A 40,630-nucleotide genomic window follows, 5' to 3' on the forward strand; every position below is an offset into this window, starting at 1 on the left:
GGCCAGCGCCGCCAGCACCACCGCGGCGGAGCGGGCGGCCGCTTCATCGGCGCCGATGTGGAAGTCCTGGCCGGCCTCGGGGCCGCACAGGTCCGAGACGCCGCGGATCGAGGCGAAGGGGATGGCCGCCGCGTGCGCCACCTGTGCCAGCGCCGTCGACTCCATGTCCGTGCTCACCGCCTGCGGGAAGCGCTCGCGGGTGGCACCCACGTTTGCGGCGGTGACGAAGGAGCCTCCCGCGAGCATCTGGCCGGTGTGGATGCGGGCAGTCCCCGCAGCGGGCGTGGCGGTGTGCAGCGCCTCCTGTGCGGCGCCGGCGCGCGCCACCAGGCCGGGATCAGCCGCGAAGGTGGCGGGCTGCCCCGGGGTCTGACCCGGCGCGTAGCCGAAGGCGGTGGCGTCCACATCCGTGTAGGCCAGGTTGGTGGAGACGCATACGTCCCCCACTTCAACGTCCCGCCCGAGGCCGCCGGTGGTGCCCGCGGAGACGATGAGCTCCGGGGCAACCTGGGTGAGCGCCGTGGCCAACGCGCTCGCGGATGCCACCAGCCCAATGCCCGAGCGCACCAGCACCAGCTCGCGGTCCCGGCCCAGATGCAGCGGCCAGGCCTCGGCGCCGCCTGGAAGAGTCAGGGGTGTCGCATGCTCCAGCTGTGGCAGACGACCCAGGAAGGGCTGGGCCTCCTCGGGCATCGCTACGACGACCACGGCAGTGACTTGGCGGCGACCCGCTACATGACTCGTGCACATGCTCTGAGCTTAGGTGCAGCGGCGGCCCGCGGGGTCGGCGTCCGGCCCAGGCCGGCGGCCCGCATCCGCGAGGTAGCGGGCTTCGGCAGCCGGAAGATGTCGATTGGGCGGTGAGAGGGGTGGTGTCGGGAGGTGGCGCCGCTTAGGCCTTGGCGAACACCGTTTCCCACTGGTCGCGTTCAGCCAGGAAGCGCCGCACCGCGTCCTGGGCGGCCTGGAGCGAATGGTTGGCGCCCCAGCCGCACTGCACCTCGTTAGCCGCCGGGACCTCGGTCGCCTCAAGAATGTCCTGGAACGTGGCCTCGAGCAGCGGCAGGAACTCTTCCGGCTCCAGCCCGAGGGTCAGGGCGTAGAAGCCGGTCTGGCAGCCCATCGGCCCCCAGTCGATGAGGCGGTCGGTGTGGTTACGCATGAGCTCGGCGGTCAGGTGCTCAATGGAGTGCACGGCGCGCATGTCCAGGTGCTCGCGATTGGGCTGGCAGAAGCGCACGTCATATTTGACCAGCTCGTCGCCGCCCGGCAGGTGCTTGCGGTCCGCAATGCGCACAAAGGGTGCCGCCACCTTGGTGTGGTCGAGGTTGAAGGACTCCACGTTCATCCGGTGCTTGCCCATGCCTTCAGGCTAGCCGCATTCGGGGGAAGAATGGCGATATGTCCACACCGCTCGCCCGCATTGTCGCCGGCCTCACCGACGCCCCCACCCTCGTTCTGCTGCACGGCATCACCGGCTCGGCCATCTCCCAGTCCGACGCCATCGACCACTGGGTCAGCCAGGGCTACCGGGTGATTGCCGCCGACGCCCGCGGTCACGGCCTCTCCCCCCGCTGGACGCCGGCCGAGCTGGCCCGGGCGGGAGATGTGCTGGTGGACGATGTCATCGACCTCCTCGAGGAAACCCACCCTGCTGCGCCGCATGCGCCCGCAGCGCGGATACCCGGCGGGGACCAGGCCGGCCTGCCCCGGACCGACGCCGATCGTCGGCCGGTTCTTATCGGCCACTCCATGGGGGCGGCCACCGCCATGGTGGTGGCCGTGCGCCGTCCGGATCTCGTCGCAGGCGTTGTCCTGCTGGATCCGGCGCGCTACGGCACGCGCAGCCCGCAGGAGCTGCGCGATCGCGGCGCCGCCCGCAAGCGCGCCCGGGACGCCGAAATCGCCGACCTGCCCGCAGCGGTTGCCCGTGCCGTGGCCGACCCCGAGGTTCCCGACGGCGAGGCCGTCGTCGGGGTGTGGGCGAGTCAGCGGATGGACCCGGCGCTGCTTGACACCGGCGTGGTCGCCCCCGAGGTGCCCTGGGAGGAGGCGATGGCGGCGCTCACCGTGCCCACGCTCCTGGTGACCGGCGATCGACCCGGATCTGCGCGCGTGGGCCCCGCGGGCCTGGACGTGCTCGCCCGCATCGGCAACCCGCAGGTGCAGACGGCGCTGGTTCCGGGTGCGGGCCATGACGTGCGGCGCACCCGCCCCGAAGGGTTCTGGGCAGCGGTGGATCCGTGGCTTCAGCGGCTGCTGGGCAGGGCTGCATAGGGGGCGGAAAGGCTGCCCGCCGGCTCGGATCGGCGTGAAGGGGCCGGGTGGTTGGCGGTGGCGTGATGGGGCGTGATAGGGCGAGCGGCGCCGATCTTGTCACCGAAACCGGCACTAATAACGCACCGAAACCGGCACTAATGACGCGTCGAAACCGGTCGATGTGGTCGTGGCGGCGAGTGGGTGTCGGTGCTGAGGGGGCCCGGGGTCGGACCTCGCGGCCTTCGTCCCGCCAGGGCGCCAACGACTGGGATGTTGAGAAGCGGGTCTGTGGTACCAGGGTCGAGTGCGGCGCGCTGCTGTAGGACTCCTGATCTGCTCTGGCCGTGTACGACCCTTTGTGCCTCAAGCCTCCACGTCGACGTCGAATACGACCCTTTCAGCCCCAAAGCCCCACCACATACGAGGTCTCGGGCCCAAAAGGTCGTACTTGCTCACCAGCCAACTCTGACAGCGAGGGCTCGGGTCATAAGGGTCGTATTCGAGCTCCACCTGCCACAACAGATCCGACCATCGCCTCCTGCCACATACCTCAGGAGCGACTGCCCCCGATACATCGAGAACGTCGGCGAGCACCCACATGCATCGGTCGATGCCCCGAGTACCGCGGGCGTTGGACCACGGATGCCCCGGCCTCGTCATATCGACCGGTTTCGACACGTCATTAGTGCCGGTCTCGGCACGTTACAAGTGCCGGTCTCGGCACGTTACAAGTGCCGGTTTCGGTGACAGGGGACCGAGCCGGCCACCATGAGCCGGCCACCATGAGTTGGCCACCACGAGTCGGCCACCATGAGCCGGCCATGTCAGCTGCGCCGCTCGGCCACGGCCCACGTCGGCTGCCATGAGCCGGCTGCCATGACGGCGGCAGGCGTCCGGATCCAGCAATCGCGGCTGACATCACCTAGGATCTCCCCTACCCGGCAAAGATGTCGGGGACACCCCGGTCAGGTCCGGGTGCCACGAGGAGGATCCATGCCCGCGCGCACGCGTCCCGCCGCCAATCGACCGCGTCCCCGCGTCCCTGATCGCCTTGAACCGCTCACCCGCAAGCAGATCATCGGTCTGCTGATAGCCGTCACCGTCTTCGTGGTGCCGCTGATCGTCGACGTCCCTGACCTGGACCCTTTGGGCGAGCGGATGCTGTCCATCTTCCTGCTCGCCATTGTGCTGTGGGTCAGTGAGGCGATTCCGCTGGTGGCCACCGCCGTCCTGGTCATCGCGCTGGAGGTGCTGTTCATCTCCGACCAGGCGGTCCTGCCGGTGCCAGAGGATGCCACCGCCTACTCCAGCTTCTTCGGGGCCCTGGCCAATCCCGTTATCGTGCTGTTCCTGGGCGGATTCCTCATAGCCGACGGCGCCGAGAAGTTCCAGCTGGACAAGAACCTCGCCGCCGTCCTCATCAAGCCCTTCACCGGGTCCGCCCGTCGCACCGCCCTGGGTCTCATGGTCATCACCGCGGTGCTGAGCATGTTCATGTCGAACACGGCCACCACCGCCACCATGTTCGCCGTCATCATCCCCGTCCTCGGTGCCCTGCCGGAGGGTAGGCCCCGCACCGGCCTGGCCCTGTCCATCCCCATGGCGGCGAATGTGGGCGGCATGGGGACGCCGGTGGGTACGCCCCCCAACGCGATCGCCCTGAGCGCCTTGGTGGAGGCCGGTCACGCCATCAGCTTCCTGGACTGGATGCTCATGGGCATCCCGCTCATGCTCATCATTCTGCTGGGGGCCTGGTTGCTCATCTGTGCAGTCTTCCTGCCCGGGGACCTGACCGTGGAGTTGCACATGGACGCCACCTGGCGCACCGACACCAAGGCGGTCCTATTCTACGTTATCGCCGCGGTGACCATTCTGGCGTGGATGACCGAATCCCTGCACGGGCTCAGCGCGAATGTGGTTGGCTTCCTGGCCATTGTTGCCATGCTTGTCACCCGGGTTATGACCGGGAAGGACCTGGCCGGGCTGTCCTGGGATGTGCTGTGGCTGGTTGCGGGCGGTATTGCGCTGGGTGACGGTGTGGGCATCACCGGCCTGGATCAGTGGATCCTCGACCTGTTTAACTGGACCAGCATGCCCGCGCTCGCGGTGGTGGTGGTCATGGGGGCGTTGGGATTGGCCCTGTCCAATGTCATCTCCAACTCGGCGGCCTGCAACCTGCTGGTGCCGCTGGCCATGGGCCTGGCGACGGGGGTCAGCGGCCTGGAGCCGGTGACGATCGCCGTGGTGCTGGCGCTGGCCTGCTCGCTGGGTATGAGCCTGCCGATCTCGACGCCGCCGAACGCCATCGCCTATGCCACCGGTGAGATCCCCACCGGGGATATGGCCCGGATGGGTCTGATCGTCGGCATTGGCGGGACCGCGGTTCTGGTGCTGGTCATGCCGCTAGTCTGGTCCGCGATGGGAATGCTGTGAACACCGAGCCCGATCACACTCCCGGCGCCTCACCCGGCCCCGCTGATCCGCCTGCCGAACCTGCCCCCGATGTCGGCCGGCTGGTGGTTGCCGTCGTCTCCCCGACGTCGCTGGGTACCCAGGCTGCCCACGAGGTCGCCCCGGCGGTGAACTCGCTGGCGGAGGTGGTGCGCGTGCGCACCCTGGCCGAACTGTTCAGTTGGGCCCAGCGCGGCCAATCCGGGCAACCGAACGGATCCGCGCCGACCGCCCCCCAGACGCCGGCCAAGGTGGCCGGATCCGCCGCGGTGGCTCTCATTATTGCTACCGATGAGGTCGGCAGCCTCGACGACGTCGCGGCCGCGGTCGCGCACTATCCTGCCCTGTCCACCGCCCGGCTCGTGCTGCTCACAGAGCGCACCGAGCTGCACGACCTCGGGCGGGCCATCGACGAGGATCTGGTCACCGAGGTCATTGCCGTGCCCTGGACGCCCGGCGCCATCGGGCACCGCGCCCGCGCCCAGATCTACCGCTGGATGCGCGACCACCTGCCCGAGGATGATCCGCGGCGCCAGAACGGTGTCGGCCGCGGTCGCTCCCCGCTGCTGGAAGCACTCACTCACCGTTCCGACGTCCTGACTGCCGAGCTCATTGCCGCCTGCGAGCAGGTGCTCGGACCACGTCCGCGCCTGCGGCTCCCGGCCGGGGTGCGGCTGACCCATCAGGGACAGATCGTCGACGGCGTCTACGTGGTGGTGAGCGGGTCAGTGGCCCTGACCCGGCACACCCGCGTCGGCGAGGTGACGCTGCACCACGCCACCACCGGCCGCATCATCGGCCTGGTGTCCCTGGCCAGCCACGGTCGTGCCTTCGTCACCGCCACCACGACCACCGACGTCGAGCTCATCCTGCTGTCCATTGAGCAGCTCGACCGGGCGCTGCGGGAGAACGAGGTCACCGAGCAGGTGCTCGCCGCCCTGCTCATCCGCTCACTGACCAAACGGCTCTCCCGCTCCGAGATCCTGCAGGTGGAAAAGATCGAACTGGCGGCCGCCGTCGACGCCGAACGCCTGCAGGCGCAGGAGGCGCTATCCGCCCTGGAGCAGGCCCGCCTGGAGCTGCTCGCCCAGGAGCGTTTCGCCACCCTGGGGGAGTTGGCCGCCGGCATCGCCCACGAACTCAACAATCCCGTGGCCGCGCTCGAACGTGCCGGCAGCCACCTGCGTGAGGACCTGGCTACGGTACTGGCGACCCACCCCGACGGCGAGATGATCCGCCAGACGGCCGCCGCCGCGCGCACCCGGCCCGCCGTCTCCACCCGCCAGGAGCGTGCCGCCCGCAAACAGCTAGAGCAGGTGCTCGGCGACCGGGAGCTCGCCCGCCGGATGACGGCGGCCGGTATTGACGCCGCCCGGCCGGACACCGTCCGGGAACTTGCCGCCGACTCGGCACGGCTGGCCACCATGGAGGCCGCCGCCTCCATCGGTCGGTCTGAGCGCAATATGCGCCTGGCCACCGAGCGCATCAGTGGGCTCGTCGCGAGCCTGTCAACGTACGTGCGCCCGGACGACGAGGAAATGCTCCCCGTCGACCTGCGGGAAGTGGTCGAAGACGCCCTACGACTGACCGCACACCGCCTGGGTGAGGTGGAGATCGAACGGGACTATCCGGCCGAATCCGGGGCCATCCCGCTGGTCCCCGGCCATGCCGGGGAGCTGGTGCAGGTATGGACGAATATTCTGTCCAACGCTGCCGATGCCCTAGCCGCCCAGGCGAAGGAGGACGCCGACGCCGGCAGGACCCCCCGACCCGGTCGTGTCACGGTGCGGATGGCGCCGGTTCCGGGCGGTGTGCGCGTCGAGGTGGAGGACAACGGCCCGGGCATCGCCCCGGACATCCTGCCCCGCATCTTCGAGCCCAGGTTCACCACCAAGCACGGCCAGGTTCGCTTCGGCCTCGGCTTGGGCATGGGGCTAGCCAAAAGCGTCGTCGACGCCCACCGCGGCTCTATCGATGTCGAATCGGATCCGGGCGGTACCCGCGTCACCGTGGTGCTCCCCGCCCACCCCGCCGTGGCGGAGAGCCCGGCTCGGGTCGGTGCTCGCGGCGGAGTGGACAGGCCGGCCGGCAAGCGGACGCGCAAACGGGCGGAACAGCGCAAACACGCGGACAAACAGCCGCACAAGCAGCGGCGCAGGCACTCACGTAAGGAGCGGTCATGAAGCTTGTCATCCTCGTCGTCGAGGACGAACCGGAGGTCCGTGACGCCGTCATGAGGGATTTGTCCCCGTTCGTCGACACGGTGCGCATCGAGCCCGCCGAGGACGTTGCGGACGCCTGGGAGGTGGTTGCGGACGTCGACGACGATGACGACCTGTTGGCCCTGGTCCTCGCTGACCACCGCATGCCCGGGCGGACCGGGGTCGACATGCTGGTGGATATGGACTCCGACGCTCGCACCGCTGCGGCGCGGAAGGTGCTGGTGACCGGGCAGGCCGACCAGGCCGACACGGTGCGTGCCCTCAATGACGCCGGCCTCGACCACTACCTCGCCAAGCCCTGGGATCCGGCCCAGCTCCAGCAGGTGGTGCGCGACCAGCTCACCGACTTCGTGCTCGAAGAGGGTCTTGACCCGCTGCCGCACCTGCGCGCCCTGGACCGCGTGCGCGTCATGGAGGCGCTGCGCTGACCGGAGGGGCGCGTGTTTGACGACACGGGGTAGTTGTGGTGTCGATCGGTCCTTCCTGCGGATGAGGTGTCGTCATGGTGCACGTGCGAGGATGCCTTTATGAGCGACGCACGTGAGACAGCGACCGGACGCGCCCAGGGTGAATCCATCGCGATTGTGATCGCCGTACTGGTGATCGGCTGCGCGGGCATCTATTACGTCCGCTCACTCATAGGTCCGGTCTTCTTCGCCCTCACCCTGGTCATCACCGTGCGCCCGCTGGTGAGTTGGGCTACCCGACACCATGTGCCCCGGCCCGTGTCGGCCTTGGTGGCGATCCTCATTGTGTTCGCCTTCGTCATCGGCCTGTTCGCGGCGCTCGGGGTGGCGATCGTGCAGCTCATCGAGACGCTGCCGAACTACGCTGCGCAATTCTCCTCGATCTGGGACAGCATCCGGGAGCTGCTGGGCCGCGCCGGGGTGGATGAATCCACGCTCATCGATCAAGTGTCGCAGTCTCTGGACACCAGCCGGATCGTCTCGGTCGCCCAGAGTCTGCTCGGCCAGGTGTCCAACGCCGGTTCCTTGCTGGGAGTGATGGGACTGTCCGTCGTCTTCCTCATGTTCGACACCTCCCGCATCGAGGCGCGCTCACGTGCGTTGAGCCGCCTACGGCCGGGCATCGCCTCCGCCCTGAACGGATTCGCCACCTCCGTACGCTCCTACTGGCTGGTTTCGACCGTGTTCGGTCTCATCGTTGCCGTATTCGACGTTATCGCCCTGTGGATCCTGGATGTGCCGATGGCCGTGACCTGGGGTGTGGTCTCCTTCATCACCAACTACATCCCTAACGTCGGCTTCATCCTGGGGGTGATCCCACCGGCGCTTATCGGGCTGGTCGCTTCTGGCCCCTGGACGGCGCTGTGGGTGGTTGTGGTGTACTCGGTGCTCAATTTTGTCATTCAGTCGCTCATTCAGCCGAAGTTCACTGGTGACGCGGTGGGCCTCAACACGACGACGACCTTCCTGTCCCTACTGTTCTGGAGCCAGATCATCGGCGGCCTCGGAACGATCCTCGCGGTTCCCCTCACGCTGTTCGTCAAGGCGCTGCTGGTGGATTCCGACCCGCGCTCACGCTGGGTGAGCATCTTCCTCTCTGCGGGGGATCAGCCTGCTGTGGACGACGAGGGGTCTGATGCCGCCGAAGCCGACCGGACTGCTTCGGAGCCGATTAGCTCTATTGGTGTCGGGCCTGACGATGTCAGCGATACATCGGGACCTGCGCCGGGTGCGGACGCTGCCCGGTCGTGAAGTGAGATAACACCGAATTCGCACCGGCGTGAGCATATTGATGGAATTCTCCCATGCTTTTCTCAGTGGGGCTCGGGGGCTCTTTCAGATGAGGCGGGTTATATGGGTCGTGCCGCCGGACAAGGCGAGTCGCGAGGGTTGGGGAACCCGCTGACCGGCTCGGCTTGAGACCACCCCGGGTACTAGGGAGCCCGGGTGGGTTGCTTCGGCGAAGGAGGGTGCTCCCCCGGATGTGGGAACCCGGGCGCGGAGCCCCTCACTGACGAAGGCCCTCGGGCCGGGCACGAGCCCGCCCGGGGGCCTCGCCATATTCGCGCATGAGCAGGTGCGGTGACCGGTCTCACCCCCGCCACCCTGCCAAATACGCCCGGATACCCCCGCCAAGTCGGCATCCTCCGTGAAGGCAATTGTCTGGCTTCAGTCGGCCAGGGTGACGGGTACGGTCATCCCCTCAATGTCGGCGGCGGCGATGCACTCGTGGATCGTGTGCGCGATCTCGCGCAGGTGCGGTAGGCCGGCTCGCTCGACCGGCATGGTCACCGAGATTGCCAGCAACGGCACGCCGGCGACGGCAAGCGGCACGCCCACGCACGCCAGGCTGGGCCGGTCCTCGCCGATCTCGACGGCGTAGCCGTGGGCGCGCACCCGCTGGATCTCCTCGGCAAGTCGGCTAGGCAAGTACTCGGAAGGCTCGGGGATGAGGCTCAGCCACATGTCCACCTCCGCCTGGGAGGGCTGTCGGGCACCGAGGATGGCGCGCCCCATGGCGGTGGTGGCCACCGGGGCGCTCTGGCCGATGCGCGACCAGACCCGCACCGGGCGGTCCGGCTCGACCTTGTCCAGGTAGACGACGTCGCGCTCGTACAGCCGCCCCAGGTGAACCAGCTCGTGGCTCTTCTCGCAGATCGCGAGCAGCACCGGGTGCAGCCTAGCGGAGGCCTGGTTAGCACTTGTCCACCACGTGGCCATGCGCCCGGTCATGGAGCCCAGCCGGTATCGGCCCAACTCATCCTGCTCCACCCAGTGCCGCTGCCGCAGAGTCGCCAGGATGTGATGCAGGCTCGACTTGTTGATGCCGGTGTCTTGGGCAAGTTGGCTCAGGGACACACCCTCGGCGTCGACGGTGAGCAGATGCTCCACCACCCCGAGCGCCTTGTCCACCGACGCAATCGTGGTGGTTTTGCTTTTTTGGTCCTGCGACCGGCCTGCGGTCCGATCGGAAGAGGGCATGGAGCTCCTTCAACGGGTGTGGTCACGCCGAACGGATAACCGTTTGACGCAGTGAAACATGGGGTCAGCCTACTGCCTGACCAGGCCCGTGCGGCGCGACCGCGCCGCGGGACTCAATCCCAGGGCGCGGCCGCTCATCCCCGTCTCAGGGCTGCTTGCCGATATAGGCGAGGATGCCGCCGTCGACGTACAGGACGTGACCGTTGACGAAGTCGGACGCCCGGGAGGCGAGGAAGACGGCCGGCCCGGCCAGGTCGTCCGGGTCGCCCCAGCGTGCGGCCGGGGTCCGGGAGACGATGAACTGGTCGAAGGGGTGACGGGTGCCGTCGATCTGGCGCTCGCGCAGCGGAGCGGTCTGCGGGGTGGCGATGTAGCCAGGACCGATGCCGTTGCACTGGATGTTGTACTGGCCGTACTCGGAGGCGATGTTGCGAGTGAGCATTTTCAGCCCGCCCTTGGCGGCCGCGTAGGCGGACACGGTCTCCCGGCCCAGCTCGGACATCATCGAGCAGATATTGATGATCTTGCCGCCACCGCGCTCAATCATCGCCGGGATGACCGCCTTGGAGACGATGAACGGGCCGGTGAGGTCGATGTCGAGCACCTCGCGGAACTCGGCGGCAGCCATCTGCGTCATTGGGATGCGCTTGATGACGCCGGCGTTGTTGACCAGGATGTCGATGGGGGCGACCTTAGCGGTGATGGTGGCGACGGCGTCAGCGACGGCCTCCTCATCGGTGACGTCGAAGACGTACCCGTGCGCCTCAATTCCCTCCTGAGCGTAGGCCGCCAGACCCCGGTCCACCGACTCGCGGGAGCGGGCGTTGAAGACGATGGTGGCGCCGGCCTCGGCGAGTGCCTTGGCGATGGCGAAGCCGATGCCGTAGACGGCGCCGGTCACCAGGGCGGTGCGTCCGGTGAGACTGAAGATCGAGTCGGACATGACGCTCATATTCCTTACTGTGCGCGGGTCAGCGGATCTCGGTGACCGGGTGGGCATCCATGTCGTCGAAGAACTGGTTCTCCCCGGCCATGGCCCACACGAAGGTGTAGGCGGCGGTGCCGACCCCGCAGTGCAGCGACCAGGACGGGGAGATTACGGCCTGCCGGTCGGCGACGACGAGGTGGCGGGTGCGGTCCGGCTCACCCATGATGTGGAAGACGCGGGCGTCGTCGGGAACATCGAAGTACAGGTAGCACTCGGTGCGGCGGTCGTGGGTGTGGGCCGGCATGGTGTTCCACATGGAGCCCTCGTGTAGCCGGGTGAAGCCCATAACCACCTGGCAGGAGCGAATGCCGTCCTCGTGGATGTACTGGGTGAGGGTGCGGCGGTTGGAGGTCTTCTGGTCGCCGAGTTCACGCACCGTGCCCTGGCCGGGCAGTGCCAGCGTCGTCGGGTAGTCGGCGTGGGCGGGGGCGGAGAACAGGTAGAACTGGGCGCCGTGCTCCTGGTCGGCGGCGGCGTCGGCGAAGACGACGTCGCGCGCGCCACGGCCGATGTACAGGCAGGCGGTTGAGGGCATCTCGTAGGTGGTGCCGTCGACGGTGACGACGCCGTCGCCGCCCACGTTGAGTACCCCCATCTCGCGGCGCTGCAGGAAGAAGTCGGAGCGCAGCTCATCGAAGACGGGCAGGGACAGTTCCTTTCCCGCGGGCTCGGCGCCTCCCAGCACGATCCGGTCCTGGTGGGTGTACACGGCGGTGACCTCGCCGGGGACGAAGACTCGCTCAACCAGGTAGCGGTCGCGCAGGTCCTGGGTGTCGAAACTGGGGATCTGCTCGGGGTTGGTGGCGTAACGCTGTTCCATAGTGACTCTCCTACTTGGTGTGTGGTTTGGTGCGGTTGGCGTGCTGAGGAGCGGACTGGAGCGACGGCGAGTGGTCGGGGGCGTGTGTGGGCGGGCCGCTCGCCGCGTTCCAGTGGATTCAGGCGGGTTCAGTAATAGGTGCGTAGATACTCGGCCAGACACAGGATGGCCATGGCCTGACCGTAGGGCATCGAGGTTAGGGGGATATCCCGGTAGAACTGCAGGTCGTGGCCCATGCCGGTGCCGAAGGACACGTGGGTGAGTTCGCCGTCGTCGTCGATGTTGCTCACGATGGCGCGAATGGCACGCTCGGCGACGGGCGCGTAGGTGGGCTTGTCGAGGTAGCCGAGCCGGACGGCCTTAAGGATGCCGTAGGCGAAGCCGGCCGTGGCGGAGGCCTCCAGGTAGGAGGAGGGGTCGTCCAGCAGGGTGTGCCACAGCCCGGACTCGTCCTGGAGGGGGGCCAGTGCGGCCACCTGCGAGGACAGCGTCTCGATGAGGAACCGGCGCACGGGGTGGTCGGCGGGCCAGTCCACGAGTTGGAGGAAGTCGGGGATGACCATGGTGACCCAGGAGTTGCCGCGCGCCCAGCGGGCCTCGGCGAAGTTGTGGGCGCCGTCGAAGGTCCACCCGTGGAACCACAGCCCGGTGCGCCGGTCGGTGAGGTAGTTGATGTGGGTGAGGAACTGGAAGGTCGCCTCCTCGACGTAGCGGGGGCGGCCCAGGAGCAGGCCGATCCGGGTCAGGGGCATGACCGTCATCATGAGGGTGTCGTCCCACATCTGGTGGTGGTTCTCCTCGGCCAGCGTCATGTGCTGCATGCCGCCGTGCGGGGTGCGGGGCATCTCGCGCATGGCCCACTCGGCCCAGGAGTCCAGCCAGGGCAGGTAGGAGTGTTTGCCCGTCAGCTCATACAGGTTGGCCAGCGTGAGGAAGGGCGCCATGGTGTTGACGTTCTTCGTGGTGCCCACGGCGAGGTGATCGTCGAACCAGCGCTCGATGATCTGAAGCATGCGCTCGTCCCCGGTCTGCTCGTAGTACTGCCACATGCCGTACAGGCCGATGCCGTGGGTCCACTCCCAGCCTTCCGTCCAGCCCTTGGTGTCAATGACGCGGCCGTCGTCCAGGCGCAGGAGGAACTCTCCGGTCTCATCGGTGATGTGGATGAGGTTGTCCGTGAGGCGGCCGATGAGGTCCTGCAACTCGGTGCGGGAGATGAACCGCTCCGGGGCTCGCAGCAGCTCACTGTGCTTGACCGGCCAGATTTTCTGCTCCATGGTGATCCGCTCTTCTTCAGTTGGTGGTTTCTAACTTGGCGGGGGCGTGGCCCGCATCTGCGTCAGCAGAGCCGTGGCCACGGCCGCGATGAGGTACATGCCGAAGGTGGCTGCCGTCGAACCCCGCCGCTTATGAACGCCTTACGTTTGATCCGGTCCAAGGGCGTGCCTTTTCCCCGTGCGCCACGACCGCCTCCGCCGTGGAGTCCGGGAGCCGCGGCTCCTGCGATGCAAGCCCCATTGCTCGCCCCTTTACTGCTATACGTGTGCTACCGAATGAGTGAGTTTCACATGGTGAATCATGCGTATCACGAGGTCGACTGTACTCGGGGCGGTATTGGCGCGTCAATAGCAGGAATGGTCTGTTCGTGCGCTCCGGTAGCGGTCGGAGGCGTGGGCGCTTTGAGTGCGGATTTCGTAGTGTGGCGGGTAGGTTCTGTCATGCGCAGCCCGAGGGGCTCGCCCCACGTGGCGAGTCCGCAAGCGCGGTGGATGGACGCGACACCTTGTCTCGGCCATCGAGTCGTGGCTGCTTGAGGGGACCCGTCAGCCGTTTTCGGCACGGCCGAGCCGCCAATAGCCCATGAAGGCCACCGAGCGCCGGTCCAGGCCCCGTTCGGTCACTAGATGGCGGCGCAGGCGCTTGACCGCACCGGCCTCCCCGGCCAGCCAGGTGTACAGGCTGGCCCGTTTGAGTGCGGCGCCGCCCCGGGCGGTGCGCGGTACTTCCCACAGCAGGTCTCGATCGACGTCGATCTCCTCCACTTCCTGCGGCCTTCCCGCCGGGCACAGCTCGGCGGCCGCCCGGGCCACGCCGTCGACCAGCAGTTGGCCATGCGGCCGGCCGTCGCGTGCCAGAACCCGCACTGATATGCCCGGATGGGCGGGCAGATACGCCGCATCCGCCCGCTCCGGCACCTCCACGACGACGATGCCGCGCGCCCACCGCGGCAACTCCTCCAGAATCCGGGCGATCGCGGGCGCCGCCGTCTCATCCCCGCCGATGAGGTAGCGCTCGGTGACGGCCGGCGGCACGAAATCCACCCCACCGGGATGGCTGCCGGGCGGCTGGGAGGCCAGCCACGCGCGCGACGGTCCCAGCAGCCGGGCGGGCGTGCCCACGTTGGCGCCGGCCAACCAGCGCGAGGCGGGCCCGTGGGGACCGTGCGCCACCATGTCAACGTCGACCTCCGCCTCGCCCCCGCCGCCCGGTGGCCGCCCGGCTCCGTATCGTGTGGTCGATGCGGGCCCCGTGTCGGCGTCCTCGACGATCCGTGTACCGGCGCCTCCCACACCGGTCCCGCGCCGCACCGCGCGCGTGGTGTAGGTGCGGACGGGCGGCCGCTGCGCCTCCGGCAGGGCGCGCCACTGCCCATACCAGTCCGGGCCGGAGGGCAGATGGGTGTAGCCGCCCTCGGCCGCGGGCAGAATCAGCTTGATGCGCTGATCCCATCCCGGATCGGCGAAGTCCTCCAGGCCCTCCCCGGTGAAGGTCACCCGCCGCAGATGCGGCGTCACCTCCGTGATCCGGGCCACGGTGACCGGGAAGAAGCGGAAAGGGCTCTGGTCCGGCGGCGCGCTCATTGTGGCGCCCCGTTCGTGGCAGTGGCGGTGATGTGGTGGCGTCCCCGCGGCAGCACCAGGGGCGTGGCCGACACCGGATCGGTGATGACCTCGGCCTCCAGGTTGAACACCTCCCGCATGAGCTCCGGGCTCACCACCGCCGTCGGCTCGCCTGCGGCCACCACTCGGCCCTCCCGCATGGCGATGATGTGGTCGGCGTAGCGGGCCGCCAGGTTGATGTCGTGCAGCACCATGACCACCGTGGTGCCGCGCTCATGGTTGAGATCGGTGAGCAGGTCCAGCACCTCCACCTGGTGGGCGAGGTCGAGGAAGGTTGTTGGTTCATCCAGCAGCAGCACATCGGTGCGCTGGGCCAGGGCCATGGCGATCCACACGCGCTGGCGCTGACCGCCCGACAGCTCGTCCACGCTGCGGTCCGCCAGCCGATCCGTGCGGGTGGCGATGAGCGCCTCCTCCACAATGCGCCGGTCGGTGGCCGAGGTGGAGCGGAACAGGCCCTGATGCGGGTGCCGGGCGCGCCCCACCAGATCGGAGACGACGATCCCCTCCGGCGCGATGGGTTGCTGGGGCAGCAGGCCTAGACGGGTGGCCAGGCGCCGGGTCGGGACCGCGGAGACGTCCCGGCCATCCAGCAGAACCGAGCCGGAGCTCGGCGTCAGAATCCGCGCCATGGTCTTGAGCAGGGTTGACTTCCCGCAGGCGTTCGCCCCCACGATGACGGTGATCGCACCGGTGGGGATGGTGATGTCCACGCCGTCGACGACGGTGCGTCGCCCGTAGCCCGAGTGCAGGTCCCGTGTGGTCAGGTTGCGGGGGATGGCGCGGTCGGTGTCGCCGGTTCCCGCGTCGGTCCGGGCGGGGACGCGGGAGCCGTTGTGGGGATCGGCCCGGCCCGGGTCTTCCAGCTGGGTGGAACTCATGCGGAGGCTCCCTCCCGGTTGAGGCGGATCAGCTGCACCAGCAAGTACGGGGCGCCGACGATTCCGGTGACGACGCCGACCGGCAGGTTGGTGGGGAACAGATGCTGCCCGGCCAGGTCCGCGGCCAGCACGATGACCGCACCCATGAGCGCCGATGGGAGCAGTAGGGAACGGTCGGTGCGCCCCACGAGCCGGGCGGTGACCGGACCGGCGAGGAAGGCGACGAAGGCGATGGGCCCGGTGGCGGCGGTGGCGAAGGCGGCCAGCGCCACGGTGGACAGCAGGAGCAGCAGGCGGGTGCGCGCGACGGCGACCCCCAGGCCGGTGGCGGTCTCCTCCCCCAGCGAGAGCGCGGTCAGCTCCCGGCTCAGGGCTAGCAGCGTCCCGCCCAGGACGACGACGGCGCCACCCAGCAGCGGCACCTGGTCCCAGCCCGCGTCCGCCAACGACCCCGACAGCCAGCGCATGGCGTCGGCGACGCTGTAGATGGAGGCCCGCAGCTGCAAGTAGGAGATGACGGAGGAGAACATGGCGGAGATGCCGATCCCGATGAGGATGAGGCGCCCGCCCTGGGTGGAGCCGCTGCCGGACAGCAGGTAGATGATGAGTGCCGTGCCCAGCCCGCAGCCGAGCGCGAGCAGGTTGACGCGCATCCCGGACCAGCCCAGGACCAGGATGGCGAAGACCGCCGCCGTCGACGCCCCGGAGGTGATGCCGATGACGTCGGGGCTGGCGAGTTGATTGCGCAGCATCGTCTGCGAGGTTCGGCCCGCTATGCCGAAGGCGAGCCCGGCCAGCACGCCCAGCAGGGCCCGCGGCAGACGCAGCTGCCCGACGGCGAAGGAGGCGCCGGGCACGTCGCGGCCCGCGATGACGGCGACCACCTCGGCGGGCGAGTACCAGGTGGACCCGACGAGCACCATGGCCCACCACAGGGCAACCGCCGCCAGCGCCAACGCCACGGTGACGCCGGCGTAGCGCAGGGCGCGGCGGCGTCGGCCCGGTTCGGTGAAACCCGGCGCCGGGCGGGCCGAGCGGGGGCTGACCACCGGCTGCTGCTGCGGTGCGGTGGCGGCGTGAAGGCCCTGAGAGACTGAACCTGCATCGAGCGCCCGCGGGGCGGAGGCGGAATGGGCGCTCACAGCTCACGCACCTTGGCGCCGCGGGCGATGGCGATGAGTACGGGGGCGCCCACGAAGGCGGTGACCACGCCGACGCTCACCTCGCTGGGCCGGGCCACAACGCGCCCCAGCACGTCGGCGAAGGTGAGCAGCGCCGCCCCGCCCAGGGCCGACAGGGGCAGCAGCCAGCGATGATCGGGGCCCACCAGCATGCGCACGGCGTGCGGGACCATGAGGCCGACAAAACCGATCGGTCCCACCAGCGCTGTCGTCGTCGCGCAGGCGATGACTCCGGCGGCGGAGGCCAGCAGGCGGGTGCGCCCCACCTTGACGCCCAGGCCCACGGCCATCTCCTCACCCAACGCAAGCGAGTTCAGGGGCCGGACGACGGCGACCGCCAGCACGGCGGCGACCGCCAGGAATGGCGCGATGGTGGCGAGGGACGCCCAGGTGCCCCTCCCGATGGAGCCGACCTGCCAGAAGCGGTAGTCGGTCAGTCCCTCGGCACGCGGCAGCATGATGGCGCTAATGAGGGAGGACAGGGCGGCGCTTGTGGCCACGCCCGCTAGGGCGAGCTTGACCGGCGTCGTCCCGCCGGGGCCGAGGGAGCCGATGGCGTAGACGAAGGCGGCGGTGGCGGCCGCCCCGGCCATGGCGATCCACAAGTACTGCGCCAGCGAGGAGATGTGCGCGAAGGCGATGGCGCTGACGATGGCGAGCGAGGCCCCGGTATTGATGCCGAGGATGCCGGGGTCGGCGATGGGGTTGCGGGTCACCGCCTGCATGAGAGCGCCGGAGGTGCCCAGCGCCGCCCCGGCCACAAGCGCGGTGGCCGTGCGCGGCACCCGTTCGGCCACCGCCACCGCGCCGAGGCCCTCGCCTCGTCCGGCCAGGCCGTCGAGGATCTCGCCGAGGCCCACGATCCGTGCCCCGAAGGCGATGGAGCAGACGACGGCAAGTGCCAGCACAGCGATCACGACGGCGAGCGCTACTAGCGGACGGCGCGCGCGGGCGGGCCGAGTCGGGATGGGCGCGGATCCGGCCCGGCCGCTGCTGCGCTGCGGGGCCCGGGTGGCCGCGGCCAGGGGCTTTGCAGGCGGAGCCTCCACTTAGGCGGTTGCCTTGTCGGCCGCGGCGGCGATCAGGGCGACGTAATCGGTGATGCCCCACGGGATGGACAGTGGCCCGGGGTTGGTGGAGGCCGACAACGGCGTGCCGTTGCCGACGAAGGCAATGGCACCGTTCCTAATCGCCGGGATCGTGCCCACCAGCGGGTCGGCCTGGAGGGTGGCCAGGTCGCTGTCCTGTCCGTACATGATCATGAGGTCCACGTCAGCCACCTGGTCGGCGTTCTCGCTGGAGACATCGCTGTAGAACACGTCTGGATCCGCATCGGACGCGGTCTGCACGGACTCCGGGATGGTCATGCCCAGATCGGTCATGAAGGCGGTGCGGGGGTCGGCGGTGGTGTAGAAGCCGATTGTGGAGGTGTCGGACTCGCTCATGTAGAAGAAGGCCGCGGATTTGCCCGCAATCTGCGGGTACTGGGCCACGGCGTCGGCGATCTGCTGCTCCAGATCGGCGATGAGGGCCTCTCCCTGCTCGGCCCTATCCATGGCCTGAGCGTCGAGGCGGATCATGTCGCGCCACTGGGTTCCCCAGGGTGTGCCAGGGTAGGCGACGGTGGGTGCGATCTGCGACAGGGTGTTGTAGTCCTCCTGGCTGAGGCCGGAGTAGGCGGCCAGGATGACGTCGGGTTTGGTGTCGGCGACGGCCTCGAAGGCAATGCCGTCGGTGTCATCGAACAGGACCGGCTGCTCCGCGCCGGCCGCCACGAGCTCATCGACCTTCTTCTTGGTCCACTCCAGCATGCCGGAGTCATCCTCGACGCCCCAGGTCTGGCGGGACAGACCGACGGGCATGACGTCGAGGGCGAGGGCGACGTCGTGATTGCCCCAGGCGACGGTGGCGTAGCGGGAGGCGCCGGCGGGGATGATGGTGGTGCCGAAGGCGTGCTCGATGGTGATCTCCCCGGCGGAGGCCTGGCTGGTACCGGCGCTGGCGTCTGCGGTTCCGTCGGATGACGACGAGCCGCAGGCGGCGAGCAGTCCGGTGGGGACGGCGAGGCCGGCGGCGAGCAGGAAGGACTTGCGTGAGATGGTCACAAAGGGGCTCTCTCAGTAGCGTGAGGCTGAACGGAATAGACGATAGCCGAGGTGAGGCTAGCCTCATAGCGGCCGATTTGTGTCCTCCGCCACCACGGGTGGTCGGTTCCCGCTACATTGGGCCCACGGGCCGCGCCCGTTCCCCACGCATAGGAGCGCAAGCACATGACTCACCTTGACAGCAGCGAAGTTGACCCGGATATGGACCCCCGGGAGGCGGAGGTGCGCCGCCGCATGGCCAACCAGGAGCTGTACAACGACGAGGGCCCCGGTCTGGAAGCGTTGACCGAGCAGCGCATCCGCGGCAAGGAGCTGGCGGCGCAGTACAACGCCACCTCTCCGCGGGACGGGGAGGGACGCCGTCGGCTGCTGGAGGAGATTTTCGGCGAGGTGGGCGACTCCGTATGGGTGGAGCCGCCGCTGCACGTCGCCTATGGCATTCACACCCGAGTGGGATCGCCCGTGTACGCCAATGCGGGGCTCCAGATCGTCGACGACTCCCCGGTCACCATCGGCAACCGGGTCATGTTCGGCCCGCGGGTCATGATCGCCACCGCCGGGCACCCCATCCACCCCGAGGAGCGCGACCGCGGGCAGCAGTACTCCGCGCCGGTCGTCATTGAGGACGACGTGTGGGTCGGCGGGAACGTCACCATCCTGCCCGGCGTCACCATCGGGCGCGGTTCCGTCATCGCCGCGGGCGCCGTCGTCAATGCCAATGTGCCGCCCATGGTGGTGGTCGGCGGCGTGCCGGCCCGGGTGCTGCGCGAGATCACCGACGCCGATCGTGACTGGACTTACCAGGAGCCGCGCACCCTCCCGGTGCCCGGCCGCGACGAGCACTGACCCGGACACCCACTCCCCTCATTCACCGAAACCGGCACTAATGACGTGCCGAAACCGGCACTAATGACGTGCCGAAACCGGCACAAGTGACGTACCGGTGTGGCTCTACGGCCTTTCCCTCCTCAAACCTTGCGGCAGAGCGGAGGCTTGAGGAGGGAAGAGTCGTATTCGGCAAGGCGCGGCGCCGTCGAGCGGAGTGCTTGCGAGGTCAGTCCTGGCGGGCGAGGTCGGCGGCGCCGATGAGCCCCGCCTCCTGACCCGAGGTGGAGATGACGATGGGGATCTCCGGGCGGTGGGCGCGTGCGGTTAGGTGTTCGTCGAAGCTGGCGCGCACCGGGTTCAGCAGGATGTCGCCGGCCTCGGTCAGGCCGCCGGTGAGCACGATGACCTCGGGGTCGAGGACCGCGCACAGGTCGGCAAGCCCCAGGCCGAGGGAACTGCCCAGACGGTCGTAGCACTCCAGGGCGGCGGGGTCGCCCTCGCGGGCGGCCGCGGTGACGGCCTTGCCGGAGATCTTGTTCTGATCCCCACCGGACAGCTCAATGATGCGGGCGGCGTAGTCGGGCTGGAACTTGGCCAGTTCCCACCCGTTGACGCCCAGTGCCGTGCCGGAGCCGTAGCGCTCCAGGCAGCCGCGCTGGCCGCAGCCGCAGGGGCGGCCGTCCGGGACGACGTTGATGTGGCCGATTTCCGCGGCGAAGCCGGCGGCGCCGCGCACGAGGTGGCCGTCGATAATGACGGCGCCCCCGACTCCGGTGCCGAGCGTGACCACGAGGACGTTCTTGGCACCCTTGCCGCCGCCGAAGCGGGCCTCGGCCCAGCCGGCCGCGTTGGCGTCGTTCTCGACGACGACTTTCTTGCCGGTACGGGCGGAGATTTCGTCGGCGATGCGGGCGCCGGTCCAATCGAGGTTGGTGCCGTAGACCATGGTGTTGCGGTCGGAGGAGGTGAAGCCGGCTGCACCCACGCCGATGGTCTCGACGTCGTACTGCGCGGCCAGTTCGTTCGCGACATCCGCAATGGTGGTGAAGATGGCCTCGCGGCTGGTGGCGGGGGAGTCACGTCGCGCGGTGGCCAGGACCTTGCCGTCTTCGTCGACGACGCCCGCTGCGATCTTCGTTCCGCCCACATCGACGCCGATGCTCAGTGCCATGGGTGCTCTCCTTGTTCTTTTCACGTTCTTGCAATGTGTGTGGGTGCCTCACCGTCACACGAGGGCGACGGTGCCCACTTGCCGCAGCCGACTTGTGTCGGCGGCGCGGGGATCAACGGGCCTATTGTGTCAGTCGCCACGGGCCAGGCCAACTGTGGACCGGGCCAACATCCGCCCGTCCCGAGCGCAAGCCTGCCCGCCCCTCACCGAGACCGGCACAAGTGACACGTCGAAACCGACACTGATGACGCACCGCAACTGGTTGGCTCGGTTTGGCTCAGTCGCCGAGGTCAGTCGTTGCGATTACCTGTCTCTGCGCGCCGCGCAGTGCTACCGGTTACTGGGCTGCGGCCGCCTGCTCGAGGATGGTGTTGCGCACATAATCTGTGGGTGCGTACCCGGAAATGTAGGCATCGTTGATGATGAAGAAGGGCGTGCCCGTGATGCCGAGGTCGTAGGCGTGCTGCTTCGCGTCCGCAACAGCCTGCACGGTGGCCGCGTCATTCATGTCGGTGCGGAATTGCTCGATGTCGGCCACGCCCGCCTGCTCGGCGAAGGCAACCAGGGACTCCTCGGTGTACTCCGGGTGGTCGTTCGGATCAGCGGCGGCGTAGACGGCGTCGTGGAATTCCCAGAACTTCCCCTGATTGCCGGCGGCGACACCGGCCTGAGCCGCCAGCGGCGAGGTCTGCGTGATCTGCGCCAAATCACGCCACTCCACCCGCAGGGTGCCGTCCTCAATGAGGCCGTCGAGGTTCGGTTCCACCTCCTGCGCAAACAGGGTGCAGTAGGGGCAGGCGAAGTCGGAGTAGACGACCATGACCACCGGTGCGTCGACGTCGCCCTTGGCGCGGGCATCGTCGGAGTCGCGGGCGACCTCGCCGCGCAGGATCTTCAGCAGTTCGGCGTCGGTTTGCGACGGCGCGGAGGTGGGATTCGCGCTGGCTGCCGCACTCGCCGTCGGGTCCGACGACGGCGTTGGCGAGGCTCCGGCGTCTGAGTGCCCCGGCCGCACCACCAGCATGATGGCAATGATGGTGAGCAGGATGGCAATGGCAATGAGCAGGGCGACGATGATCGGGTTGCTGCGAGATACAGGGCGCTGCGGGCCCGGTGCGGTGCCGGGCGTGGGTGAGGTCATGGATGCAGTGTGCCAGAGCCGCTACCGTCGCCGCCTATGGGAACAGGGGAAACGGGCAGGAAGCTATGACATATCGAAACCGATCGTCATATCGACCGGTTTCGATACGTCATGAGTGCCGGTCTCGGCACGTTACAAGTGCCGGTTTCGGTGAGGGGCGGCGGGAGCGGAGCTAGGCGTCGGTCTTGGGAGAGTCGTCGCCGCCGCGGCCGCGCATCATGTCGGTGAGGCTGGTGCCCGTCAACGAGCGCATGATGGCGTCGAGCTGTTCGACGTTGCCGGCCACGGCCTTGGGCAGCGCGGAGGCGCCCTCGGTGGAGATGATCGACATGTCCTTGATGCTGCCCAGCGGCTCGGCCAGGGCGCGGGCGATCTCCGGCGCCTTGTCCAGGATCATCTGCTGGGTGGCGGCCCGCCCGTACTTCGCCAGGGCGTCGGCCTTGTCGCTCATCGCCTTCGCCTCGGCCTCACCGGCGGCGCGCACGGCCTCGGCCTCGGCGCGACCGCGGGCGGCGATCGCCTCCGCCTCGGCCTGGGCCTGCGCGGCGGTGGCGCGAGCCTGGGCCTCGGCGCGGGCGACGGTGGCCTGCGCCTGCGCCTCGGCGTCCAGGCGGGTGCGCTCGGCCTCGGCCTCGGCCTTGCGGATCGACTCGGCCTTGGCGGCCTCGGCCTCCTGCTCGCGCTGGTAGCGGGCGGCGTCGGCGGGCTTGCGGACGGTGGAGTCCAGTTCGCGCTCGGTCAGGGCGGCCTTGGCCTCGGCGGCCTCCTGCTCGATGACGGCGATCTCGCGCTTCTTGGCGGCGCGGGCCAGGGGCCCGGCGGAGTCGGCCTCCGCCTGGGCCTTGTCGGTCTCCGCCTTGAGCTCGGCCTGGCGCAGGGCCAGGTCGCGCTCCCGCTCGGCGATCTGCTGGCGCGAGGACACCTCGGCGTCCTTGGCCTCCCGCTCGGCATTGGCGCGGGCAACGCGGGCGTCCTTGGCGACGCGCTGCTGCTCGGGCACGCCCAGGGAGTCGATGTAGCCGGAGGCGTCGGTGATCTCGGAGATCTGCAGTACGTCGATCTCCAGCCCCATGTTGGCCATGACCGACTTGGCGTCGTCGAACACGTTCTGCTGGAGGGCGTCGCGGTCGGAGATCAGGTCGGTGACGGTCATGTGGCCGATGATGGAGCGCAGCGAGCCGATCAGGGCGTCGCGGGAGGAGTCGGCGATCGCCTGGTCGGTGTTCGGCTTGCCCAGGAAGCGCTTGGCGGCGGCCCGCACCTGCTGGTCGGAGTCACCGACCTTCACGGCGGCGACGGCGGAGACGGAGACGTTGATCTTGTTCTCGTCCTCGGCGGTCACCTGGAAGCCGATGGTGTTCTGGGTGAAGGGCAGGTACTGGATCGACTGAATGATCGGCAGCACGAAGTCGCGCCCACCGGGGCGGATGATCTTGACCTCCCCATTGCGGGAGGAGCCGGATACCAGGCCGGTCAGGTTGGAGGGCACGACGACGACCCGAGACAGCATGTAGGCGCCTAGCAGCAGTGCCAGGACGACGACGGCGATAATGGCGTAGAGCATGGCTTTCTTTCCTTGGGAATACTTCGGTTGATGGGGAGGAATATGGGGCGGGTGGCCCGGCTATTCGGTGGGCGCGTCCGGCCGGTCCGAGACCCGCGGTGACGACTCGGGCGGGTCGAGGCGGCCGACGACGAGCGTGTCATCCGCGGCCGCATCCACCACCCAGGCGACGCCGCCGCCTCGCAGGGGATCGTCGGAGCGGGCGGGCAGGGTCATTTGGTGTCCGCGGGAGGTGGCGATGACCTCGCCGCGGCCGTCCTTCCACCACGCCACACGCACTTCACTGCCGACGAGCTCGCCGGCGGTCAGCGGGATGGCGTTGCGCGGCATGGAGCGGCGCAGCCGCACCCAGACGGCACGCGTACCGGCCCCGGCCGCGAGGGCGAATACGAGCGGCACCCCGATGAGCACCGCCGTCGACAGGCGTTCACCCGCCAGCGCCTGCACGCCCATGCCGACGGCGCCGAAGACGCCCAGGGCGCAGGCCAGCACCGGCAGGGAACCGTCGAACAGCAGATCATCCAGACCGTCGAACAGGCCGTCGAGGAGAAGCGAGAGAGCCAGGGCGCCGCAGCCGATGACGGCGCACCACATGAAGAAGGACATGTTCGCCTTTCTGGGCCGCGGTGAGCCGCCTGGCTCCCAACTTGGTGACATGCGAATTGTGACATGCCGCGTGTGAGGTAGCTATGGCTGTCCCACGAGCCGGTCCGGTCGGTGATGGGTAGTGCTGCCCATGCGCTCACCCGACGCCTGGCGCACTGAGGTCCCACCGCGGACCCTGCCGGTCTACCCGCGTGCTCGACGGGTGCCGCGGCGGGCGGTCAGGAGACCCGCTGCGCCACCTGGTAGCCGCCGGTGTCGAGCACGAGGCGGTAGGTCGCGCCGGTGGTCGACTGCTCGGTCGCCCAGCTGGCGGCGTCGGCCGGAGGATTGCCACCCCAGGCCGAGGAGGAGGCGTCAACGACGACGTAGTCGGTGTCGACGGCGGCGGTGCCGACCCAGTAGACGGTGTGATCCGGAACCAGGTAGGCGAGCAGGCCCAGGTCGGTCTCCACACTCGCCCCCTCGGGAATGAGCTCCATGACTTCGGCGGCGGCGTCGGCGCGCGGGGAGACGGCGCCGTAGCCGGGCTGCGTCATGCTCCACAAGGGCAATTCGGTGGCCGTGGCCACCCCGGCCAGCAGCGGCATGCCGACCCCGAGGGCCACCGCCCACCGTGCCCACACCGGCGCTGCCAGCCAGCCCGACGGCGTCGGGGCGGGCTCCGGCTGCGCCCGGGCGGCCGACGCCGAGGGGGGTGACTGTGCCTGTCCCGGCGCAGACGAGGCGGATGCGGAGCGGCGCGCCTTGAGGCGGGCGACGACGTCGAGCAGGGCTCCCAGCGCGATCGGGATGAGGACCGCGTTGTAGTGCCAGTTCTTCCACTCCCAGTAGAACTCCTTGCTGGACAGGAACCGCCACGCGAGCGTCGGCAGCACCAGCGCCATCCACGGGGAGGCCAGCCCGATGAGCCCGGCGGTCAAGGCCAGCATGCCCAGGGTTGCGAGCTTGACCTCGGGGGAGATGAGCCGGGCGAGCAGGCCGGTGGAATCGCCGTCGCCGGACAGGCCGTACTCCCAGGTCCCGGAGGGGCTGAGGACCGGCAGGATGATGAGCACGGTGAGCAGGAAGGCTGCGACACCGAACAGGGCCAGCCCCAGGCCCAACTGGATGGTGGTCAGTCGGCGCCACCAGGCCGGTCCGCGGCGGGAGGGCTGCTGCGCGGCACCTTGGACACCGCGCAGCGCGATGGCCAGGCCCGCCATCAACACCGTCAGCCCCAGATCCTCCTTGACCAGGACCAGCGGTGCCAGCCACAGGGCGCAGGTCCGCCAGCGTTGCTCGACGAAGGCGGCTGAGGCCCAGGCCAGCAGCGGCACCGCGAAGGCGATTTCGTGGAACTGTGCGGCCACCGCGCCCTGCATGCCCCAGGACAGCACATAGAACACGCCCAGCGCCGCTGCCACCGGGCGGCTGAGCAGGCGGGTCGCCAGACGGGTCAGGGGCCAAGCTGAGATGGCCAGGAGGAGATCCTGCACGACCAGCAGGGCCAATGGTGTGGGGAATAGGCGCCACACCGGGCCCAGCAGGACGAGCAGCGGGTGGAAGTGATCGCCCAGCAGGTTGTAGCCCTCGCCCTTGATCGGCACGATCGATGCCTCCAGGTTGGAGTACGCCTTGGCCAGTTCGGAGAAGATTGCCAGGTCCCAGCTGGGCACCTGCATGGACCGCCACTGGCCCACGGAGTAGACGATCGTGACGGCGGCCCCGACGACGACGGCAAGCGCCGCCGGCAGGAGATCGAGCAGGCGGTCCGGCACGGGTCGCGGCGAACGGTCAGGGGGGGACGGCGAAGCGGTCATCGCCGTGAGCCTACCGAGCCGCGGGCGCCGGATTGCTCAACCGGGTGGTGTGCTGGATGTGGCCGTCGCTTCGGATAGACCCCGACGGCACGGGCAGGGGCTCAGCGGGGTTTGAGGGTGCCGAAGACGATATTGGTGTGGTGGGGTCGGCGCGCATCCGGAATGAAATGCCGATAGTCGACCGTCATGCCGCAGTCCTCGAAATCGCGCAGAAGATCCTGGGGCGTGACCAGGAAGAGGTCGCTGGTGCGCGTCTCTTGGCCCCGCGTGAGGGTGACTCGACGGCGGTGGTGCGAGTGGTCGATCTGTTCTGTGAGAACGATTCCCGGACGTGCGGTGAAGCTGGCCTGGGACGGTGCCTCGGGACGCACATGCTCGGCGGACAGAATGAGCCGACCGCCGGGGGCGAGGTGTGCCACGGCCAGGTGTATGGCCTGACGCCGCTGCTCAGGGTCGAGGGTGGTGATGGCCCCGTCCGGGATACAGACAGCCTTGAACCGCTCTTCGAGGTGGAAGTCCGTCATATCCGCCTGGCCGATCTCGACCCGATCCGCAATGTCGGGTCGGATGGGACAGAGCCCATCAAGCCGGGTGGAGAGCATGCCCAGCGTGTCGACATGCAGATCCGTCGCCAGAATCCGGTGGCCGGCAGCGGCCATAGGGAGCGTGACCGGGCCGAGGCCGCAGGCCAGTTCCAGTACGCGCAGATCGGTGAGTTCTGGCTCCTGGATGAACGTGAGGAGGTCCAGGACGGATTGGATTTCCCGGTCATCGCAGAGGGTGAGTGGGGAGGAGGGGATGCCCGGGTGGTTGTTGTGGGCAGGGGTGGCGGAGAACGCCGTACTGATCACGACTCCTCACCTGCCCGCTGTGATCGGTTGTTCCGCAAGGCGTGCGTGAGCGGCTTGCGGTTTTGGCCGGTGGCACCGGGGCGTTGTGGTGTCGTGGTTCATGGATTTATCTCCGATACGAATCGGCGTGGCGCCGATGAGCGACCGCGCACCGGGATGGGCGCGGGCGGGCGGCGCGGAGGCCTCCCGATTTAGCTTCTGTATTTCACTCGCACGCAAGGCGCTGACAATCGGCCGGTCGGTGGGATCGATCGGGTGAGATAGGCCTTGCGATGAAGCGTGCGGCGGGTGATGTAAACGGCGCGCCTCCGGGTTGACCGGAGCCGCGCCGTTAACCGGTTGGGTCGAGCTTCAGCGGGACCAGATCGGGTTCCACTTGTAACCGAAGAAGACAACCATCGGGTTGTAGGAATAGTAAATGCTTGCAACGTCAACGAGGTTCACGACAGTCTCTTTCTGTGGGATGAGGTGTTGCGACGCGTCGCAACAGGTATTTCTATGCTTCCGCATTTCGTGGGAGACGGTATCCACCGAGTGGCTAGGTCGATCGGCGGAGGCTCATACCAGGCCGGAGCGCAGTGCGTGAACGACCGCTCCCACGCGATCCTGCACCCCGAGCTTGGCGATGAGAGTGGAGACGTGGGTTTTGACGGTCGCCTCGCTCACGCCCAGTCGGCGCGCGATCTGCTTATTGGTGAGCGCCTCCGTCATGAGGGTGAGCACCTCCAGCTCTCGCGGGGAGAGAGCAACGTGAGGAGGTAGCGGGTTCGGTTTGCTCGACTCCGGTGGAGCCACTGCGGTCTTGTCCCGACCCGGCCTGCCGGTGATGATGGCGGACGAGGTTGGGGAGAGCACCATGTTGCCGGCCTCCACATGGCGGATGGTGGCTGCCAGGCTTTCCACCGGATCCTCTTTGGCAATGAATCCGCGCACTCCGGCCGCCAATGCCCGATCGACCACCGAGTCCGCGACAAAGGTCGTCAACACCAGTATGGCGAGCTCAGGGCGCTCGCGGTGCAGGATCTCGGCCAGTTCAACGCCGTCAAGGCGCGGCATCTGCACGTCAAGCAGCAGTACCTGCACGCTCGACTCCGGTGTTTCGGAGCGGAGTATGTCCAAGGCCTCCTGGCCGTCGCGCGCGACCCAGGCGACGCGAATGTCTTCGGTCGTGCTGAGCAGATCGGTGAGCGTGCGGCGGACGAGGGCGTCGTCGTCGACCAGGCCGACGTGAATCATGATTCTTCCTTCGGAGGCAGGGGAGCGGTGCGAGGCTCGACGACAGGAACGGTTGCGGTGACCATCCAGGTGCCTTCGTCGGACAGGGTGGTGAGGGTGCCGCCGATGGTGGCCAGGCGCTCGCGCATACCCAGAATGCCGGTCCCCGAGCGGGGTAGGTGGGCGCTGGTGTCACGAATGCCGTTGGTGGCGACAAGGCGGATGACGTCTGGCCCCAGGGACAGTGTCATGGTGGCCGGCGCATCGGGGTCGCCGTGGCGGATGATATTGGCGCCCATCTCCCGGGCGACGCGGGAGAGAGTGCTGGCCTGGAGCCGGTTGGGGCTGGCCTCCCCCAGGTGGCGATAGGTGATATCGAACCCGGCGGAGGACACGTCGGCGGTGATAGCGCTGACGGCGGTTTTGAGATCGGTGACCACGCTGCCCAAGCCCGTTGCCATGGAAATGGGCTGCTCCTTTTCGGAGGAGGGCTGACGCAGGGTGCGCAGCAGCAGACGCAACTCGTGGAGCGCGTCGGAGGCGGTGGCCTCGAGGGCGGTGAACTCATCGCGGGCCCGTGCCGGATAGGAGAGATCGGCAGCGGCGCGTTGGGCGCGCAGGGCGGTCTGTGACATGGAGTAGGCCACGAGATCATGCATCTCCCGGGCGATCTCTAGGCGCATCTCCTCCAGGTTCGCGTCCGCCTGCTCTGCCTCGGTTAGGCGGGAGGCCTCGATGAAGCGCACGAGTGCGCCGAGCGGAACCAGTAGTGCTCCCACTAGCGCGGTGAACCACATCGCCCCCAGTGCATTCGCAATGTCGCCGGATGAGGCTCCCGCAGTCGCCACCAGGACGAGCTGGATGAACAGCATGATGAGGAATAGAGAGAAAGCGGGCCAGGCCGAGAAGAACCTCCCCAGGAAGAACAGAAAGGCCAGATTGGTGACGGTCATATCCGCCGGGTCTGTCGTGGGGAGGAGCAGCAGCATGGTCCAGCACGCGAGGTACGCCGCGGTGCCGGGAATGGGGCGCAGTGGGATGAGTGCGAGCAGAACCAACGCCACCACCATGAAGATGAGGTCGATGGGCCGTGGCATCCCGTTGATGACGTAGTTGCTGGCAATATTCCCCAGGCCAACGAGCACCCCGATGACCACGTAAATGCGCTGGTTAGTCAGGGGTGTGGGTGGGCGCCGCAGGGCAGCGCGCGCGCGTGCCGTCAGGGAGGCGATGACATCGCCCAGCACCGCGGTCCCCCTTTCTCGTCCCTGCTACTCAGATCACGTGAGTGGCGCCCGCCAAGAGGGCGTCGAGCTCAACGCGGTCAATCACGACAGTAGCCGCCAATTCGAAGTTGCGGTCTTCGTTGAGGCGTGGAATCAGACACGACGACCACGCTCGCATAGGTGACAATTATGGAGCCAGTAGGCGTGTTCCATGAAGGTGCTGCCGCACACGTCAACGGTGCCCGGACTTCGTTGGCGAAGCGGTATTTGCAGCCCACAGAGAGGATGATCGAGGTCACGCGGCGCTGCCCCAGGCGGTGTGGCTGTGATAATTGAGCCGATAATTGGTCTGAGGCGTGGTTCGGGGCCGAATGTGACGATCGTCTTGGTATGGCTGGAGGAGGCGCAAGTAGGCGTCATTGAGGGTGTCTCCGTACTGCCTGAGTTCGTCAAGGCTCCCATAGAACAGGCAACGGCGTCGGATGACGAGGATATCGTCGACGACGTCCTCAATTTCCGGGAGACTATGGCCGGAGATGAGCAGGGCGCCACCGGCGTCGACATACTGCCGGAGTGTCTGCTTGAGGAGCCCCGCTTCTTCCTCGGTCAGTCCGGTGCACGGCTCATCGACGAGGAGCAGGCGCGGTGATCCAGCCGTGGCGGTAGCCAGTGCAACGCGCACGCGCTCGCCCGCCGTCAGTGATCCGATGCGGCGCTGCAGGAGCGGGTCGAGTGCGAAGCGTTCGACGGCTGCGGCCATCTCGTCGCGACTGAGGCCTGTGGTCCGCTGATGGTTGATGAGGTAGCTCTTCACCGTGTGCTTGCGGGGTAAGCCGACGCCGGGGAAGACGCAGCCCAGCGTATGCGCAGCGTCCGGTAGCTGAGCGGGGGAATATCCCAGAATCGAGACTTTGCCCTTGCTGGGACGAAGCAGCCCCTGAATCACCTGCAGCGCGGTGGTCTTGCCGGCATTTTGGGGTCCGAGCAGTCCCAGGCGCTGACCGGGCTGGAGCGCTAGCCCGACGTTGTCGACGGCGGTGATGGGGCCGTACCGCTGAGAGAGATGGCTGACGGTGAGTAGTTTCCTCATCCGCGTGTCCTATCGCTGCGTCGGTGGACCTGCTGGCTGCTTACGTCAATAGTGAACGTGGTGGCTGGTTCGGGGATCCGTCGAGCGGCCTGGCCGGTTGGCGGAGGGCTCCGGCAGAGGGCTCCGGTAAAGGCGGGTCAGGAACTTGCGTCGTCGTCGAGCGCTGCGGAACTACCGACGAAACTGACACTCAGGATGCCAACGGAGATAACTAGTACGGCGATGGCGGCAAACCAAAGCCAGGGGAGGTGCCTGCAGCTGGCGAGGACGCTGAGAAAGGCTCCCAGGAGGAGTAGAGACCAGCCGACGGGGCGAGAAGCGAGCATGCATGTTCCTGGGTGAGGTGGGAGGGGGAAGCGGGTGGGGCCGGCCCGTGGCCGGTAGCGTACAGAGCTTTGCCACGGCCTGCGACCGTGGCATCGAGCCGGGGCAGCCTAGAAGTGGCCGTTGGCGAGAAACAGCCCCCACGAACCGTAAGGGAGTTCCAGATGACGCATACGGGCTAGCTCGGCGAGCACCGCGAATCTGCCGTAGACCCAGGCGAGAGCCGCCGTGAGTAGCAGAATGCCTCCGCAGATGATCATGACTTGCAGGGGGTTGAGGAGCTGCCCGGCGACGACCAGAAGTACGACGCTGACACCTGCACCGACGGCGGCGGTGGTGACGGCCTGGACGATTGCGCGGAGCGTGTTGAGCAGCCTGGCGTCGGTAATGGTCCCGCCCACGGCCGCCTTGGCCATAAGATAATCGCGATAGCGGTGGCGGGAAACGAAGAACGTGACGATGCCGGTGGCGACACTGCCAGCCACGGCGGTGATGATTTCCAGGCTCATCAGGGGACTCCTTCGGGGCGGCGTCCAATTCAGCCTTCCCGCCGGCAGACGTCCGCGCATCGGTCGATCGGTCAGCCGATCGGGGGATTGAAGGCGCCGCGGAATGACGGCGGTCCTCAGGCCGGGCGGTCGGCCGCCTACAGGTCGCCGCGCTTCTGCAGCCGCTGCAGGCTCAACCACCCCACGGGGATCGGGATCCAGAAGGTGACCAGGCGGTAGACGATCGCCGTCGACAGGGCCACGCCGCTGGGCACGCCCGCCGTCACCAGCCCGGCGGTCAGCGCCACCTCGACCGGTCCGATACCGCCGGGGGAGGGGACTACCGAGCCGACGGTGTTGGCCGCCAGGTAGGTGATTGCCAGCACCGAGAAGGACAGGGTATGGCCGAAGGCCCACAGGCTCGCCCCGAAGGAGAGGATGTAGCTGAGCGTGAGCAGCAGGGTGCCGCATATGCCCAGCGCTAGCCGACCCGGGTTGGACATGACCCACACCAGCCGCGGCCACACCTGACGGTAGGTCGGCTCGATCTTCGCCCACACCCAGGTGCGTACCTTCGGGACGAAGAGGGCAGCGGCGATGACGGCGACGAGGATGACGGCGGTGAGCAACACCCAGCCGCTCGGCAGCGTCAGACCCGCCGACTGGCCGGTGGTGGCGGCCACGATAATGAGCAGCACCACGGTGACGAGGAACTGGACCACTTGGACCAGGGCGACGGTGGCCACGCCGAGCGCCGTCGGCACGCCCTTGCGTGACAAGAAGCGCAGGTTGATCGCGGCCCCGCCCACGCCGGCAGGTGCGACCAGCGAGACCACCGAGGAGGCCAGATGCACCTCGGTTGACTTCCACACGGACAGCTTGACCGGGCTGAAGGCGACGAGGGCCAGCCCCGCGCCGATGTAGGTGGCCAGCGAGAAGACGAGTGCGCCCAGAATCCACCAGATATTCGCGCCCGTCACGGCGTCGGTGATTTGTTCGATGTTCATGCGGGCCAGCAGCGTCCACAGTGCTACCAGCCCGACAACCGCCATGATGACGGTGCGCGGGGAGAAGCGGGTGAGTTTGGCCGGCTCCGCATGCGCCGTCGGGGTCAAGTCCACCAGGGCGTCGCGCAGCTCCTGTAGCACGCGGCCGCGTCGCCCCATGGCCTCGCGGGTGGCGCCCGGCAGGACGACCCGCTGCAGCATGGGGGCGATGGAGGCCAGCTGCTGGGTGCTCAGCGAACGGGAGGCGGCGGCGATGGCGCGCTTGACGTCGGTGAGGGAGGCGGTCAGCGCCAACGCCTGGGCGAGGTCGACCCGCCGGGACAGCTCGGAGGAGATGGTCTCCCCGGAGTCCCAACCGAGCAGCCAGACGCGTCCGGCGGCGTCGACGACGACGCTGGAGGAGTCGATTTGGCGATGCGCAAGACCGGCTGTGTGCGCGCAGCTCACCTGATCCCACAGCTGGGTGAGGATGTCGTCGTCGACCTCATCTAAGTCGTTGAGGCTGCGGGCGCCGGTGACATGGTCGGTGACGAGCAGCACGGATTCGTCGGCCTCGGCCATGCCGAATAGGGACGGCGTGCGCACGCCGACGCGGCTTGCCTCGAGCATCATGAGGGCGGCGTGCTCGGCGGCGGAGCGTACCGACATGTCCCGCTCGGGCGACAACCCCTTGACGCGGGCGCGGTCCCAGATGGTGGCGAGGAATCCGGCTACCTGGCGGTCGGAGTCCATGACGGTCACGTCGCGGCGCACCCCGGCGGCATCCCAGACGGCGTAGAGGCGATGAGCGGACAGCTGCCCTCCGGTGAGCGCTGCGGAGGAGGCCTCATCCAGCACCGCGGCCAGATCGACGTCGTCGGCCGGGGTCATGGTGGAGGTGTCCTCGGGCGGGACCGGTGTGGTCGGATCCGGCGCGGGAGGGGCGTCCGGCGAAGCGGCGTCGCCGTCGCCGACGTCGTCGAGCGCGGTGGGGGTGGTCAGCGGGGTTTCGCGGACGCGCTCGGTGTAGCCCAGCGGGGCTTCGGTCTGGACCGTCCAGGCACGGGCGTCCGGTGCCCGGTCCATGCGGACCACGCGGACGGCGTCGATACCGGCGCGTCGCAGTGCGCGCACCAGGGCGACGCCGTGGGCGCGGTTGTCATTGACGCCGAAGGCATAGCGGACGAGGAGTCCGGCGAGCCGGCCGAGCAGGATGGAGATGACGGCGCCGGGCAGGGTCATGGCACTGCGCAGCACGGACAGGCCGACGACGATCCACACGGCGGTCCAGGTGTGACGCACCACCGGGGAACTGCGGCGTTCGCCAGCGCCGGTGAGCAGACCCGCCAGAGTCGCGAAAACGGTGGAGATGCCGATACGGGCCGAGCCGGAGGCGGTGACGGTCAGTCCAGCAGCCAGCGTGCTCGGTCCCCACGCGTCGACCGCATGCAGGCACAGCCAGGCCAGGGCGAAGCCCCCCGCTCCGGCGAGCAGTGCCTCGCCCGCCGTGCGCCAGGCGCGACGCAGCAGGTTGTACAGGATGATGACCACCGGGACGATGAAGGTGACCAGACCTTCAACGGCCTGCAGGGGGAAGACGAGGACGCGGCGCAGCACGACGGCGAGCGCATTTTGCACATCCTGTGTCACGCCGGTGGTGGTGGCGTGGGCGTAGGCGGCCAGAATGAGCATGAAGCCGAGGCCGAGCGCGGTCAGGGCCAGATCGAGGAGGTCCTCGGCGCGGCGCAGGCGGCGCGCGGGGGCGTCGACCAGCAGCGTCGTCGAACGGGGGACGGTGGTGGCGGGGGCGTGGGTAGCGTGCGCCGACGTGTCGACGGCGGGGGTGACCCCGATGCGCGGAATACCGACCGGTGACGTCGCCTGGACGCGTTCCGGGTTTTCCGGGGGCGAGACATCAGTCATGTCGGTGTCAACCTGTTGGCCTACGGATCGTGTGACCCCGATCGGGGCGCAACGAGCGTACCAGGCGGACCCGGGGAGACCGCGGAATGACGGGTGAAGAACAACCGTGAACTGAGTGCTCGTCGGCCGGTGGTGTGTGCGACGGATCCCAATATGCGCTGGCAAGGCCCGTGCGTAGCCGATCGACGGGTTCGTATCGGCCGGTTGGAGGTTCGATCCGGTTAGCCGATCGGCCGATGTCGGGCGCCTTGGCCACTGGCAGACTTGTAGGTGTCGGCGCGGAAGAGCCGAGCTGGCTAGTCCCTGAACCTCCTTGGTTAGTTTGGGTCCGGGCCCCGAGACGGGGTCCGGACCCAAACTGCTTGTCTGGGGCGGTGCGCCAACGGATTCCGTCCGGCTGCGCCCAGACGTACTACAGGCGGGCGAGCAGGTGGGCGGCCGCATTCGGCTCGCTGCGGGGGACCAGCCATTGGTATCCCGGCCAGGTAGGGCCCTCCGGATAAGTCAAAGGACGATCTGCGGGACCGTGAGCTTGCGGCCGGTATTGGAGGATTGCTCGCCGAGGGCTGCGAGCTGGATACCGCGCGCCCCGGAGAGCAGGTCGTAACGGTGCGAGCGCTCAGCGGCAACGTCGCGGAGGAACTCTTCCCACTGGGCACGGAAGCCATTAGCAAGTTCGGCATTGTCCGGTACCGCAGACCACTGGCTCATGAAGTCGAGGTTGGTGGGGATGTCCGGATCCCATGTGGCTCGCGGCGTATTGGCGCGCTGCTGGGACTCGCAATGGAAGAGCCCGGCGACAGCGGACCCGTGGGTGCCGTCGACCTGAAATTCGACGAGTTCCCTGCGGTGGACACGTACGGCCCAGGAGGAGTTGAGCTGGGCGATGACTCGGTCGCCGTCGGGGGTCTCGACCTCGAAGATCGCGTAGGCGGCATCGTCGGCGGTGGCGGGGTAGGACCTACCCTGCTCGTCCCAGCGGACGGGGATGTGGGTGACGGCTTGGGAGTAGACGCTCTTGACTCTGCCGAGGATACCTTCCAGGACGTAGTTCCAGTGGCAGAACATGTCCACCATCATTCCGCCGCCGTCCTGCTTGCGGTAGTTCCATGAGGGGCGCTGGGCCGGCTGTACGTCGCCTTCGAAGACCCAGTAGCCGAACTCGCCGCGCAGGGAGAGGATACGACCGAAGAAGCTCTCGTCGACCAGACGTCGTAGTTTGACCAGGCCGGGCAGGTAGAGCTTGTCATGGACGACGCCGATGGTGAGGTTCGTGTTGGCGGCACGTCGGGCGAGGTCGACCGCCTGGTCGAGGGTCTCGGCAGTTGGTTTCTCGGTGTAAATGTGTTTGCCGGCGTCGATGGCGGCGCTTAGGGCCGCGTATCGACGTGCGGTGGTTTGAGCGTCGAAGTAGATGTCGACGTCGGGGTCGGCGATGATCGCGTCCTGATCGGTGGTCCAGCGTTCGACGCTGTGACGGGCAGCTATCTCCTTGAGCTTGTCAGCATTGCGACCAACCAGGATTGGTTCCACCTGGAGGCGGGAGCCGTCATCGAGCAGCAAACCACCGTCATCCCGGATCGGCAGGATCGAGCGCACGAGATGCTGCCGGTATCCCATCCGTCCGGTGATGCCATTCATGGCGATCGTGAGGGTGCGAGACGCCATTGTCACTCCTGCCTGTAGCGATGGCGCGGGGCCATGTTGAACGGTGTGTTCCGAAATGAACGATAGCAACAGAAGTGAACATTTGCAATCAATCGACGAGACTCATCTTGTATTCCCGCGAAAGGGGTCTGGTGCCTCATCCGGGTGCTGCCCGCGAGAGTCGCGGATTGTGGTGGGTATGGGAAGTGGGTTGTCGATGCGGGCCAGGGCTGAGATCACTAGGAAGTACGCAGGGGCCGATGCCAGGGCGTCGAAGAAGGACAAGGGACGGATGCTGGATGAGGTGTGCGCGGTTACCGGCTGGGTGTCGGGAGGGTGCCAGGCGGTACCTGAGGACGGTGGCCAAGCGTCCTGTTGGTGCAGGCAAGACCGAGCCGCGGGCCAGGGCGCGCAAGTGCTCCTACGATGCTTTGAAGGTGCTCCAGCGTGTGTGGGTGGCCAGTGGCGGGCAATGCGGTAAGTATCGATGCGTATCGATGCCGCTGCTACTGGATCTGCTGGAGGCCGCTGGCGAGCTCGCGGACGGTGCTGACCGCTATAGCCAGGAGTTTAGGCGCGAGTTGGGGGGCTATGAGTGCGGCGACCATTGACCGCTATCTCGCCCCGGCCAGGGCCAAGGATCAGCTGCGCGGCAAGAACCGCCACGAACGCCGGTCCGCCGGTTGCGCAACACGGGTCAGGATTCGCAAGGCTGGTGACGAGGCCCGTGCAGTCCCCGGGGTTCTTCGAGGACAGTCACCGTTGCTCACTGCGGGCCGGTACCCAAGGGAGAGTTCGCCCGGACCCTGAACATGACCGACATGCTCACCGGCAGGGGGCTTCACCCGTTCTATCCGCGGGCGGCGCCGAGAAGCACATCAAAACCGCCCTGGACGCGGCTGTGGACGGGCATCCCGCTTGCCCATCACAGGCATGGACTACCGGCAACGACAACCGAGTTCACCCAGCCACGGGGTGACCGGGTGGGCGGCAGACTTGGACATCTACTCCCGCCCCGGCAGGCCCTACACGAGCAGCGACCAGGCCACCATCGAGCCCCGAGAACAACCACCGGGTAGCGTCACTACGCCCTCGCTGCTACCGCCACCGGCGCCGACGCCGAGCGCGAGGTGCTCAAGCCGGCTGTGGGCACTGGTCGATGTGCAGGTCAACTTTCTGACCCCCACGAAGAAGCCCATCGGGTGGGGTACCGACAAGGCCGGCAATGGCATCGCTCGGCCCAGGAGGGGCCTGTCCCGCTACCCTTGCGCCATGTCGAAGAAGAAGCGCCAGCAGCGCGTCACTGCGTCAGCCGCTCCCGCCAAGCCCAAGAAGAAGTAGATCCCCTTCGTCGCCCGCCCCTTCGAGGGCCTGGCGAACGAGGAGGAGCTTGTCGCGATGATGCAGATCATCCCGGCGGCCACCGCACGCGTCCGCCTCGACGCCGAGCACGGCGGCCAGGACGCCCGGCTCGTCACCCTCCTGCCCGACCTCGTCCAGGCGATGAAGCGCGCCGACGGCGAGGTGCTCGTCGCGCTTCAGACGCGGATGCACTCCGGCGTCGCCTGACTGTGCCGAGCTGGGTGGCCTCGTGCATCCGACCGCGCGTGGGCGGTGGCGCGGTCGTCGCGCTCGAGAACGGGATCGGGCTGGCGCGGCAGGAGGACCTCAGCGACCTTGAGCAGGTGGTGGACCTGTATGAGGCCGGTCAGGTGCGCACGAACGAGGGCGGCTGCGACCCCGACGGGCGTTTCTGGATCGGCACGATGGCCTGGGAGAAGACGCCCGGTGCGGCCGGTGTGTACCGCTGGGACGGGCCGGGCGCGCAGCCCGAGCTCGCGTGGGGTGGGGCGACGATCGCCAACGGCCTGGGCTGGAGCCCCGATGGAAGCCGGGAGTACTGGATCGACACGCGCTCGCACGCCGTGTCCGTCATGGACTACGACGCTGCGACGGGGCTGGGGCAGCGGCATACCTTCGTTGAGGTGCCGCGCGAGGACGGTAGCCCGGACGGACTCACCCTCGATGCCGAGCAGGTGGGCGTCATAGGCGGCATGGTGCACTTTGCACAGGGATAGCCCATTGCTCACTTCCGGCACATCATCGGGATCCGAATCGGGGATGATGTGGGCCGCGTCGAGCAGTCGAAGATGCGGCAGACGGCAGATGGCGCAGTGCTCGGAGTAGGCGCTGACCACGCGGGCGCGGAAATCGCGCTGATGGATGCGTGATTTGGACCAGCGTTCGGTGTAGCGCCTCCGAATCGGTGGATCGATGCGTTCAATCGTGGGGTCGATGAGATCGGTGCTCGCATCCGACACCGTGAGGATGGCTTCCTGGCGCGTGTGGTCGATCTCCTCGATGATGACGGGGAATCGCAGGTAGTAACGAGCCGGGTGCGTCTCGAATCCGATGATCCAAATGAGGGGCAACCTGAGATCGAAGCACCGTTGCATCGCGGCATTGCTCCACGTCTTGTTCCGTGCCGGGTTTGCGAGTTTGTACCGCATGATTCCAGCGGTATCGGGTTCATCTGCGTATATGTGCGTGGGAGCAGCTGAAGTCTACGGCGATGGTCCTATGCGTCCGGACCGCCATCGTGCTTCCGGTGCCTCAATTGCGTTGGCATCAGCAGGCACACGGCGAGGACCGTCTGTGACTCCGCTTCGAGGACTTCGAGCGCAGACCTCACGACTCCCACCCTCGCCCGTCACTGCCACGCGAATGAGACCGCACAGACGTGTCCCCACTCCCCTTGGTGGGGAGTGGGGACACGTCGGATGAGCTGAGAACACCTGGTCAGGAGGCCCGGTGCTCAGAACCTGTCAGCGACGGCGTCGCGTCAGTGCACCGGCGGACACCAGGCCCGCCGCCACCAGCACGAGCGCGAGCGTTGCTCCAGTGCGGGCCAACGACCGTCCGGTCGAGGGTGTGCGCGAGGAACGCTCACCTGAAGCGGGCGTGCTCTGCTCCTTGTCAGATCCCTTGGCGTCCGTGTCGTCGCCGTTCGCGTCTGGGGCCGACGGCTCCGGCGCGGGGCTGGTGGCCGGGTCACCGGGTTCGTCGCCCGGGTCCGTGCCGGGTGCATCGGTCGGCTCGATGCTTGGCTCGGTCGTGGGCTCATCGCTGGGTCCGTTACTCGGCCCCGGGCTGGGCTCATCGCTTGGCTCAGCCGTGGGCTCGTCTGTCGGCTCCAGAGTGGGCTCTACCGTCGGCTCGTCGGTCGGCTCAGGCATCGGCTCGGTCGAGCCGGCCTTCGACGCCGCGAACCACGACAGCATCGGCGACTGGTCGTTTGTCGCACGCAGGATGAGCGTGACCTCCCCCTCCTGGGCGAGTGTCACTTGGTGTTCGAGCAGACGCGAGGCCGAGGAGGTGTCCAGCGTGTAGAAGTCGACCTTGTGGTCGGCACCGTCGTAGCGCAAGACGACGTCCATGCTGCGGGAGTTCGACGGCCACCAGCTGTGTGAGCCCGCCCAGAGGGTGTACGTGCCCGCGGGCAGCGTCACCGTGTAGGACAGCTCCGCCCCCTTCTGGTTGGCGGTGAACATGCCGGTCGTCGTGAGCTTGTCGTAGGCGCCGTCGACGAGGCCCTTGTAGCTCATCGAGCGCTTGCCTGTGGCGTCCTGCCCCCACGAGCCCCACGACGTGCCCGGCTCGTGGACCTGGTCCGGGGCCTCGTTGACGAGCGCGTCACCGACGAGCTCGGACACCGCGGACCAGGTGGGCGACGTGCGCCCGAGCTGTCCGGACTCAGTGCCGCCGATGTCGGCGAAGGCGACGGTGCCCTGCGGAACGACCTCGATCGTCCCCCTCACCGTGGCCGAGCCGTAGGTGCCGGTGACATGGTGCGTCACCCACGGCGTCGAGGTGTCGACACCGCTGACGTCCCAGGTGACGGGCACCTCGCGCGTGCTGGCGTCGGTCAGGGTCGCCGTGACGGTGCCCGGCAACGACGGCGTCTGGCCGACGTAGACGGCGACGACGGGCTCGTCGACGGCGACGACCTCGCTGCTCAGCGGGGCCGAGGCGGCCTCGAGCCGGGACACCAGGGCCGCGGCGCCCTCGACGCTCAGGCCGTAGCCCTCCGGGTCCTCCAGCGCGGCGCGGGCCGCCTCGAGGTTGGCCTGGAGCACGTCCCACGTCGCGTCCGTGAAGTCCTCGTCGCGTTCGATGGCGGCGGCGTCTCGGACGGCATCCTCCAGCGCCGCGGTGCCGGGAGCGGTCCGCGGCCGGTCAGAGACGGTGCCGACGGCGTCGACGGTGAGCTCACCGGCCAGCAGCGTGATCGTGACCTCGTGCCGGCCCTCGCTCAGGCCGCGCAGCGACAGGGCCTGCCCGAAGGCCTCCTTCGCCTCGACCTGCGCGTTGGAGACGATGGTGCGGCCGTCGACGTCGATGCGCACACGGGCGGAGCCGTTGTTGACACCGATGATGTCGAGCCCGGTTCCGTCGAAGGCGTGGCTGAGCGAGGCGCCGGCGCTCGCCGTCGTCGACTCGGAGCGCTGGTAGACGAACATGCCCTTGCCGTTGGCGTGGTCCCACGCCCCGTCGTACATGAGCACGGGCGTCGGTGCCTCCTCCAGGCTCGTCATCTCGAGGTTGTCGAGGTAGGAACCGTAGAAGGCCGGCTGGTTCGCGACGCGCACCACCGACAGGTTGTCGAACTGCGTGTGTGAGAACGACGAGGCGAGCGTGACGAACCCGGAGAGCTGGGGCTCGGGGTCCGTCCAGGTCGCCACCTGCGTCCCGTCGACCGCGGCCGTGATGCTCGCCCCGGACCCGGTCACCGATAGGTTGTGCCACGCGCTCGCATCGAAGTCAGCGAGTTCGCCGGAGGCGACGGTGCTGCCGCGCCGGAGCAGCGACCACGAGCCGTCCACGCCCAGCCTGAGCGCGTACGGCGTGCCGCTGAGCGTGTGCGACGAGGGTCCTCCGGAGTCGCGGATGCCCAGGGCCGCGTAGGAGCCGGCAGCGATCGACTCGAAGCGGGCGTCGATGCTCGCGGTGTAGTTC

The 40,630-nt window shown here is 68.1% G+C and carries 32 protein-coding genes and 2 pseudogenes; 9 read left to right on the forward strand and 25 right to left on the reverse strand.

Annotated features, from left to right (window positions below; genetic code table 11):
* Both mtnN and RWX45_RS05995 read right to left on the reverse strand, forming a co-directional pair.
* On the reverse strand, positions 1-750 hold a 750-nt coding region (mtnN, locus tag RWX45_RS05990), incomplete at its 3' end, for a 5'-methylthioadenosine/S-adenosylhomocysteine nucleosidase (RefSeq protein ID WP_316022852.1).
* Between the two features lie 142 nt (positions 751-892).
* A complete protein-coding gene (locus tag RWX45_RS05995; RefSeq protein ID WP_316022853.1) occupies positions 893-1,363 on the reverse strand; it encodes an S-ribosylhomocysteine lyase in 471 nt (156 codons plus the stop codon).
* 38 nt (positions 1,364-1,401) lie between these two features.
* Here RWX45_RS05995 and RWX45_RS06000 point away from each other — a divergent pair, with 38 nt between their 5' ends.
* From RWX45_RS06000 to RWX45_RS06020, 5 genes are all read left to right on the forward strand, one after another.
* Positions 1,402-2,277: an alpha/beta fold hydrolase gene (locus RWX45_RS06000; RefSeq protein WP_316022854.1), complete on the forward strand. Its 876-nt coding sequence runs from the start codon at positions 1,402-1,404 to the stop codon at positions 2,275-2,277.
* Between the two features lie 975 nt (positions 2,278-3,252).
* Positions 3,253-4,692, forward strand: coding sequence for a DASS family sodium-coupled anion symporter (locus tag RWX45_RS06005; RefSeq protein ID WP_316022855.1), 1,440 nt, complete (start codon positions 3,253-3,255; stop codon positions 4,690-4,692).
* Positions 4,689-6,893: an ATP-binding protein gene (locus RWX45_RS06010; protein ID WP_316022856.1), complete on the forward strand. Its 2,205-nt coding sequence runs from the start codon at positions 4,689-4,691 to the stop codon at positions 6,891-6,893. Before RWX45_RS06005 ends, RWX45_RS06010 begins: the two co-directional genes overlap by 4 nt.
* Positions 6,890-7,360 (forward strand): response regulator, encoded by a 471-nt coding sequence (locus tag RWX45_RS06015; protein WP_316022857.1) that lies wholly within the window; start codon positions 6,890-6,892, stop codon positions 7,358-7,360. The genes RWX45_RS06010 and RWX45_RS06015 overlap by 4 nt, the downstream gene beginning before the upstream one ends.
* Positions 7,361-7,459: 99 nt before the next feature.
* Positions 7,460-8,650, forward strand: coding sequence for an AI-2E family transporter (locus RWX45_RS06020; RefSeq protein WP_316022858.1), 1,191 nt, complete (start codon positions 7,460-7,462; stop codon positions 8,648-8,650).
* 417 nt (positions 8,651-9,067) lie between these two features.
* Here RWX45_RS06020 and RWX45_RS06025 read toward each other — a convergent pair whose 3' ends face one another.
* From RWX45_RS06025 to RWX45_RS06065, 9 genes are all read right to left on the reverse strand, one after another.
* Positions 9,068-9,880 carry an IclR family transcriptional regulator gene (locus tag RWX45_RS06025; protein WP_316022859.1) on the reverse strand — a complete coding sequence of 271 codons (813 nt, stop codon included), beginning with the start codon at positions 9,878-9,880 and terminating at the stop codon, positions 9,068-9,070.
* A gap of 145 nt (positions 9,881-10,025) precedes the next feature.
* On the reverse strand, positions 10,026-10,823 hold the full coding sequence (locus RWX45_RS06030; protein WP_410050687.1) for a gluconate 5-dehydrogenase: 798 nt from the start codon (positions 10,821-10,823) through the stop codon (positions 10,026-10,028).
* A 28-nt stretch (positions 10,824-10,851) separates the two neighbouring features.
* Positions 10,852-11,688 (reverse strand): 5-dehydro-4-deoxy-D-glucuronate isomerase, encoded by an 837-nt coding sequence (gene kduI, locus RWX45_RS06035; RefSeq protein ID WP_316022861.1) that lies wholly within the window; start codon positions 11,686-11,688, stop codon positions 10,852-10,854.
* 128 nt (positions 11,689-11,816) lie between these two features.
* A complete protein-coding gene (locus RWX45_RS06040) occupies positions 11,817-12,965 on the reverse strand; it encodes a glycoside hydrolase family 105 protein (RefSeq protein WP_316022862.1) in 1,149 nt (382 codons plus the stop codon).
* A gap of 546 nt (positions 12,966-13,511) precedes the next feature.
* The gene (locus RWX45_RS06045) at positions 13,512-14,549 is read right to left on the reverse strand and encodes a siderophore-interacting protein (protein ID WP_316022863.1); all 1,038 of its coding nucleotides are present in this window, start codon (positions 14,547-14,549) and stop codon (positions 13,512-13,514) included.
* Positions 14,546-15,469, reverse strand: coding sequence for an ABC transporter ATP-binding protein (locus RWX45_RS06050; RefSeq protein WP_316022864.1), 924 nt, complete (start codon positions 15,467-15,469; stop codon positions 14,546-14,548). The genes RWX45_RS06045 and RWX45_RS06050 overlap by 4 nt, the downstream gene beginning before the upstream one ends.
* A complete protein-coding gene (locus tag RWX45_RS06055; RefSeq protein ID WP_316022865.1) occupies positions 15,466-16,611 on the reverse strand; it encodes an iron ABC transporter permease in 1,146 nt (381 codons plus the stop codon). The genes RWX45_RS06050 and RWX45_RS06055 overlap by 4 nt, the downstream gene beginning before the upstream one ends.
* Complete coding sequence (locus tag RWX45_RS06060) at positions 16,608-17,699, reverse strand: iron ABC transporter permease (RefSeq protein WP_316022866.1); 1,092 nt, start codon at positions 17,697-17,699, stop codon at positions 16,608-16,610. The genes RWX45_RS06055 and RWX45_RS06060 overlap by 4 nt, the downstream gene beginning before the upstream one ends.
* A complete protein-coding gene (locus tag RWX45_RS06065; RefSeq protein WP_316022867.1) occupies positions 17,700-18,755 on the reverse strand; it encodes an iron-siderophore ABC transporter substrate-binding protein in 1,056 nt (351 codons plus the stop codon). It lies immediately after the preceding gene.
* Positions 18,756-18,920: 165 nt separating this feature from the next.
* Between RWX45_RS06065 and RWX45_RS06070 the strand changes: the two genes are divergently transcribed.
* On the forward strand, positions 18,921-19,601 hold the full coding sequence (locus tag RWX45_RS06070; protein ID WP_316022868.1) for a sugar O-acetyltransferase: 681 nt from the start codon (positions 18,921-18,923) through the stop codon (positions 19,599-19,601).
* A 208-nt stretch (positions 19,602-19,809) separates the two neighbouring features.
* Here RWX45_RS06070 and RWX45_RS06075 read toward each other — a convergent pair whose 3' ends face one another.
* The 12 genes from RWX45_RS06075 to RWX45_RS06130 form a co-directional block, all read right to left on the reverse strand.
* Complete coding sequence (locus RWX45_RS06075; protein ID WP_316022869.1) at positions 19,810-20,754, reverse strand: ROK family glucokinase; 945 nt, start codon at positions 20,752-20,754, stop codon at positions 19,810-19,812.
* Positions 20,755-21,091: 337 nt separating this feature from the next.
* Complete coding sequence (locus tag RWX45_RS06080; RefSeq protein WP_316022870.1) at positions 21,092-21,895, reverse strand: DsbA family protein; 804 nt, start codon at positions 21,893-21,895, stop codon at positions 21,092-21,094.
* Between the two features lie 172 nt (positions 21,896-22,067).
* The gene (locus RWX45_RS06085) at positions 22,068-23,459 is read right to left on the reverse strand and encodes a flotillin family protein (protein ID WP_316022871.1); all 1,392 of its coding nucleotides are present in this window, start codon (positions 23,457-23,459) and stop codon (positions 22,068-22,070) included.
* A gap of 60 nt (positions 23,460-23,519) precedes the next feature.
* Entirely contained in the window at positions 23,520-24,065 is a 546-nt protein-coding gene (locus tag RWX45_RS06090) for a nodulation protein NfeD (protein WP_316022872.1), read from the reverse strand.
* 218 nt (positions 24,066-24,283) lie between these two features.
* On the reverse strand, positions 24,284-25,864 hold the full coding sequence (locus RWX45_RS06095; RefSeq protein ID WP_316022873.1) for a DUF2079 domain-containing protein: 1,581 nt from the start codon (positions 25,862-25,864) through the stop codon (positions 24,284-24,286).
* A gap of 101 nt (positions 25,865-25,965) precedes the next feature.
* Positions 25,966-26,715, reverse strand: coding sequence for a class I SAM-dependent methyltransferase (locus RWX45_RS06100; RefSeq protein ID WP_316022874.1), 750 nt, complete (start codon positions 26,713-26,715; stop codon positions 25,966-25,968).
* Between the two features lie 558 nt (positions 26,716-27,273).
* Entirely contained in the window at positions 27,274-27,951 is a 678-nt protein-coding gene (locus RWX45_RS06105) for a response regulator transcription factor (RefSeq protein ID WP_316022875.1), read from the reverse strand.
* Positions 27,948-29,177, reverse strand: coding sequence for a sensor histidine kinase (locus RWX45_RS06110; RefSeq protein WP_316022876.1), 1,230 nt, complete (start codon positions 29,175-29,177; stop codon positions 27,948-27,950). The genes RWX45_RS06105 and RWX45_RS06110 overlap by 4 nt, the downstream gene beginning before the upstream one ends.
* A gap of 274 nt (positions 29,178-29,451) precedes the next feature.
* The gene (locus RWX45_RS06115) at positions 29,452-30,246 is read right to left on the reverse strand and encodes an ABC transporter ATP-binding protein (protein ID WP_316022877.1); all 795 of its coding nucleotides are present in this window, start codon (positions 30,244-30,246) and stop codon (positions 29,452-29,454) included.
* A 434-nt stretch (positions 30,247-30,680) separates the two neighbouring features.
* Positions 30,681-31,079 (reverse strand): hypothetical protein, encoded by a 399-nt coding sequence (locus RWX45_RS06120; protein ID WP_316022878.1) that lies wholly within the window; start codon positions 31,077-31,079, stop codon positions 30,681-30,683.
* A gap of 137 nt (positions 31,080-31,216) precedes the next feature.
* Positions 31,217-33,967 carry a lysylphosphatidylglycerol synthase transmembrane domain-containing protein gene (locus RWX45_RS06125; protein ID WP_316022879.1) on the reverse strand — a complete coding sequence of 917 codons (2,751 nt, stop codon included), beginning with the start codon at positions 33,965-33,967 and terminating at the stop codon, positions 31,217-31,219.
* A gap of 504 nt (positions 33,968-34,471) precedes the next feature.
* Positions 34,472-35,635 carry a Gfo/Idh/MocA family oxidoreductase gene (locus RWX45_RS06130; RefSeq protein ID WP_316022880.1) on the reverse strand — a complete coding sequence of 388 codons (1,164 nt, stop codon included), beginning with the start codon at positions 35,633-35,635 and terminating at the stop codon, positions 34,472-34,474.
* A 1,140-nt stretch (positions 35,636-36,775) separates the two neighbouring features.
* Here RWX45_RS06130 and RWX45_RS13470 point away from each other — a divergent pair.
* The 3 genes and pseudogenes from RWX45_RS13470 to RWX45_RS06140 all read left to right on the forward strand — a co-directional run bounded on the left by RWX45_RS13470 (position 36,776) and on the right by RWX45_RS06140 (position 37,692).
* On the forward strand, positions 36,776-36,955 hold the full coding sequence (locus tag RWX45_RS13470) for a hypothetical protein (protein WP_410050686.1): 180 nt from the start codon (positions 36,776-36,778) through the stop codon (positions 36,953-36,955).
* Positions 36,956-37,180: pseudogene (locus RWX45_RS06135) on the forward strand (DUF5926 family protein); the annotation flags it as partial. It abuts the gene before it with no gap.
* Positions 37,181-37,197: 17 nt separating this feature from the next.
* Positions 37,198-37,692 carry an SMP-30/gluconolactonase/LRE family protein gene (locus tag RWX45_RS06140; protein WP_316022881.1) on the forward strand — a complete coding sequence of 165 codons (495 nt, stop codon included), beginning with the start codon at positions 37,198-37,200 and terminating at the stop codon, positions 37,690-37,692.
* Between the two features lie 3 nt (positions 37,693-37,695).
* Here the strand turns inward: RWX45_RS06140 and RWX45_RS13475 are convergent.
* Positions 37,696-38,124: pseudogene (locus tag RWX45_RS13475) on the reverse strand (HNH endonuclease); the annotation flags it as partial.
* A 315-nt stretch (positions 38,125-38,439) separates the two neighbouring features.
* Positions 38,440-40,630, reverse strand: a 2,191-nt coding sequence (locus RWX45_RS06145) for an Ig-like domain-containing protein (RefSeq protein ID WP_316022882.1), incomplete at its 5' end; no start/stop codon positions are given.

The sequence above is a fragment of the Actinomyces sp. MRS3W genome (assembly GCF_032465695.1).
In the GTDB taxonomy this organism is placed as follows: domain Bacteria; phylum Actinomycetota; class Actinomycetes; order Actinomycetales; family Actinomycetaceae; genus Actinomyces.

Bases quoted from the DNA above. Each gene is read 5' to 3' on its own strand.
- RWX45_RS06040 (WP_316022862.1), bottom strand. From the start codon at position 12,965: ATGGAGCAGAAAATCTGGCCGGTCAAGCACAGTGAGCTGCTGCGAGCC.
- RWX45_RS06105 (WP_316022875.1), bottom strand. From the start codon at position 27,951: ATGATTCACGTCGGCCTGGTCGACGACGACGCCCTCGTCCGCCGCACG.
- RWX45_RS06125 (WP_316022879.1), bottom strand. From the start codon at position 33,967: ATGACTGATGTCTCGCCCCCGGAAAACCCGGAACGCGTCCAGGCGACG.
- RWX45_RS06020 (WP_316022858.1), top strand. From the start codon at position 7,460: ATGAGCGACGCACGTGAGACAGCGACCGGACGCGCCCAGGGTGAATCC.
- RWX45_RS06115 (WP_316022877.1), bottom strand. From the start codon at position 30,246: ATGAGGAAACTACTCACCGTCAGCCATCTCTCTCAGCGGTACGGCCCC.
- RWX45_RS06000 (WP_316022854.1), top strand. From the start codon at position 1,402: ATGTCCACACCGCTCGCCCGCATTGTCGCCGGCCTCACCGACGCCCCC.
- RWX45_RS06005 (WP_316022855.1), top strand. From the start codon at position 3,253: ATGCCCGCGCGCACGCGTCCCGCCGCCAATCGACCGCGTCCCCGCGTC.
- RWX45_RS06050 (WP_316022864.1), bottom strand. From the start codon at position 15,469: ATGAGTTCCACCCAGCTGGAAGACCCGGGCCGGGCCGATCCCCACAAC.
- RWX45_RS06080 (WP_316022870.1), bottom strand. From the start codon at position 21,895: ATGACCTCACCCACGCCCGGCACCGCACCGGGCCCGCAGCGCCCTGTA.
- RWX45_RS06070 (WP_316022868.1), top strand. From the start codon at position 18,921: ATGACTCACCTTGACAGCAGCGAAGTTGACCCGGATATGGACCCCCGG.
- RWX45_RS05995 (WP_316022853.1), bottom strand. From the start codon at position 1,363: ATGGGCAAGCACCGGATGAACGTGGAGTCCTTCAACCTCGACCACACC.
- RWX45_RS06015 (WP_316022857.1), top strand. From the start codon at position 6,890: ATGAAGCTTGTCATCCTCGTCGTCGAGGACGAACCGGAGGTCCGTGAC.
- RWX45_RS06030 (WP_410050687.1), bottom strand. From the start codon at position 10,823: ATGTCCGACTCGATCTTCAGTCTCACCGGACGCACCGCCCTGGTGACC.
- RWX45_RS06025 (WP_316022859.1), bottom strand. From the start codon at position 9,880: ATGCCCTCTTCCGATCGGACCGCAGGCCGGTCGCAGGACCAAAAAAGC.
- RWX45_RS06095 (WP_316022873.1), bottom strand. From the start codon at position 25,864: ATGACCGCTTCGCCGTCCCCCCCTGACCGTTCGCCGCGACCCGTGCCG.
- RWX45_RS06085 (WP_316022871.1), bottom strand. From the start codon at position 23,459: ATGCTCTACGCCATTATCGCCGTCGTCGTCCTGGCACTGCTGCTAGGC.
- kduI (WP_316022861.1), bottom strand. From the start codon at position 11,688: ATGGAACAGCGTTACGCCACCAACCCCGAGCAGATCCCCAGTTTCGAC.
- RWX45_RS06075 (WP_316022869.1), bottom strand. From the start codon at position 20,754: ATGGCACTGAGCATCGGCGTCGATGTGGGCGGAACGAAGATCGCAGCG.
- RWX45_RS06130 (WP_316022880.1), bottom strand. From the start codon at position 35,635: ATGGCGTCTCGCACCCTCACGATCGCCATGAATGGCATCACCGGACGG.
- RWX45_RS06120 (WP_316022878.1), bottom strand. From the start codon at position 31,079: ATGAGCCTGGAAATCATCACCGCCGTGGCTGGCAGTGTCGCCACCGGC.
- RWX45_RS06090 (WP_316022872.1), bottom strand. From the start codon at position 24,065: ATGTCCTTCTTCATGTGGTGCGCCGTCATCGGCTGCGGCGCCCTGGCT.
- RWX45_RS06045 (WP_316022863.1), bottom strand. From the start codon at position 14,549: ATGAGCGCGCCGCCGGACCAGAGCCCTTTCCGCTTCTTCCCGGTCACC.